General features: G+C 70.9%; 50 protein-coding genes and 1 tRNA gene (1 of these 51 only partly in view). 37 read left to right on the top strand and 14 right to left on the bottom strand.

Annotated elements, in window-relative coordinates; genetic code table 11:
* Window positions 1-266: 266 nt before the first annotated feature.
* On the bottom strand, window positions 267-1937 hold the full coding sequence (locus AB0B28_RS12375) for a cellulose binding domain-containing protein (protein WP_360120058.1): 1671 nt from the start codon (window positions 1935-1937) through the stop codon (window positions 267-269).
* A 235-nt stretch (window positions 1938-2172) separates the two neighbouring features.
* Here AB0B28_RS12375 and AB0B28_RS12370 point away from each other — a divergent pair, with 235 nt between their 5' ends.
* The 3 genes from AB0B28_RS12370 to AB0B28_RS12360 all read left to right on the top strand — a co-directional run bounded on the left by AB0B28_RS12370 (window position 2173) and on the right by AB0B28_RS12360 (window position 5003).
* Window positions 2173-3615: a class II fumarate hydratase gene (locus AB0B28_RS12370; protein ID WP_360120056.1), complete on the top strand. Its 1443-nt coding sequence runs from the start codon at window positions 2173-2175 to the stop codon at window positions 3613-3615.
* Window positions 3616-3697: 82 nt separating this feature from the next.
* Window positions 3698-4171, top strand: coding sequence for a carboxymuconolactone decarboxylase family protein (locus tag AB0B28_RS12365; protein ID WP_360120055.1), 474 nt, complete (start codon window positions 3698-3700; stop codon window positions 4169-4171).
* Window positions 4172-4211: 40 nt separating this feature from the next.
* Complete coding sequence (locus AB0B28_RS12360; RefSeq protein ID WP_360120069.1) at window positions 4212-5003, top strand: SDR family oxidoreductase; 792 nt, start codon at window positions 4212-4214, stop codon at window positions 5001-5003.
* Here the strand turns inward: AB0B28_RS12360 and AB0B28_RS12355 are convergent.
* Entirely contained in the window at window positions 5000-5590 is a 591-nt protein-coding gene (locus AB0B28_RS12355; protein ID WP_360120053.1) for a cysteine hydrolase family protein, read from the bottom strand. The genes AB0B28_RS12360 and AB0B28_RS12355 overlap by 4 nt on opposite strands.
* 138 nt (window positions 5591-5728) lie before the next feature.
* Here AB0B28_RS12355 and AB0B28_RS12350 point away from each other — a divergent pair, with 138 nt between their 5' ends.
* From AB0B28_RS12350 to AB0B28_RS12265, 18 genes are all read left to right on the top strand, one after another.
* Window positions 5729-6709: a DJ-1/PfpI family protein gene (locus AB0B28_RS12350; RefSeq protein ID WP_360120051.1), complete on the top strand. Its 981-nt coding sequence runs from the start codon at window positions 5729-5731 to the stop codon at window positions 6707-6709.
* 101 nt (window positions 6710-6810) lie between these two features.
* The gene (locus AB0B28_RS12345; protein WP_360120049.1) at window positions 6811-7407 is read left to right on the top strand and encodes a hypothetical protein; all 597 of its coding nucleotides are present in this window, start codon (window positions 6811-6813) and stop codon (window positions 7405-7407) included.
* Window positions 7408-7839: 432 nt separating this feature from the next.
* Window positions 7840-8163 (top strand): DUF3817 domain-containing protein, encoded by a 324-nt coding sequence (locus tag AB0B28_RS12340; RefSeq protein WP_360120047.1) that lies wholly within the window; start codon window positions 7840-7842, stop codon window positions 8161-8163.
* Between the two features lie 8 nt (window positions 8164-8171).
* Entirely contained in the window at window positions 8172-8954 is a 783-nt protein-coding gene (locus AB0B28_RS12335; RefSeq protein WP_360120045.1) for a thioesterase family protein, read from the top strand.
* A 177-nt stretch (window positions 8955-9131) separates the two neighbouring features.
* Entirely contained in the window at window positions 9132-10148 is a 1017-nt protein-coding gene (locus AB0B28_RS12330; protein WP_360120043.1) for a LacI family DNA-binding transcriptional regulator, read from the top strand.
* Window positions 10145-11053: a sugar ABC transporter permease gene (locus AB0B28_RS12325; protein WP_360120041.1), complete on the top strand. Its 909-nt coding sequence runs from the start codon at window positions 10145-10147 to the stop codon at window positions 11051-11053. Before AB0B28_RS12330 ends, AB0B28_RS12325 begins: the two co-directional genes overlap by 4 nt.
* Entirely contained in the window at window positions 11050-11910 is an 861-nt protein-coding gene (locus tag AB0B28_RS12320) for a carbohydrate ABC transporter permease (protein WP_360120039.1), read from the top strand. Before AB0B28_RS12325 ends, AB0B28_RS12320 begins: the two co-directional genes overlap by 4 nt.
* A 38-nt stretch (window positions 11911-11948) precedes the next feature.
* Window positions 11949-13229 carry an extracellular solute-binding protein gene (locus AB0B28_RS12315; RefSeq protein WP_360120037.1) on the top strand — a complete coding sequence of 427 codons (1281 nt, stop codon included), beginning with the start codon at window positions 11949-11951 and terminating at the stop codon, window positions 13227-13229.
* A gap of 69 nt (window positions 13230-13298) precedes the next feature.
* Complete coding sequence (locus tag AB0B28_RS12310) at window positions 13299-14468, top strand: ADP-ribosylglycohydrolase family protein (RefSeq protein WP_360120035.1); 1170 nt, start codon at window positions 13299-13301, stop codon at window positions 14466-14468.
* Window positions 14468-15814 (top strand): ADP-ribosylglycohydrolase family protein, encoded by a 1347-nt coding sequence (locus AB0B28_RS12305; RefSeq protein ID WP_360120067.1) that lies wholly within the window; start codon window positions 14468-14470, stop codon window positions 15812-15814. Before AB0B28_RS12310 ends, AB0B28_RS12305 begins: the two co-directional genes overlap by 1 nt.
* 517 nt (window positions 15815-16331) lie before the next feature.
* Entirely contained in the window at window positions 16332-17246 is a 915-nt protein-coding gene (locus tag AB0B28_RS12300; protein ID WP_360120033.1) for a ribokinase, read from the top strand.
* Window positions 17233-19251, top strand: a complete 2019-nt coding sequence (locus AB0B28_RS12295; protein ID WP_360120031.1) for an SUMF1/EgtB/PvdO family nonheme iron enzyme — start codon at window positions 17233-17235, stop codon at window positions 19249-19251. Before AB0B28_RS12300 ends, AB0B28_RS12295 begins: the two co-directional genes overlap by 14 nt.
* Window positions 19248-20435: a CoA transferase gene (locus tag AB0B28_RS12290; RefSeq protein ID WP_360120029.1), complete on the top strand. Its 1188-nt coding sequence runs from the start codon at window positions 19248-19250 to the stop codon at window positions 20433-20435. Before AB0B28_RS12295 ends, AB0B28_RS12290 begins: the two co-directional genes overlap by 4 nt.
* Window positions 20432-21211 carry a CoA ester lyase gene (locus AB0B28_RS12285; protein WP_360120027.1) on the top strand — a complete coding sequence of 260 codons (780 nt, stop codon included), beginning with the start codon at window positions 20432-20434 and terminating at the stop codon, window positions 21209-21211. The genes AB0B28_RS12290 and AB0B28_RS12285 overlap by 4 nt, the downstream gene beginning before the upstream one ends.
* 165 nt (window positions 21212-21376) lie before the next feature.
* Complete coding sequence (locus AB0B28_RS12280; protein ID WP_360120025.1) at window positions 21377-23446, top strand: PhoX family phosphatase; 2070 nt, start codon at window positions 21377-21379, stop codon at window positions 23444-23446.
* A gap of 286 nt (window positions 23447-23732) precedes the next feature.
* Window positions 23733-24056 (top strand): hypothetical protein, encoded by a 324-nt coding sequence (locus AB0B28_RS12275; protein ID WP_360120023.1) that lies wholly within the window; start codon window positions 23733-23735, stop codon window positions 24054-24056.
* Entirely contained in the window at window positions 24040-24804 is a 765-nt protein-coding gene (locus AB0B28_RS12270; RefSeq protein ID WP_360120021.1) for a hypothetical protein, read from the top strand. The genes AB0B28_RS12275 and AB0B28_RS12270 overlap by 17 nt, the downstream gene beginning before the upstream one ends.
* Complete coding sequence (locus AB0B28_RS12265) at window positions 24804-26777, top strand: hypothetical protein (protein WP_360120019.1); 1974 nt, start codon at window positions 24804-24806, stop codon at window positions 26775-26777. The genes AB0B28_RS12270 and AB0B28_RS12265 overlap by 1 nt, the downstream gene beginning before the upstream one ends.
* Window positions 26778-27367: 590 nt before the next feature.
* On the opposite strand, the gene AB0B28_RS12260 is transcribed toward AB0B28_RS12265, so the two are convergent.
* Window positions 27368-28855 carry an Hsp70 family protein gene (locus AB0B28_RS12260; protein ID WP_360120017.1) on the bottom strand — a complete coding sequence of 496 codons (1488 nt, stop codon included), beginning with the start codon at window positions 28853-28855 and terminating at the stop codon, window positions 27368-27370.
* A 248-nt stretch (window positions 28856-29103) separates the two neighbouring features.
* On the opposite strand from AB0B28_RS12260, the gene AB0B28_RS12255 reads away from it, so the two are divergent.
* Both AB0B28_RS12255 and AB0B28_RS12250 read left to right on the top strand, forming a co-directional pair.
* Window positions 29104-29871, top strand: coding sequence for a phage antirepressor KilAC domain-containing protein (locus AB0B28_RS12255; protein ID WP_360120015.1), 768 nt, complete (start codon window positions 29104-29106; stop codon window positions 29869-29871).
* Between the two features lie 104 nt (window positions 29872-29975).
* Complete coding sequence (locus AB0B28_RS12250) at window positions 29976-30689, top strand: hypothetical protein (RefSeq protein ID WP_360120013.1); 714 nt, start codon at window positions 29976-29978, stop codon at window positions 30687-30689.
* 46 nt (window positions 30690-30735) lie between these two features.
* Here AB0B28_RS12250 and AB0B28_RS12245 read toward each other — a convergent pair whose 3' ends face one another.
* Window positions 30736-31893, bottom strand: a complete 1158-nt coding sequence (locus AB0B28_RS12245; RefSeq protein ID WP_360120011.1) for a nucleoside 2-deoxyribosyltransferase domain-containing protein — start codon at window positions 31891-31893, stop codon at window positions 30736-30738.
* Between the two features lie 86 nt (window positions 31894-31979).
* Window positions 31980-32432: a hypothetical protein gene (locus AB0B28_RS12240; RefSeq protein ID WP_360120009.1), complete on the bottom strand. Its 453-nt coding sequence runs from the start codon at window positions 32430-32432 to the stop codon at window positions 31980-31982.
* 79 nt (window positions 32433-32511) lie between these two features.
* Between AB0B28_RS12240 and AB0B28_RS12235 the strand changes: the two genes are divergently transcribed.
* Complete coding sequence (locus AB0B28_RS12235; protein WP_360120007.1) at window positions 32512-33144, top strand: TetR/AcrR family transcriptional regulator C-terminal domain-containing protein; 633 nt, start codon at window positions 32512-32514, stop codon at window positions 33142-33144.
* Here the strand turns inward: AB0B28_RS12235 and AB0B28_RS12230 are convergent.
* Both AB0B28_RS12230 and AB0B28_RS12225 read right to left on the bottom strand, forming a co-directional pair.
* Window positions 33138-34178 carry a hypothetical protein gene (locus AB0B28_RS12230; RefSeq protein WP_360120005.1) on the bottom strand — a complete coding sequence of 347 codons (1041 nt, stop codon included), beginning with the start codon at window positions 34176-34178 and terminating at the stop codon, window positions 33138-33140. The two genes, AB0B28_RS12235 and AB0B28_RS12230, sit on opposite strands and share 7 nt — an antisense overlap.
* 8 nt (window positions 34179-34186) lie before the next feature.
* On the bottom strand, window positions 34187-35236 hold the full coding sequence (locus tag AB0B28_RS12225; RefSeq protein WP_360120003.1) for a hypothetical protein: 1050 nt from the start codon (window positions 35234-35236) through the stop codon (window positions 34187-34189).
* A 109-nt stretch (window positions 35237-35345) separates the two neighbouring features.
* Between AB0B28_RS12225 and AB0B28_RS12220 the strand changes: the two genes are divergently transcribed.
* Window positions 35346-36812, top strand: coding sequence for a hypothetical protein (locus tag AB0B28_RS12220; RefSeq protein ID WP_360120001.1), 1467 nt, complete (start codon window positions 35346-35348; stop codon window positions 36810-36812).
* A 129-nt stretch (window positions 36813-36941) separates the two neighbouring features.
* The gene (locus AB0B28_RS12215) at window positions 36942-37517 is read left to right on the top strand and encodes a hypothetical protein (protein ID WP_360120000.1); all 576 of its coding nucleotides are present in this window, start codon (window positions 36942-36944) and stop codon (window positions 37515-37517) included.
* Between the two features lie 7 nt (window positions 37518-37524).
* Here the strand turns inward: AB0B28_RS12215 and AB0B28_RS12210 are convergent.
* A tRNA-Gly gene (locus tag AB0B28_RS12210) sits at window positions 37525-37598 on the bottom strand.
* A 77-nt stretch (window positions 37599-37675) separates the two neighbouring features.
* Complete coding sequence (locus tag AB0B28_RS12205) at window positions 37676-38344, bottom strand: ThuA domain-containing protein (RefSeq protein WP_360119999.1); 669 nt, start codon at window positions 38342-38344, stop codon at window positions 37676-37678.
* Between the two features lie 349 nt (window positions 38345-38693).
* Between AB0B28_RS12205 and tig the strand changes: the two genes are divergently transcribed.
* The 4 genes from tig to clpX all read left to right on the top strand — a co-directional run bounded on the left by tig (window position 38694) and on the right by clpX (window position 43351).
* Complete coding sequence (gene tig, locus AB0B28_RS12200) at window positions 38694-40079, top strand: trigger factor (protein ID WP_360119998.1); 1386 nt, start codon at window positions 38694-38696, stop codon at window positions 40077-40079.
* 323 nt (window positions 40080-40402) lie between these two features.
* Window positions 40403-41056: an ATP-dependent Clp protease proteolytic subunit gene (locus tag AB0B28_RS12195; protein ID WP_360119997.1), complete on the top strand. Its 654-nt coding sequence runs from the start codon at window positions 40403-40405 to the stop codon at window positions 41054-41056.
* Window positions 41057-41077: 21 nt separating this feature from the next.
* Window positions 41078-41737, top strand: coding sequence for an ATP-dependent Clp protease proteolytic subunit (locus AB0B28_RS12190; protein WP_360119996.1), 660 nt, complete (start codon window positions 41078-41080; stop codon window positions 41735-41737).
* Between the two features lie 315 nt (window positions 41738-42052).
* Entirely contained in the window at window positions 42053-43351 is a 1299-nt protein-coding gene (gene clpX / locus AB0B28_RS12185; RefSeq protein ID WP_360119995.1) for an ATP-dependent Clp protease ATP-binding subunit ClpX, read from the top strand.
* A gap of 5 nt (window positions 43352-43356) precedes the next feature.
* Here the strand turns inward: clpX and AB0B28_RS12180 are convergent, their stop codons facing one another.
* Window positions 43357-43680 carry a PLDc N-terminal domain-containing protein gene (locus AB0B28_RS12180; RefSeq protein ID WP_360119994.1) on the bottom strand — a complete coding sequence of 108 codons (324 nt, stop codon included), beginning with the start codon at window positions 43678-43680 and terminating at the stop codon, window positions 43357-43359.
* Window positions 43681-43887: 207 nt separating this feature from the next.
* Here AB0B28_RS12180 and AB0B28_RS12175 point away from each other — a divergent pair, with 207 nt between their 5' ends.
* From AB0B28_RS12175 to AB0B28_RS12165, 3 genes are all read left to right on the top strand, one after another.
* Window positions 43888-44658, top strand: a complete 771-nt coding sequence (locus AB0B28_RS12175) for an electron transfer flavoprotein subunit beta/FixA family protein (RefSeq protein ID WP_360119993.1) — start codon at window positions 43888-43890, stop codon at window positions 44656-44658.
* A gap of 10 nt (window positions 44659-44668) precedes the next feature.
* Window positions 44669-45598, top strand: coding sequence for an electron transfer flavoprotein subunit alpha/FixB family protein (locus AB0B28_RS12170; RefSeq protein ID WP_360119992.1), 930 nt, complete (start codon window positions 44669-44671; stop codon window positions 45596-45598).
* A 532-nt stretch (window positions 45599-46130) separates the two neighbouring features.
* Complete coding sequence (locus tag AB0B28_RS12165; protein ID WP_360119991.1) at window positions 46131-46742, top strand: biotin transporter BioY; 612 nt, start codon at window positions 46131-46133, stop codon at window positions 46740-46742.
* A 52-nt stretch (window positions 46743-46794) separates the two neighbouring features.
* On the opposite strand, the gene AB0B28_RS12160 is transcribed toward AB0B28_RS12165, so the two are convergent.
* A complete protein-coding gene (locus AB0B28_RS12160; RefSeq protein ID WP_360119990.1) occupies window positions 46795-47649 on the bottom strand; it encodes a hypothetical protein in 855 nt (284 codons plus the stop codon).
* Window positions 47650-47936: 287 nt separating this feature from the next.
* Here AB0B28_RS12160 and AB0B28_RS12155 point away from each other — a divergent pair, with 287 nt between their 5' ends.
* Genes AB0B28_RS12155 through AB0B28_RS12145 form a run of 3 tightly spaced genes read left to right on the top strand, consistent with a single transcriptional unit; the run spans window position 47937 to window position 51210 of the window.
* A complete protein-coding gene (locus AB0B28_RS12155; protein ID WP_360119989.1) occupies window positions 47937-49094 on the top strand; it encodes a cysteine desulfurase family protein in 1158 nt (385 codons plus the stop codon).
* Window positions 49095-49124: 30 nt separating this feature from the next.
* Window positions 49125-50225: a tRNA 2-thiouridine(34) synthase MnmA gene (gene mnmA, locus AB0B28_RS12150; protein ID WP_360120065.1), complete on the top strand. Its 1101-nt coding sequence runs from the start codon at window positions 49125-49127 to the stop codon at window positions 50223-50225.
* A complete protein-coding gene (locus AB0B28_RS12145; protein ID WP_360119988.1) occupies window positions 50218-51210 on the top strand; it encodes a methionine synthase in 993 nt (330 codons plus the stop codon). Before mnmA ends, AB0B28_RS12145 begins: the two co-directional genes overlap by 8 nt.
* A 161-nt stretch (window positions 51211-51371) precedes the next feature.
* Here the strand turns inward: AB0B28_RS12145 and AB0B28_RS12140 are convergent, their stop codons facing one another.
* The gene (locus tag AB0B28_RS12140; RefSeq protein WP_360119987.1) at window positions 51372-52001 is read right to left on the bottom strand and encodes a sulfotransferase family protein; all 630 of its coding nucleotides are present in this window, start codon (window positions 51999-52001) and stop codon (window positions 51372-51374) included.
* A 118-nt stretch (window positions 52002-52119) separates the two neighbouring features.
* The gene (locus tag AB0B28_RS12135; RefSeq protein ID WP_360119986.1) at window positions 52120-54666 is read right to left on the bottom strand and encodes a DUF4153 domain-containing protein; all 2547 of its coding nucleotides are present in this window, start codon (window positions 54664-54666) and stop codon (window positions 52120-52122) included.
* A gap of 173 nt (window positions 54667-54839) precedes the next feature.
* Between AB0B28_RS12135 and AB0B28_RS12130 the strand changes: the two genes are divergently transcribed.
* Window positions 54840-55544, top strand: coding sequence for a VIT family protein (locus tag AB0B28_RS12130; RefSeq protein WP_360119985.1), 705 nt, complete (start codon window positions 54840-54842; stop codon window positions 55542-55544).
* A 16-nt stretch (window positions 55545-55560) separates the two neighbouring features.
* Here the strand turns inward: AB0B28_RS12130 and AB0B28_RS12125 are convergent, their stop codons facing one another.
* Window positions 55561-56068, bottom strand: the 3' portion of a protein-coding gene (locus tag AB0B28_RS12125) for a TetR family transcriptional regulator (protein ID WP_360119984.1). The gene runs 110 nt beyond the window's last position; the window shows 508 of its 618 coding nt (coding positions 111-618); the start codon falls outside the window, past its right edge; its stop codon occupies window positions 55561-55563.

Here is a 56068-nt window from a genome sequence, read left to right as displayed (position 1 = left end):
CCGGGGGGGGGGGGGGGGGGGGGGGGGGGGGGGGGGGGGGGGGGGGGGGGGGGGGGGGGGGGGGGGGGGCGGGGTGCGGGGTGCGATCGCGCATTCTCGGCGGCCCGGCCCGGCCCGGCCCGGCCCGGCCCGGCCCGGCCCGGCTTGTCCTCGGATCTAGAGCGGGCGAGCATGCTCGCCCGACCCGAAAGCGGCGCTCCGCGCATTTTCGCGTCTCGCTTTGCGGCGGCGGACCGGCCTTTGGCTGGCCCGCCGCCGTGGGTTCGCTAGGCGACCGTGCAGGTCACCGTTGGTGTTGCGCTGCTTCCGCTCGCCACGAAGCCCCACGCGTTCGTGGTCGCTCCCGCCGCCACGGTGCCGTTCCAGCCCACGTCCTCAGCGGTGACGGTCGCTCCCGAACTCGTCACCGTCGCGTTCCACGAGCTCGTGATGCGCTGGTTCCCCGGCCACGTCCACGTCAGCTGCCATCCACTGATCGCCCCGCTCCCGGCCGTCACGTGAACATTGCCCTGCCAGCCGTCGCCCCAGGTGCTCACCACCTCCACGACCGCCGTGCAGCCCGCGCCGCTAGGCGGCGGCGTGGTCTCTCCCGGGCCGTCCGGGCTGGTGGTCTCCTCGGGCGGGGTCGTCGAGCCGGGGCCGTCGGTCAGGGTCGGCGTCGTCCAGTCGCGCCACTGGGCGAGGTTGCCGGTCTTGCTGGGGTGCATCGTGAACACCGCCGGAGGGTTGCCGTTGCCATGCAGGAACGTCATTATGCTCTGCTGGAGCGGCGCGCGCCATTCCGAGCGGGTCGCGCAGTGCGTGCCGTCCGAGACGTTCGAGTGGTACGAGATGTTCCCCGCGGCCCCGAGCGCCTTGTAGACCTCGGCCCCGCCGAGCGCGGCCACACTGCCCGACTGGGCGCCGAGCCATTCGACGTGCGGGTTCTCCATGATGAACAGCCCGCGCGGCGCGATCATGCCGACCATCTCGTGCGTGTCCACCGGCAGCCCCGCCGGGTTCGAGGTGTACGAGCCGAACGCGTCGCCCAGCCACGGCTGCTCGCCGTACGCGCTGCTCAGCGGCTGCGACCCGCTCTCCTGAGCGATCGCTCGCAGCGCCGGAGCGCCGCCGGTGCCCGACTCGATCGGCATCGTCAGGTCCACGCGCTGGTCGAAGGCCCCGGCCACGAACGCGCCCTTGCCGTACCGGGAGCACCCGGTCACGCCGGTCGAGGAGGTGAGGATGCTCCCGTCCGACTGCTCGATCACGTCGATGATGCGGCTGACGCCCCATGCCTGCGCCATGAGGATCCCGGTGCTGCTCGTGGCCCCGTAGAGCGTGTAGAACGCGCCCTGCTTGTTGTTGCGCGCGGTCCCTTCGGCCCCGACCGAGGCGGGGTTGAAGTCGATGACCGCCGTCCCGGTCGACAGGATCGTGCTGGTGTCGGCCCCGAAGCCGCCGTAGACGATCACGGCCGGGAACGGCCCAGTCCCGCTCGGGAGCTGCACCGTGGCCGAGAAGCTCGCGGTCCGGCCGTTGTCGCTGACGTTGACGGTGATCTGCGACGAGGTCACCGTCCCGCTCACACTCGCGGGCGGCGCGGGCTTGTCGCCGTAGATCGTGCGCTCGGCCAGCTCCTTGATCTCGGCTCGGCGGCACTCCCACTGGTCCTTGGAGGTGATCCGGGTGCCGTCGATCCGGGTGAACGGGTCGGGGAGCAGCGAGTTCGAGGCCCAGCTCCCGGGCACGGTGACGTCGCAGTCCGCGCCGTCGAACTCGGCGAGCGCCCCCAGATCGGCCGCCTCGGCGTCGAAGCGCGACATGAGGGTCAGGCTCGCGGCGACGGCGAGGGACGCGAGCAGGACGAGCGCGAACCGCAGTCGCGAGCGCGGCGCGGACCGTCCCGGGGGACCGTCCTGTGCCAGGGCAGGACGGATCCCGTTCGATGATGGCATGGCAGATTCCTTGTCTGACCAGGGCGACAGTCCATCATCGACGGTGTGGGGCGGCGGCCCGGACTCCCGTGCGCCGGCGTCGACGTGCGACCACTCAAGCCGAAACTTCCGATGAAACTTCCGTGAGGGTCCTCATAGAATACATAGACAGCTTTCAATGCACAATGCCGGATTCGCGAGGCCTTCACCTCAGGTTCGGGCCCCGCGGCGCCCTCCACGGGTAGCATCTGCTGCCATGCGAGCCAACGAGCACCTCCCCATCGGCACCGGCGCCACCGGCACCCGCGCGGAGTCCGACGCCATCGGCGTGATCGACGTCCCCGCCGAGCACTACTGGGGCGCGCAGACCCAGCGCTCGCTCCAGAACTTCACGATCGGCGAGGACCGCATGCCGATCCTGCTCTACCGCGCCTACGGCCTGGTCAAGAAGGCCGCCGCACTCGTCAACGCCGCCTCCGGGGACCTCGACGCCGACCTGGCCGACGCGATCGTGCGCGCCTGCGACGAGGTCGCCGCCGGGGACCTCGACGACGAGTTCCCCCTGCGCGTGTGGCAGTCCGGCTCGGGCACCCAGTCCAACATGAACGTCAACGAGGTCGTGGCCAACCGCGCCAGCCAGATCCTCGGCGGCGAGCTCGGCTCCAAGCGCCCGGTCCACCCCAACGACCACGTCAACATGGGACAGTCCACGAACGACACGTTCCCGACCGCGATGCACGTCGCGACCCTCCTGGCGATCCGCGAACGCACCCTCCCGCAGCTCGACGCCCTCGCCGACGCCGTGCGCGCCAAGGCCGTCCAGTGGGTCGACGTGGTCAAGATCGGCCGCACCCACCTCCAGGACGCCACCCCGCTCACCGTCGGCCAGGAGTGGTCCGGTTGGGAACGGCAGCTGCGCGACGCCCGGGGCCGCCTCGACGCCTCGCTCGCGGCCGTGTGCGAACTCGCCGCGGGCGGCACCGCCGTCGGGACCGGCCTCAACGCTCCCGAAGGTTTCGGTGAGGCCGTCGCGGCCCGCCTCGCCGAGCTCACCGGGCTCCCGCTCGTCACCGCCCCCAACAAGTTCGCCGCGCTCGGCTCGCTCGACGGCATGGTCGCCGTCAGCGCCGGTCTGCGCGGCGTCGCGGTCGCACTCATGAAGGTCGCCAACGACATGCGCTGGCTCGCCTCGGGCCCGCGCTCGGGCTTGCGCGAGCTGCGCCTGCCCGCGAACGAGCCGGGCTCCTCGATCATGCCCGGCAAGGTCAACCCGACCCAGCAGGAGGCCACGGTCATGGTGTGCCTCCAGGTCATCGGCGAGGACTCCATTGTGGCCGCCGCTGGTTCCCAAGGCACGTTCGAGCTGAACACCATGCGGCCCATCGTGATCGGCAATGTGCTCCACTCGGCCCGCATCCTCGGCGACGCTGCCGAGCAGCTCCGCGTCCACAGCGTCGAGGGCACCGAACTGGACGAGGAGGGTATCGCGACCCACCTCGACCGCTCGCTCATGCTGGTCACCGCCCTGAGTCCGCACATCGGCTACGACCGCGCCGCCGCGATCGCCCACAAAGCCGACCACGACGGCTCCACCCTGAAGGAGGCCGCGATCGCCCTCGGTGTGGACGAAGCCGAATTCGACCGCATCGTGGATCCGGCGACTATGGTCGGCGACCCCCGCCGCGACCTCGGTCTGTGAGGCCGGGCACCGACCGGTCACACTTCCCGCGCGCCGTTCGTCGTCTCAGCAGCACCACGCCGCCGAGAACGAAGGACACGCAATGGAACCGCGCTTCAACTACTACGCCAGCTCAGTCGCCCAGAAGGTCGTCAAGCACCTGAACTCCGCCGCCGCGGCCGTCGAAGGCGCTGGTCTGCCCGGCGAGATCCCGAACCTGGTGCTCTTGCGCGCCAGCCAGATCAACGGGTGCAGCTTCTGCACCGACATGCACTACAAGGACGCCGTCCACGCCGGTGAGGACCCGGTCCGCCTCAACCTGGTCGGCGCCTGGCGCGAGGCCGCGGTCTTCACCGACGCCGAGCGCGCCGCCCTCGCGCTCACCGAGGAGGGCACCCGCATCGCCGACGCCGCCACCGGCATCGCCGAAGAGGCCTGGGTCGCGGCCCGCAAGGAGTTCTCCGACGATGAACTGGCCGGGCTCGTCTCCCTCATCGCGGTCATCAACGCCTACAACCGCCTCAACGTGTTCGCGGGCTCCCCGGCCGGGAGCTATGTGGCCGGTCAGTTCGCATAGCCTGCCGCAACCCGCCCGCGTGTGTAGGGTGGGCCGCATGATCGGGATCGACCTCAGTGGCAGGACCGCGCTCGTCACCGGTTCCACGCAGGGCATCGGTGCGGCGATCGCGTGCAGGCTCGCCGAAGCCGGAGCGCGGGTCGGCGTCAACGGGCGCAGCGCCGAGAAGACCGAAGCCGCAGTCGAGCGGTTCACGGCCCAGGTAGGGGACCGCTTCCTCGCCGTCCCCGGCGACCTCGCCACCGAGGACGGCGAAGCGGCCGTGGCCGAGCGTCTGCCCTCAGTGGACATACTGGTGAACAACCTCGGGATCTTCGGCGCCGAAGCGCCCACCGACATCACCGACGACGAGTGGCGGCGCTACTTCGAGGTCAACGTGCTCTCCGCGGTGCGCCTCATCCGCCGCCACCTCCCCGGCATGTCCGAACGCGGCTGGGGCCGGGTGCTCAACATCGCGAGCGACTCGGCGGTGGTGATCCCCGAGGAGATGATCCACTACGGCACCAGCAAGACCGCGCTGCTCGCGGTCTCGCGCGGATTCGCGAAGGCCGCCGCGGGGACCGGCGTCACGGTCAACTCCGTGATCGCCGGGCCCACCCACACCGGCGGCGTCGAGGACTTCGTCTACCAACTGGTCGACCGTGACCTGCCCTGGGACGAGGCGCAGCGCGAGTTCATGCGAGAGCACCGCCCGCAGTCGCTCCTGCACCGCCTCATCGAACCCGAGGAGATCGCCAACCTCGTGACCTACCTCAGCTCCCCGCTGGCCTCGGCCACCACCGGAGCGGCGGTCCGGGTCGACGGCGGCTACGTCGACTCGATCCTGCCCTAACCCAACGCCTCCGCGTTCGGGACGACCACGCCGTACAGGTCCCCGATCGTGGCGAACGCCGAGCGGTGCAGCTCGGCGGCCGACACCTCGCCCACCGCCGAGCGCAGCGGCCGGGTCGCGCACGCGTCGGCTACCACCGTGGGCCGGTTGCCGCGCAGGAACGCGCCTTCGGCGGTGAACGTGACACACATGTGGCTCATGAACCCGGCGATCACCACCTCCGAGTGGCCAGCCGCGTCCACGATCTCGCCGAGGTCGGTGCCCACGAACGAGTTCGGCGCGGTCTTGACCACGACCTTCTCGCCGGCGACCGGCGCGACCCGATCATGGATCGCCCCGATCTCGGCCTCGACGTCGTAGAGGCTCCCCTTGCCGCCGTCGTGCTGCACGTGGACCACGGTCGCGCCCGCCTCGCGCGCCTTCGCGAGCAGCCCGGCGGCCGCGTCGAGGGCGGTGTCCCAGCCCTCCAGCTCCATCTCGCCGCGGGTGTAGCTGTTCTGGTAGTCGACCAGGATCACCGTCGACTCGGCCAGCGCGGCAGGGGTCTGGTCGGCGCCGGTGAGCTCTCGCAACGTCTTCGCGGCCATCATGTCTCCTTCGGTTCGGGGCGGCCCGTCGCCGCCCTGTTCCGAAGCTACGTTCGATCCGGCGTGTCCGCCATGACCTGCAACTTGCAGAAACCGACATGTGCTGGTAGCGTCCGCGGCCGAACGAACGGAGACTCCATGGAACGCCTCGTGGTGATCGTGCTCTTCGACGGCGTCGACCTCCTCGACGTGACCGGCCCGCCCGAGGTCTTCGCGCTCCTGCGCCTCGAAATCGGCGAACGGGCCGACTACCGCGTGGTCCTCGCCGCCGAGACCGCAGGCCCCGTGACCACCTCGGCCGGGGTCCGGGTGCTGCCCGACGCCACGTTCGACGACCTCGCGGGCCGCCGGATCGACACGCTCATCGTGCCCGGCCGGGTCGAACGCGACGCCGACCGCCGCGTGCGGGCCGTCTGCGACCCCGAAGTGGTCGAGCGGGTCCGCGAACTCGCCGCCCGCACCCGCCGCCTGGCCTCGGTGTGCGTGGGCGCGCACCTCCTCGCCGACGCCGGGCTCCTCGAAGGCCGCCGCGCCACCACCCACTGGTCCACGGCCGCGCAGCTGGCCGCCGACCACCCCGAGGTCGCCGTCGACGCCGACCCGATCTTCATCCGCGACGGCGACGTGTGGACCGGCGCGGGCATCACCGCGTGCCTCGACCTCACGCTCGCGCTGGTGGCCGACGACTTCGGGGAGGCCGCCGCGCTGCGCGTCGCGCGCCAGCTGGTCATGTACCTCAAGCGCCCGAGCGGCCAGAGCCAGTTCAGCGTCCCGCTCGAACCGGTCTCGACCACGCGGCGCATGGACGAATTGCGCCTGTACATCAACGCGCACCTGGCCGAACCGCTCACGATCGCCGACCTCGCGCGCGCCGCGCATGTCGGCGAGCGCCAGCTCACCCGCGTGTTCAAGACCGAGCTGGGGACCACTCCGGCCTCGTACGTCGAGTCGGCCCGGGTCGAGGTCGCTCGCCAACGCCTCGAAGCGGGGGACGACACGCTTGAACGCATCGCGACCTCGTGCGGGTTCGGCACGGTCGACACGCTCATCCGCGCGTTCCGCCGCAAGCTCGGCACGACGCCGACCGAGTACCGCAACCGTTTCCGCACCGCGGCCTGAGACCGCCTCGCGTCGCTCGCGATACGGTGACCGGACCTGACGACGAGGAGGACCTCATGGCCGAGGTCGGTTGGCTGCGCAAGAGCCGGGACTCCGGCGACATGATCATCACCGCGCCGGGCCCGGCGCGGGACGGGGCCGATGCGGCGATCGCGCGCCTCGAAGGCGCGCTGGCCGGGTTCGGCGGCCCGAAGCCGGGTTGGTTCCGCGCGGTGGAGCGGCTCGGGCGCTGGTGGTATCTGATCGTCGCGGTGGTGATGGCGGTGTGCTTCGCGGCGTTCGTGTCGAACGGCGAGAGCGCGGGCATGAACGTCCTGTACGGGCTCGCGTTCAGCCCGATCGCGACGCTGGTGGTGGTCGGGGCCGTGACCGGGGCGGCGCATCTGCAAACGCTGATGACCGGCCGCACGGGCCGCGACCGGGTCGTCAAGGAGGTCGCCGAGTTCGCCCGCCCCGCCGGGGGCGTGGTCACGCAGGTCGAGGCGATCCTCGCGGCCGATCCCGGGCTCGCCGAGCGCGTGCACGAGGTCGCCTGGCGGGCCGCCGGTGTCGGGAATCCGGATCGCGTTGCGGCCGAACGGGAACTGGACGAGCTCTGGCGACTGGCCGATCCCGAGGCGGCCGAGGAACGCGATGCGGAGATCCGCCGGATCGAGGAGGACATCGAGAAGCTCAAGCGCGACGGCAAGTTGTCGTAGCGCCGTGTGGGGCCAGTCGCCCCGGCCGGTTCGCGGGCCCTCCCGTGCGGGCGACAAGCCGCGGTCGGCGAGTCGGCCCCCGGTTCGCGGGCCCTCCCGTGCGGGCGACAAGCCGCGGTCGGCGGGTCGCCCGGGCCGGTTCGTGGGCAGCGCGGAGCGGGGGCATTTCGGCTGGTCGCCAGCCTAATTTGTGGGCCCCCGGTTCAAAAACCATGCCATCGGGGTGTGACAAGTCGGCGAGAGATGAGGGCCGCGCTGTTTTCGGGGTCGGCGATCGTGGCTCCGGGCACGTGGGGTGCCTGGGCCACAGCCGGGCGCGAGCGGTCCTTCGCGTGCTGGGCCCGGTGTTAGGGTCGGCCGCATCGCCTGCGGGACGTGCGTTATGTATGCGGCTCCCGGCGGGCGGTTCGTGCGTTGAAAGGACGACCTGCCGTGATCGCGAACCCCGTCTTCCGCTATCGGATGCTGACCCTCGCCGAAGGCTGGTCCTTCGTGTTGCTGCTCGTGTTCGGGTCGCTGCTTAGCCGGGTGTCGGACATCGACCTGGTCATGCCGCTCGGCGCGATCCACGGCGCGTTGTTCGTGCTCTTGTGCGTCGCGACCCTGTTCATCCGCCGCCGCCTCGGCTGGGGTTTCGGGATGACCCTCGTGGCGCTCGCCGCCGCCGTGGTCCCGTTGGCCCCGTTCGTGCTCCACCGTGTCAAGCGAGACGACCTGCTCGCCGCCGAACGGGCCGCGCAGCCCGTGGCCGCGTGAGGCCCGCCGTGACCGGACACTACTTCGAGCGCCACGGCGAGACCGGCTACGCCCCGACCGAGCTCACCTCGGGCGCGTGGTCGACCTCCGAGCAGCACATCAGCCCCATGAACGGGCTCATCCTCCACGCGCTGGAGCGCCGCCTCGCCGAGCGGGGCGACGACGGCCTGGCCGTCAGCCGCCTCAGCGTCGACATCCTCGGCGTCCTCACCATGGACCCCTTCACGATCGACATCGAAGTGGTCCGCCCCGGCCGCACCATCGAACTGCTCGAAGCGGTCGTGACCTCGAACGGCCGCCCCGCCGTGCGGGCCCGGATCTGGCGCACCGCCGTGCAGGACACCGCCGAGGTCGCCGGAGGCGAAGCGCCCCCGCTGCCCGACCCCGAGACTCTCAAGCCCTGGGACATGACCGGCGTGTGGCCCGGCGGCTATGTGGCCTCGCTCGACGTGCGCCAGGTCGGCGCAGCCGAACCCGGCCGGGCGCGGGCCTGGGCCACCACCGCGGCGTCGCTCGTCGCCGACGAACCCAGCAGCGACCTCGCGCGCGTGATCGGCCTGGTGGACACCGCGAACGGCCTGGCCGTGCGCCGCCCGCCCGAGGAGTGGCTGTTCCCGAACGTGGACCTCACCGTGCACCTGTTCCGCACCCCGACCGGCCCCTGGCTCGGCCTCGACACCACCGTGGTGTTCGGCCCCGGCGGCCTCGGCACCACCGCCAGCGCCCTCCACGACGAGGCCGGACACTTCGGCTTCGCGCACCAGGCGCTCACCCTCCGCGCCCGCCGCTGAGCACCAGAACCCCAGGGCCCCAGACCGAACGGTCTGGGGCCCTACCTGCGTCCCCGCCCTCGATCTGGGGCGGACGTGACCCCAGTTGCATATGAGAGAAGCTCTGATATCGTTCTTGAAAACGTTCCTAAGAACGTTCTCACGCCGTTTTCAATGATGAAACCGCAGAGGATGCGTATGGCAGCGACTCGAAGATCGAACCTCGCGCTGGTGGCCGCCCGCGCCGGGGTCTCCGTGGCCTCGGTGTCGCGGGTCCTCAACGGCGGCTCCGCGTCCGAGGACCTCGCCAGGCGGGTGCGCGAGGCCGCCGCCGAACTCGGCTACGTGCCCGACGCCAGCGCCCGCACCATGCGCACCGGCCGCACCGACCAGATCACCCTCGCCGTGGCCGACGTGGGCAACCCCGTCTACGTGCAGATGATGCGCACCGTCACCGGCATCGTGGCCAAGGCCGGATACCGCCTCGTGGTCTCCTCCACCGGCTCGGACCCCCAGTCGCAGATCGACCTCGTGGGCTCGCTCAACCGCGGCTACGCCGACGGCCTGCTCATCAGCCCCCTGCGGGTCACCCCCGAACTGCTGGACGCGCTCAGCTCCAGCCGCCTCCCGATCGTGGTCATCGGCTCGCTGCCGCCCGAAGTGGACATCGACTCGGTGCGCGCCGACTCCGCGACCGGCATCGGCCTCGCCGTCGAACACCTCATCGGGCAGGGCCGCAGACGGATCGCGCTCGTCAACGGCCCCGTCGACACCGTCCCCGGCTCGGCCCGCCTGGCCGGATACCTCGCCGCCCTCGAACGCTTCGGCCTGGCACCCAACTCCGAACTCCAGGTCACCGCCACCGGCTTCACCTACCGGGCCGGGCGCCGCGCCACCGCCGCGCTGCTCGGCCAGTCCACCCCCGACGCGATCATCGGCGCGAACGACCTGCTCGCCGTAGGGGCCCTGAAGGAACTCGCCGCCGCAGGGCTCACCGTCCCGACCGACGTGGCCGTGGTCGGCATGGACGACACCGACGCCGCCGAACTCGCCACCCCCTCACTGACCAGTGTGGACCTCGGCTCGTCTAAGCGCGCCAAGGCCGCCGCCCAACTCCTCATCCGCCGGATCGAGGAACCCGACGCGCCGGTGAGCCGACTCGTCATCGACCCCAGCCTCTCCGTGCGCGAATCCACCCTCGGGAGCGCCGCATGACCGCCCTCGCCGCACCCCCGCGCCCGCGCCGCCGCAGCACCGACGGCCGCGACGCGTGGCTCCTCGTCCTCCCCGCCCTGCTCCCGGTGATGCTCTTCAGCGTCTACCCGCTCGTCTACGGCGTGGCCCTCGGCTTCACCGACGCGCGCGCCGGGCTGAACGCCGAGACCCACTTCAACGGCTTCGACAACTACGTCGAACTCGCCGGGAACGGCCTGTTCTGGGACTCGTTCAAGATCGGCCTGATCTGGGCCTTCTCGGTCACGATCCTCCAGTTCCTCGCCTCGCTCGGCCTCGCGCTGCTGCTCAACCTCGACCTGCGGCTGCGCTGGCTCGCCCGCACGCTCGCGCTCATCCCGTGGGCCATGCCGCCGGTGATCATCGCGATCATGTGGCAGCTCATGCTCAACCCCAACTACGGGCCCGTCAACCGCATGATGGACGCGGTGGGGCTCCCCGGCTCGATCAACTGGCTCGGCCAGGCCTCGATCGCGCTCCCGGTCGTGATCGTCGTCGGCGTCTGGGCGGGCATGCCGCAGACGACCGTGACGCTCCTGGCCGGGCTCCAAGCGGTCCCCGCCGAACTCAACGAGGCCGCTGCGATCGACGGGGCCGGGACCTGGCACCGGTTCTGGCACGTGACGCTCCCGGCGCTGCGCCCGATCATCATGGCGATCACCACCCTCGACCTGATCTGGAACTTCAACTCCTTCGCCCTGGTCTTCGTGCTCACCGCGGGCGGACCGGGCGGCACCACGATGCTGCCGAGCCTGTTCGCCTACAACGAGGCGTTCCGGTACGGGAACTTCGGCTACGCGGCCGCGATGGGCAACGTCATGGTCGTCCTCATCGGCGCGTTCCTGATCTTCTACCTGCGCGGCCAGATGCGGAGGCGCATGCAATGACCACGATGACCCGAACCTCCACAGTGGGCCGCAGCCCCTTCGCCCGGCCGCTCCAGTACCTCGCGCTGCTGGCGTACATGTGCTTCCTGGCGTTCCCGCTGCTGTTCCTGCTCACCACCGCGTTCAAGACCCCGCGCGAACTCCAGTCGCCCGACGCCGGGCTGCTGCCCGAGAGCCTCAACTGGTCCAACTTCACCGCCGCGATCGACAAGGCCGACCTGTTCACCGCCGCGGGCAACAGCCTCCTGGTCGCCGTCACCACCACCGCGATCGTGACCGCCGTGGCCCTCCCGGCCGCCTACGCCCTGGTGCGCTTCCGAACCCGGATGCGCGCCTTCGCCACCGGCTGGATCCTCCTCAGCCAGGTCTTCCCGTTCATCCTCATCATCATCCCGCTGTTCCTGCTGCTCAAGAACATCGGACTGGTGAACACCCTCCTCGGGCTCGTGCTCGTGTACGCCGTCTGGTCGCTCCCGTTCTCGCTGTGGATGCTCCAGGGCTATGTGGCCTCGATCCCGGTCGAACTCGAAGAGGCCAGCGCCGTGGACGGCGCGGGCCGCCTCAAGACCCTCGCCAAGATCGTGCTCCCGCTCCTGGCCCCCGGCCTGGTCGCGACCAGCCTGTTCACGTTCATCAACTCCTGGAACGAGTTCTTCTTCGCGCTCGTGCTCATCCAGAGCCCCGACATGCAGACCCTCCCGCTCGCGCTCGCGCGCTTCGTGGGGGCCGAGGGCCAGGTCCAGCTCGGGCAGCTCGCGGCGGCCGCGCTGCTGGCGTGCATCCCGAGCCTCGTGTTCTTCATGCTCATCCAGAAACGGCTCACCGCCGGACTCCTCAGCGGCGCGGTCAAGGGCTGATCCCCATGGCGCCGTTCACTACCGAAAGAGAGAAACCAATGCGCACCCGCAACAGCGCCGTCGCGGCGCTACTGGCACTGCCCCTCGCGCTCACCGGCTGTTCGGCCTTCGGCGTCGGCGGCGACGACTCCGGCGACGGGGTCACCCTCAAGTTCCAGTCGCTCGCCTTCCAAGACACCACGATCGCCGCCACCGAGGAGATCGTCGCGGCCTGGAACGCCGACAACCCCGACGTCCAGGTCGACCTCGTGCAAGGCTCCTGGGACAACGTCCACGACCAGCTCGTGACCCAGTTCCAGGGCGGCACCGCCCCCGACGTCATCCACGACGAGTCGGCCGACATCATGGGCTTCGCCGAGCAGGGCTACCTCGCCGACCTCGGCCCCCACCTCAGCGACGAGACCACCGCCGCGGTCTCCGAAGACGTGTGGAAGTCGGTCACCACCTCCTCGGGCGCGGTCGTGGCCGCCCCGACCCTGCTCCAGTCCTATGTCGTCTTCGCCAACACCGACGCGTTCACCGACGCGGACGTCGAGGTCCCCACCGGCGAGACCCTCACCTGGGACGACTTCCAGGCGCTGGCCGCGCAGCTCGCCGAAGGCGACTCCTACGGGGTCGGCTGGGGTCTCCAGCAGCCCACCGCCACCGTCATGAACCTCTCCCTCGGCTTCGACGGCACGTTCTTCTCCGGTGAAGGCGACGCCACCGCGATCGAGGTCGGCGACGCCGAACTGGCAGTGCCCGAGCGCATCCACTCCATGGCCTACGACGACGCCTCGCTCGACCCGGTCTCGCTGACCCAGAGCGGCTCCGACGTGTTGCCGGGCTTCTTCGACGGCCGGTACGCGATGTACGTGGGCGGCAACTACATCGCGCAGCAGATCGCCGAGTCCGCGCCCGAGGGCTTCAACTGGGCCGTGCTGCCCCCGCTGGCCGGGACCGCCGGGGCGGCCCAGGCCGCCAACCCGCAGACGATGTCCGTGGCCGCCGAGAGCGAGCACGTCGAAGAGGCCGCCGCGTTCATCGAGTTCTTCATGCAGGCCGACCACCAGGCCGCGCTCGCCCAGGGCGACTGGCTGATCCCCGCCTCCAGCGCGGCCCGCGACGCCGTCGCCGAGCAGACCGCCGGGGAGAACGGCTGGGAGGCCATCCTCGCCTCCGGCGAAGGCCTCACCGCCGCGCCCTTCCAGTCCGCGATCAACTATCCCCAGTGGAAGGACCAGTACGCCACGCCCGCCCTCCAGCAGTACCTGGCGGACGAGATCAGCCTCGAACAGCTCCAGCAGCAGCTGACCGACGGCTGGGCCGAACTCAGCTAACCGGAAACACCCACCCGGTGTCCGCCGGGCCCGCGCCCGGCGGACACCGAACCGACGCAAGGAGACACGATGACCCCGCCGCCGAACACCCAGAGCCGAGACGACCTCCTGCTTTCGAAGTCCACGGGCGCGCTCGCGGGCGCGGCGGTCGGCGACGCGCTCGGCGGTGCGGCCGAAGGGAACACCCCCGAGGCGATCCAGGCCCGATACGGCGGCTTCATCGACGGGATCGTGCCGCCGTTCCTGGAGGACTGGCGCAACGCCCGGCCCATCGCCCCGTACCACAAGGGCGACGGCCACATCACCGACGACACCCTCATGACCACCGCGCTCGTGGACGTCTACGACACCGTGCGCGACCACCTCGACGCGCACGCGATCGCCGAGCACCTCGTGCCGCTCCTGATCGGCGACAAGCGCTGGATCCCCGAGCTCGAAACCGAAGCGCTGCTGCTGCACCGCGTGTTCCTCGCCGAGAAGTGGCTCGTGGCCAGGCTCCACTACGGACACATCGACCCGCGCGAGGCCGGCGTGGGCAACATCGTCAACTGCGGGGCCACGATGTACGTGGGCCCCATCGGCATCGTCAACGCCGCCGCTCCCGACGCCGCGTACGCCGAGGCGATCGACGTGGCCGGGGCCCACCAGTCCAGCTACGGCCGCGAGGCCGCCGGGGTCTTCGCCGCCGCCGTAGCCGAGGCCATGCGCCCCGGGGCCACCGTCGAGTCCGTAGTGGACACCTCGATCCGGCTCGCCAAGGACGGCACCAAGACCGCCATCGAAGCGGTCGCCGAAGCCGCCGCCAAGATCACCGACTGGCGGGGCGGCCTGGCCGACCTGCGCCGCGCCGTCGAACCCTTCGACACCGTCGGCCCGCACTACCGCCAGCCCGCGATGGACGCCCGCATCCCCAGCCGCACCAAAGCCATCGAAGAGCTCCCGATCGCGCTCGGCATGGTCATCGCCGCCCGCGGCGACTACCGCGAATCCGTGCTCGGCGCGGTCAACTACGGCCGCGACTCCGACTCGATCGCCGTCATGGCCGGGTCGATCACCGGCGCGCTCGGCGGCCTCGACGCCGTTCCCGCCGAATGGATCGCGGGCGTCAGCGAAGGGTCGGCCATCGACATCACCGCGACCGGGCCCGTGATCGCCTCGGTCGCGCGCGACGTGTGGGCCGCCGACGACGCCCGCGCCGCCCGCGCCGCGCGCGGCCGCACCGCATTCGAGGCCGCATGATGCGAGTGAGCTGGACCCAGCCCGAGGACCTCGTCCCGCACGCGTTCGCGGCAGCCGACCTCGACGGCCGCGACACCGCCGACCTGCGCGAACGCTGGCTCGACGCGGGCGGCGCGAATGAGCCGGTCGTCAGCGGCGCCTCGCCCGAGCCCGCGCCTGAGCCGCTGCGTGATATCGCCCGCGAACTCCTCGCCGAGATCGACCGCCGTCCCGTCCCCGAAACGCTGAACGCCGACGAACCCGAAGACCTCGACGCCATACTGGCGCACATCGCACCTCCCGAGCTCGACCGCGAGCCCGACTCCTACGGGAACCGGGTCCTCGGCGCGTGGCTCGGCCGCGCCGCCGGGTGCCTGCTCGGCAAACCGGTCGAGAAGATCTCCCTCGAAGGCATTCGCGCCATCGCCAAGGACACCGGCAATTGGCCCCTGGGCGGCTACTTCACCGAACGCGGCCTCGACCCCGAACTCGCCGCGACGTACCCGTGGAACCGCCGCAGCCGCCCCACGAGCCTCGCCGAGAACATCGACGGCATGCCCGAGGACGACGACCTCAACTTCCCGCTCATCGCCCTCGGCCTCCTCGAAGCCAAGGGTCGCGACTTCACCACCGCTGACGTGGCGCAGGCCTGGCTCGACCAGCTGCCGGGCGGCCGCGTCTTCACCGCCGAGCGCATCGCCTACCGCAACCTCCTCGACGGCTACGCGCCCGAGGTCGCCGGGGCCGTGCGCAACCCGTTCCGCGACTGGATCGGCGCCCAGATCCGCACCGACCTCTACGGCTGGACGGCCCCCGGCGACCCCGCCGACGCCGCCCGCCTGGCCTGGACCGACGCCCGCCTCAGCCACGGCCGCAACGGCCTCTACGGAGCGATGTTCGCCGCGGCCGCGAGCGCGGCGGCGGTTTCAGGGGCGGACATGGCCACCGTCATCAAGGCGGGCTTGAGCGTGGTCCCGGCGCGCAGCCGCTACGCAGAGGCGATCCACTTCGGAGTGAGCCTCGGCCGCGGAGACACACCCGACGAGGAGGCAGTGGACGCGCTGCACGCCGAATACGGCCACCTGCACTGGGTCCACGTGCTCAACAACGCGGCACTGCTCGCGTTCGCCCTCACCCGAGGCGACGGCGACTTCGCCCGCACGATCACCCTCGCCGTCACCGGCGGCTGGGACACCGACTCGGTGGGAGCGACCGCAGGCGCGCTGACCGGCGCGACCACGGGAGCGAAAGCCCTTCCGCCCGAATGGATCACACCACTGGACGACCGCTACGCCACTTCAGTTCCAGGCTTCGACGGAGCCCGCTTCTCGGCCCTGGCGATCCGAACCGTGGAGGCAGCACGATGACGGACACAGCGGTGGGCAGCGCCCACCTCGACGGCCAACGCGCCCGCCGCGCAGACGGCGCGGGCCTCCGGGTGCGTATGGGCGTGCGAGGCGCGGCGGCACTCGGCGGGCGGATGCGCTCGCGCGGCATGGCTGCGCCCGGTGGGCGGGCGTTCAGGAGCGGCGCGGCCGTGTTCGGTGGTGCGGATCGCGTCCTCGAGGTCGAGGTGGTTCGGAGGCCGGTTCCCGGGGGGCGGATGCGCTCGCGCGGCACCGCCGCGCCCGGCGGGCGGGCGCTCAGGGGCGGCGTGGCCGTGTTCGCCAGTGCGAATCTCGTCTTCGACGCTGAGGCACGCCGGAGGCCCGCGCCCAAGCGGATGCGCGCGTGTGGCGCTGCCGCCTCGGGCGGGCGTCTTGACTTCGACGCCGAGAGTGGCCGTGTCCCCGCGCCCGGCGACGTGGAACTCGCCGTTTCGAACCCGCGCTGCGGCGAGGCACCGCCTTCGTCCCCCGTCGCCCGAACCTCGGAGGCCGTTCGATGATCGTCACCGTGCTCGGCAGTGCCAACCTCGACCTCGTCTACGAGGTCGACCGCATTCCCGCCCCCGGGGAGACCGTGCTCTCCCGCAGCGCCTCAGCCTTCCCCGGCGGCAAGGGCAACAACCAGGCCGTCGCCGCCGCGCGCGCGGGCGCTGACGTGCGCTTCGTCGTCGCTCTCGGCGCTGACGCCAACGGCGACCGGCTCGCCTCCGAGGCCCGCAGCGCGGGGATCACCCTCCTCGACCGCCGGTCCGAAGCGCCCACCGGGACCGCGATCATCTTCGTGGACCGGACCGGCGAGAACTCGATCGTGGTCGACTCCGGCGCGAACGCCACCCTCACCGGGCTCACCGGTTCCGAACGTGACGCCATCGCCGCCGCCGATGTCCTGGTGCTGCAACTCGAAACCCCGATCGCCACCGTCGCCGAAGCCGTCCGCACCGCCTCGGCCTCGGGGACCCGCACCGTCCTCAACGCCGCCCCCAGCGGCGCGGTGCCGCTCGACCTGCTCGCCGAAGTGGACGTGCTCGTGGTCAACGAGCACGAGGCCGCCGAACTCGCCAGCGGCTCCGCCGCGGGCGAACCCTCCTCCGACACCGCACTCCTCGACGCCCTCACCGCCCACGGCTGCGCCGTGATCATCACGCTCGGCGCCGCCGGAGCGCTCGTCGGCGTTCCCGGCGAAGCGCCCGTGCGCGTCCCCAGCCACGCCGTCGAAGCCGTCGACACCACCGGCGCCGGTGACACGTTCGTCGGCGCGTTCGCCGCCGCCCTTCGCGGGCCCGCGCTCGCCGATCTGGTGGAGGCCACCGGCTTCGCCACCGCCGCCGCCGCGATCGCCGTGCAGCGCAAGGGCGCGGTGCCGTCCATTCCCATGCGATCCGAAGTGGAGGCCTTCCGTGCGACCCGCTGAACCCACCGCGCCCGACCCGGACGAAGCAGCCACCAACACCTTCGACCCACTGGTGCCCAGGCCCATCGACCGACCCACGCACCTGCCGCCCGGCGGCGTGATCGCTCCCGAGGTCGGCGACATCGCCAAGATCTTCGCCGCCCCGGACGACCCGGCCGACTGGCCGCGCTGGCGCGAGGACCTCGACACCTGGCGTGCCGAGGCCCGTGCCCGACTCGCCTACTCCGGCAAGGCTTACGAGGACCCCGACACCCGCTGGGCCGCCAGCGCCCACGCCGTGGCCCAAGTCTGGCTCTGGGACGAGCGCCTGTTCGACCACGAGAACCAACAGTTCACTGTGGACGAATTCCTCGACTCGATCGCCTCCCAGGGCGGCCTCGACGGCCTCGTGCTGTGGCACGCCTACCCCGTGATCGGGATCGACGACCGCAACCAGTTCGACCACTACCGCGACGTCCCCGGTCTGGGAGCCCTCGTGGACGAGTTCCACGAGCGGGGCCTGCGGGTCTTCGTCGACTACAACCCGTGGGACACCGGTACCCGCCGCGCGGGCCGCGAGGACGCCGATGAGCTCGCCGCGCTCGTCACTGAGCTCGGCGTCGACGGCGTCTTCCTCGACACCCTCAAGGAAGGCGACGCGAAGCTCACCGAGGCCCTGACCTCCACGCGCCCGCCGCAGGTCCTCGAAGGCGAGTCCCGCGTCCCCAACCAGCGCATCGAGGACCACCTCCTGAGCTGGGCCCAGTGGTTCGCCGACTCCGAGGCCCCCGGCGTGCAGCGCGCGCACTGGTACGAGCGCCGCCACATGATGCACTCGATCCGCCGCTGGAACCGGGACCACTCGGGCGAACTCCAGTCCGCTTGGATGAACGGCACCGGCATCCTGGTGTGGGACACCGTGTTCGGGGTGTGGGTCGGCTGGAACGGCCGCGACGAGGCCACCTTGCGCCGCATGCTCCGCGTCCAGCGCGCGGCCCACCGCATCCTCGTCGCGGGGGAGTGGTCCCCGCTCGAAGGAGCGACCCCCGAGGCGATCGCCGCAGGCGTGTACGTCTCCCGCTGGACCCTCGGCAGCCAGACACTCTGGACGATCGTCAATCGCGGTTCCGAGGCCTGGACCGGCGACCCGCTCGCCGCGGCCCTCCCCGATGGCGCGCGCCGTTTCGACCTCACCGACGGCGTGACCGCCCCCGACGCGATCACCGTCCCGGCCCGCGGCATCGCGGGCGTCCTCGAACTCGCCCCCGGTGCGGCCGAACCCGACTGGCTCCCCAGGCTCCTCCTCGAAGCCGCCGCCGACCCCGGCTCGGACGATGCCACCTTCCCCGCCCGCGAGGCGATCCGCGTCCAACCCGCGCGCTCGGTCTTCCAGGCCCCCGAGGACGCGATCCGCGTCGAGCCCGGCCCGCGCCGCCTCGACGTCACCTTCCGCCGCAGGGAGACCGGCTTTTACCAGGGTGCGCCCTATGTGGAGGAATGGAAGCCGCTCCCGCCGCGCCTCCACGACCCGCGCACCGAGACCCTCGACGTCACCGTGCGCCCGGTGGCCGTGGCCGCCCGCGAAGTCTCGGTGGCCGAGTTCCAGGCGTTCCTGGACGCCACCGGCTACACGCCCCGGGTCGCGAACCGCTTCCTCTACAGCGCAGGCGAACCCGAAGCGCCGATCACGAGCGTGTCCCTCGCCGACGCCCGCGCCTATGCCGCCTGGGCCGGGGCCCGGCTGCCCGACGAGTTCGAATGGCAGCTCGCCGCTGCCGAACCGGGCTTCGACCGCGGCCGCCCCGCGGTGTGGAACTGGACCGAGAGCGAGCACTCCGACGGCGTGACCCGCTTCGTGATGCTCAAGGGCGGCAGCGACCACCGCAGCGAAGGCTCCGACTGGTACACCGACGGCGGCCTCCAGGACCCCACGTTCAGCCTCAAATTCCTGCTCCCCGGGCTCGGATCGGAACGCTCCAGCAGCATCGGCTTCCGACTCGCCTGGGACCTCACGGAGGACCGATGACCGCGCCGCTGGAGGGCCTCAAGGTCCTCGACGTCTCCACGCTCTTCGCCGGGCCGATCGCCGCGACCTTCCTCGGCGACTTCGGCGCCGACGTGATCAAAGTGGAGCATCCGACCAAGCCCGACGCCTCCCGCGGCCACGGCCCGTCCAAGGACGGCGTCAACCTGTGGTGGAAGACCTTGGGCCGCAACAAACGCGCCGCCACCATCAACCTCGGCACCCCCGAAGGCGCCGAGCTGCTGCTGCGCCTGGCGGCCGACGCCGACGTGCTCATCGAGAACTTCCGCCCCGGCACCCTGGAACGCTGGGGCCTGGGCCCGGACGCCCTCCACGAGGCCAACCCGCGCCTGGTCATCGCCCGCGTCACCGCGTTCGGCCAGACCGGCCCCTACTCCACTCGCCCCGGGTTCGGGAGCCTCGCCGAGGCCATGAGCGGATTCGCGGCCCTCACCGGGCAGCCGGACGGGCCGCCGACGCTGCCGCCGTTCGGGCTCGCCGACGGCATCGCCGCGCTCGCGACCGCGTACGCGGTCACCGTGGCGCTGCGCGGGGTCGACCGCGACGCCCGCGGCCAGGTCATCGACCTCGCCATCATCGAGCCGATCCTCATGCTCCTCGGCGGCCAGATCACCGCCTACGACCAACTCGGGATCCTCCAGGCCCGCAGCGGGAACCGCTCGGTGAACAACGCGCCGCGCAACGTCTACCGCACCGGCGGAGGCGACTGGGTCGCCGTCTCCACCAGTTCCCAGTCGATCGCCGAGCGCGTCATGCGCCTGGTCGGCCGCGGCGACCTCGTGGACGAGCCCTGGTTCGCCTCCGGGCACACCCGCGCCGAGCACGCCGACGAACTCGACGCGGCCGTCTCGGCCTGGATAGGGGCCCGCCCGACCGCCGAAGTGATCGCGGCCTTCGAAGGCGCGCAGGCGGCCGTGGCCCCGGTCTACGACGTGCGCGGCGTCCTCGCCGACCCGCAGTACCAGGCCATCGGCACCGTCCAGATCGTCGAGGACGAGGACCTCGGCCCGATCAAGATGCAGAACGTGCTCTTCCGGCTCTCGCAGACCCCCGGCGCGATCCGCTGGCCCGGCCGCCGCCACGGCCAGGACACCGACGCGGTCCTCGAAGAGATCGGCGTCAGCCGCGAGCAGCTCGAACAACTGCGGCGCAAGGGGATCGTATGAACCCCGTCAGCGCGCTCTACGTCCCCGGCGACCGGCCCGACCGCTTCGCGAAGGCCGCCGCCTCCGGCGCGGACCTGGTGATCCTCGACCTGGAGGACGCCGTGGCCCCCGAATCGAAGGCCGCCGCGCTCGCCCACGTCACCGCCTGGCTCCCCGAGGCCCCCGCGATGCCCTTGCAGGTCCGCGTCAACGCCGATGCGCCCGGGGAGATCACCGCGATCCGCGCGACCGGCGTCCATGTAGGACTGCGCATACCCAAAGTGGAATCCTCTGCCGACCTCGACGCGATCGCCGCCCTCGCCGGGGATCTCCCGCTCACCGCGCTCATCGAGTCGGCCCGAGGCCTCGAAGCCGCTGCCGCGATCGCCGCCCACCCGGCCGTGGCCCACCTCGCCCTCGGCGAATCCGACCTCGCCAGCGACCTCGGTTCCCGCGACCCGCTCGTGCTCGACCACGCCCGCGTCCGCCTCCTGGTCGCCGCCCGCGCCGCCGGACTCCCCGCGCCGATGCTCTCGGTCTACCCCGCGATAGGCGACCTCGAGGGCCTGCGCGCCGACACCGAGCGGGGCCGCGCCCTGGGCCTGAGCGGCCGCGTCGCCGTGCACCCCAAGCAGATCCCGGTCATCCACGAGGTCTTCGCCCCCACCGAGACCGAACGCGCCTGGGCCCGAGCGGTCCTCGCCGCCCTCGAATCCGGCGGCGTCGCCACGCTCCCCGACGGCGAGATGGTCGACCCGGCCATGCGAGGCCGAGCCCAAGCGATCCTCGACCGCTGACGACCCGGCGCGGCCTCGCCCCGAACCGCTTCGGCTCGGGGCAGTTCGCCCGGAGTTCACCCGACGTTGGTGGATCCGCACCTTCTGCGCGCATAGCGTCCTGTCACGAGAGACAACCACATCGCGAGACACCCCGCTCGCACCTCGTACTGCCAGGAGATAGCGATGCGATCCTCCGATCGTCGACAACTGCCGCTGTTCGCGCCCCGCCAGGGCTCGCGATCGGCGATGACCTGCGCCTTCCGCTGCGGCAACGCCTGTAGCCACCCCGCGCCGAACACCTCCGACAACCCCTACCTCGGCGACGTGATCGCCGCGGCCCTCTCGCGCCGCAACCTGCTGCGCGGCAGCGTGGTCGCCACCGTCGCGGCGGGTGCGGGAGCCGTGGTGAGCGGCCCCGCGATCGCCTCCGAGCCCGCCGCCGACACCGAGCTCGCCCACTGGGGCCGTGACCCCAAAGGCCTCAAGTTCACGCCCGTCGAGTCCAACCGGGACGACGCGGTGACCATCCCCGGCGGCTACGACCAGCAGGTCGTCATCCGCTGGGGCGACCCGATCCTCAAGGGCGCGCCCGAGTTCGACGCCGAGCACCAGACGCCCGAGGCCCAGGCCGCCCAGTTCGGCTACAACTGCGACTACCTCGCGCTCCTGCGCGTCCCGTGGAGCCTCGACCGCGTCCTGGTCGCCAACCACGAGTACACCGACGAACCGCTGATGTTCTTCGGCTACGACGCCGCCGCCCCCACCCGCGAACAGGTCGAGATCGGCTGGGCCGCGCACGGCCTCGCCGTGGTCGCCCTCAAGGAGAACCGCCGCAACGGCGACCTCACCCCCGAAGTGGGCCACCGCCTCAACCGCCGCGTCACCGTCACCACGCCGTTCGAGGTCACCGGCCCGGCCGCCGGGAGCGACCTGCTCAAGACCACCGCCGACCCCGCGGGCACCACCGTGCTCGGCACCCTCAACAACTGCGGCGGCGGCACCACCCCGTGGGGCACCGTGCTCTCCGGCGAGGAGAACTTCAACCAGTACTTCGCCAACACCTCCCTGGTGACCGACCCCGACACCAAGACCCGGCTCGCCCGCTACGGGTTCAGCGGCGCGGCCAGCGCCCGCAAGTGGGAGCAGTACGACCCGCGCTTCGACCTCGCGCAGGAACCCAACGAGGCCAACCGCTTCGGCTGGGTCGTCGAGATCGACCCGTTCGACCCCGAGGCCGCGCCGCGCAAGCTCACCGCGCTGGGCCGCTTCAAGCACGAGGCCGCCGAGCCGCGCATCACCCGCGACGGCCGCGTCGCGGTCTACATGGGCGACGACGAGCGCTTCGACTACTTCTACAAGTACGTCTCCAAGAACAAGGTCAAGTGGGGCGCGAGCGACCGGGCCCGCCGCCACAACCGTTCGCTGCTCGAAGACGGCACGCTCTACGTCGCGCGGTTCACCGGCGACAGCCCGGCCGAGGAGATCGACGGCTCGGGCACGCTGCCCTCCGACGGCGGCTTCGGCGGCTCCGGCGAGTGGATCAAGCTCGTCTCCGGCTCGAAGTCCTACGTGGACGGCATGTCGGCCGAGGAGGTCTACGTGTTCACGCGCCTGGCCGCAGACAAGGTCGGCGCGACCAAGATGGACCGTCCCGAGGACGTCGAGCCGAGCCCGAAGTCCGGCAAGGTCTATGTGGCGCTGACGAACAACACGCAGCGCGGCACCGACGGCTACGCGGCCGCCGACGAGGCCAACCCGCGCAACGGGAACAAGCACGGCCAGATCCTGGAGCTCACCGAGAAGAAGAACGACTCGGCTGCTCTGACGTTCTCGTGGGACCTGCTCTTGGTCTGCGGCGACCCCGAGGACCCCTCGACGTACTTCGGCGGTTTCCCCAAAGACCAGGTCAGCCCCATCTCCTGCCCCGACAACGTCGCGTTCGACCCGAGCGGGAACCTGTGGATCTCCACCGACGGCAGCGCGCTCGGCTCCAACGACGGCCTGTTCGGCGTCGCGGTCGACGGCTCGAAGCGCGGCCAGGTCAAGCAGTTCCTGACCGTCCCGATCGGAGCCGAGACCTGCGGGCCCATCGTGGAGGACCGCCACGTGCTCGTGGCCGTCCAGCACCCCGGCGAGCTCGACGGCGCCAGCGCCGAGAACCCACTCTCCGAATGGCCCGACGGCCCCGGCAAGCTGCCCCGGCCCTCGGTGGTCAACGTGACCCGCGACGGTTTCGGCCGCATCGGACACTGATCCAGGCAACAGGACCCGGCCGCTCGCGGCCGGGTCCTGCCCGTTCTGTGAGACACTCACGCCGGCAACGCTTCGGGTCGCAGAGTTCACCGGGACGCGGGTTTCGCCGGCCCGAAAAATGCGCATATCATGTCACCTATCAGAATCCCGTCCTCACTTCGTCTGGAGGCCAATTGAACGGCGTTTGGGACGGAGAGCGTTCTCTGACCAGGCCGTTCGGCATCCGAATCGTCTTGGCGGGCCCGACCGGCACGGCCGCCTCCGACCAACACAGAACGGCGCCCCAATGGCAGCAAGAGAGCTCGACCCCGAAGCGATCCAGGAGTACCGCACGCTCGTCCAAGAGCAGCTGGACCATCTCGATTCGATCATCCCGAGGCTGGAGAAGGGCAGCGAACTGGGCCGTCTGCCCGCCTTCGGGCAGCTCGACGCCTCCGCGGCCGCCCGCACCAACTACGAGACGTTCCACTCCACCACCTGGGACAACCTCCAAGGCCTGCGCGAATCGCTGACCGGGATGCTCAAGACCCTCAAGGACTCCTCCGACCTCGTCGTCGACGCCGACCAGGAGACCGAGGCCGAAATGGACAGCTATGAAGGCCAGCTCTAGGCTCGGCGCGGCCCCGGCGCTCGCCGCCGTCGCCGTGCTGGCCCTCACCGCCTGCGGCTCCGGCGGCACTGGCGACACCGGTGGCGACGAGCCCACCGCCCCCGCCGGTTCCCTTGCCGTGATGGGGGACTGGTCCGGCTGCGAGGCCTTCGGCGACTTCGAGGTCCTCCAAGCCCAGCTCGGCGTCACCGCGATCGACGGCGCGCTCCAAAGCGACGCCATCGGCGAAGGCATCGACGCCGAAGCCGCCGGCTGCGCCGCGCTGTTCGACCTCGCCACGTTCTCCGACACCCAAGGCTCGTTCGACTTCTCGGTCACCGGAGACGCCGCCGCCCGCGGCGGCCTGGCGCCCTGGTCCGACGAGTCCGAGGCCGCAGCGAACTTCGCCGACCGGATCGAGCAGCGCCGCGAGAACCTCGCCGGCGTCGACTACACCAACGAGACCGAAGGCGAACTCGCCGGCGACTGGGACGAGAGCCTCTACATCGCCGCCGACACCGCCAACCGCCACTACATCGACGCCTATGGGCGCCACGGCGACTGGGTCGTGTACCTGTCCATCGACTACCTCCACGACCCGGGCGTCGACGCCTACGAGACCGCCCCGGACTTCTATCCGGACGGCACCGCCGAAACGATGGCGGTGTATCCCTTCACCACCGACGAACTCATCGCCTGGGTCGCACAGGAGCACCTGAGCCAGATCGAGTCCGACATACTCCAGCGAGCCGAGACCGAGGAGTCCTGATGCCCGACGAAGAGACGCCGAAGTTCGAGCGCGCCGAATACGAGGACATGGAAGAGGGCATCTCCAAGTCCCAGTACACGATCGCGGTCAACGACCTGACCGTCAAGCCCCAGTGCGACACCGGCGACTGCACGTGCAAAGTGGAGGAACCTGCCGAGGCCGCGTGGATCAAGCTGATGTCCGCCGTCCCGCAGGCCACCCAGATCAACAACCTCCGCGCCGCCCGCGAAGGCACCATGATGCTCCCTGAAGGACAGACCATCCAGAGCATGGTCGCCTCGATCCGCCCCCAGCCCGAGGCCGACTACGCCCTCGACACCATCCGGGACGCGTGGACCGACTTCTACGAGGAGTTCCGCATCATCGGGCCCAGCCTCGAAGCGGGCCTGCGCACCCTCTCCTCGGGCTGGAAGGGCGACGACTTCGACGCCTTCGAAGACCAGGTCGAGACGGTCCTGAAGAACTGCAAGACCATCCAGAACGACATCGGCGGCGACGACGGGGTCGACGGCGTCATCAAGGTCCTCGACACCAAGCAGTCCGAGATCTTCGACCAGCAGGGCGGCACCGCCTGCGTCTACCCCGCGCCGAAGTTCTACATGGAGGGCACCAGCTGCGGCTCGCACCGCATCCACATCCGGCCCCCGTTCTTCCGCAACTGCGAGATCCGCGCCAACGACGAGACCAAGGCCGCGTTGGAGATCGCCGGGTTCGACCCGATGATCGTCGACGAGGTCAGCGACGGCCGCCAGCGTACCTACGACATGTGGCTGGAGTACCTCAACAACAACCCCGACTACGAAGAGGGCGGCCTCAAAGGACAGGCGCTGGCCGAGAGCAAGGCCGAGGAGTACGCGACCAACCGCCTGGAGACGTTGGGCCCGAAGGGTTCCAAGCACCTCGACGAGCAGGCGGCGATCGTCAACGAGGAGGTCACCGAGCGCCACTCCAATGTGGAGGCGCAGGTGACCGAGATCGAACCGGACTCCAAGCCCAGCGAGCCGACCACGTTCAACGACGGCTCCACCGAGGTGCCGCCCCACGGCGGCCTCGACACCGGCGGTGGCGGCGGGATGCCCGACCTCAGCGGCGGCGGCGCGGGCGGTCTGGACGGCATGTCCAAGCCCAACGGCCTCAAGGACCTCAACTCGACCGGGCCGGGGGGCCTGGGCGACACCAGTGGGGGCTTGAACGGCGGCCTGAACGGCGGCAACGCCCCGTCCGACTACGCCGGCGGCTCCGACCTGACCAGCCTCGAGGAGAACCCGTTCGGCTCCAACATCGACGACCCGGACAACCTCGGCGGCACGCCGCCGGGGGGCCTGTCCGGCGGCAGTGACCTGTCGGGTTCGAACCCGTGGAGCTCGAAGCCGGGGAGCCTGGACGGCCCCAGCGGCGGTCTCGCCAGCGGCGGCGGCCTCGGCACGCCTCCGGGCGGACTGGGCGGCGGTGGCGGCCTTTCCAGCGGTGGCGGCGGCACGCTGCCCGGTGGCGGGTCGCTGCCCGGCGCGGTGTCGCCGAGCACGATCGGCGGGCGCAACCTGACGCCGACGAGCAAGCCTCCGACGTCGTCGATCCGGCCCAAGGGCGTGAGCATGCGCCCGGGCAGCACGATCGGCAAGTCGGGCGGCCTGACCGGTGCGCCGGGCAAGGGCGGCGGCGTGGGCGGCCTCAAGGGCGGCGGTGGCGTCGGCGGCTCGTCGGGCCTCCGCGGCGGCGGCATGGGCGGGGGCTCCGGTTCCGGCTCGGGCCTGAGAGGCGGCATGGGAGCCGCGGGCGCGGCCGGCCTCACGGCGGGAGCCGCCGGCGGCAAGGGCGCGGCCGGAGCGGGCGGCCACGGCATGATCCCCGGAGCGGCCGGCGCCCGAGGCCCGGGCGACGAGGCGGGCAGCGAGCACGAAGTCTGGCTCGTAGAGGACGACGACGTCTGGGGCGGCGTCCCCGAAGACGAAGAGGACGACCCCTACGCATAGACGGCAGGATCGTGAAGGGCAACCGTGCAAGCCCGAATCGACCCGGCTGAAAAGAAGAGCGCGGTGGCCCTTTGGGCCACCGCGCTCTTCGGTGAGCAAAGGTCGCGGATTTGAGGGATGAAGCGAAGGTGGGGGAGCAGCCCCGACCCCCGCGGTCGGGCGTGTCGCGACGCAAGCGCCCCCGGTTCAAATGATCGCGCGAGCCACCGACACTCCTCGCCGCTGCCGCTGCCGCTGCCGCTGCCGCTGCCGCTGCCGCTGCCGCTGCCGCTGCCGCTGCCGCTGCCGCTCCCGCTCCCGCTCCCGCTCCCGCTGCCTCCCCGGCTCTCGCTATCGCGTGCGAGTGTCGCTCGCTTCTTGGTCATGTCGCACCTTCGCGCGACCATGGAAGTCGGGGGCAGTCGAGTTTGGACACGCCCGACCGCGGGGATCGACCCCCGCGGTCGGGCGTGTCGCAGTGCAGTCGCCCCCGAATCAATCATCGCGCGAGGGACCGACAATCCCTCGCCGCCGACCGCCGACCGCCGACCGCCGACCGCCGACCGCCGACCGCCGACCGCCGACCGCCGACCGCCGACCGCCGACCGTGATTACGCCTCGCAGGCTTCTTGGTCTGATCCGCTGTAGGAGTAGGTGATCGTCACTTCGTCGCTGAAGGGGCGTTCCTCTTCGGCGGGTGGGTTCTGTTCGATGACTTCGCAGTCGTCGTACCAGGGGCCGAAGATGCCTTCTCGCTCGCCTTCCAATGCGACCTGCGTGTATCCGGCCGCGCTGAGTGTCTGTTTTGCTTCCGGTGCCGTCATTCCCGTTACCGCCGGGACCGTCCCTGTCGTCGCCGTTTCCTCTATCGGTTCGCTCGCTTCGGGATGCGAGGCGTTGGGGGAGGGCGCGCCGTCCGGTGAGGACGTCTCCTCTGTCTCCGATTCGTCGATCGACCCCGACGGGTCCTGCCCGCCCAGGCCGCCCGAGTCTCCCGCGCTTTCCGCTTCCGACGCCGCTTGCGATGATCCCGGCGGCTCCGCCAGTGTCGCCGAGTCGGCCACGTCCACATCCGGGCGGTCCCTGTCGCCCAGGCCCGCTCCGAACACCGCCGCCGCGCCCAGGCCCGCGGCCGCCACCGCTGCCGCGACCACCAGCTTTCGATGCGAGCGCTTGCGCGGCAATGCGATCTGCGCCGTGGCCTCCGCGCTCGACAGGCCGATCAGCAGCGCCCCCTCCGCCAGCGCCGTCTCCGGCCGATCAGGGACCACCGGTTCCAGGCCCGTGCGCTCGTGCAGCTCCTCGGCCAGCAGCGGCGTCCAGCCCGCGCCGCCCACCAGCATCACGCCCGCCGGTTCGACCCGCGCGTCGAAGACCGTGCCCGCCACCAGGTCCACGCTCTGCCCGAGCAGGCCGCCGATGCACGACTCGACCTCCGCGCGCGTCAAATGCAGGTCACGGTCGCCGATCGGCAGCGGGATCCCGGCCCGGTACCGCTTCGAGAGCAGTTCGCGCGCACCGCGGATCTCCGCGAGCAGCGCCGTCCGCAGCTCCTCGCCCTCACCGTCCACACTGTCCCAGAACTCCGGCGCGGTGTCGCGGTAGCGGCCCGAGAGGTACGCCAGCAGCAACTGGTCGAACTCGTCGCCGCCGACCTCGCCGGTGTCGGCGTGCGCCGCGACCGCGAAGCGGCCCTCGTCCCGGCGCACCACCGCCGTTTCGAACGAGGCCGCGCCCAAGTCGGCCACCACCAGCGCCTCACCCGGCCCGAGCTCGCGCCCGAGCCCTTCGGTGTACTGCACCGCGGCCGCTTGAGGGGCCGCGACCACCTCGACCTTGCCGAGTCCGCCGCGCTCACCCGCGCCCGCGAGGTCCTTGCGCTGCGCGGGACTCCACGCCGCCGGGACCGCGATCACCGTCGGAGCCGCCGCGAAGGCCGACTCCTCCCGGGCCGCGCGAATCCGGTCGAGCACCACCGCCACCGCGTCGTACTCGAACCGCCGGATCTCCGTCTCCTCGTCGCCGCGGCGCATCGCGACGGTCACCGTCGAGCTCCCGAGCTCGACGCCCACCGCGGCCGCTATCGGGGTCTGTTGCATGAGGCGAGTCTAGGGACCGCGATCGACCGGCTTTGATCTACCTTGGGGTTATTTGTCGGAAACTGTGAAGCCCGGCTCACCGAACGTGAACACCCCTGCCGAAGCGCCTGCGCGACACCGGGAAATGTCGTACCCCACCGATACGATCAAGGGGCTTGACCAGCGACACCACCGGCGATGCGCCCCGATCCGGACCGCCCCCCGCGGCCCGGCCGCGGCTCGCCGAGCGACAGGAATGGAGCCTGCACATGCGCCTTCAGCCTCTCCACGACACCGTCTCCCCGTTCGAACGCATCCGCCGCACCGACCGCGGCGAGCACTGGTCCGCCCGCGACCTCATGCCCCTGCTCGGCTACACCACCTGGCAGCACTTCGCCGACACCATCGAACGCGCCAAGACCGCCTGCGCCAACACCCACCGGGAGGTGGGCGTCCACTTCGCACCCACCGAAGGCGGCGACTTCCGCCTCACCCGCTTCGCCGCCTACCTCGTGGCCATGAACGGCGACCCCCGCCGCGCCGCCGTGGCCCGCGCCCAGACCTACTTCACCGCCAAGATCCGCGACACCGCCCGGCCCCGGCCCCGCGCCGAACTCACCCCGCGCGAGATCGCCGAACTCGTCATCCGCGAAGCCGACCGCGCCGACACCGCCGAGAACCGCGCCGCCGCACTCGAACCCGACGCCAACGCCTGGCGCACCCTCGCCGCCGCCAAAGGCGACTACGCCGTCGCCGACGCCGCCAAGCTCCTCTCCAGGGACGAGCGCATCGAGATCGGCGAAATCCGCCTCTTCGCCTTCCTCGCCGACCAGGGCTGGATCTACCGCGACAAAGGCGACGGCGCCTGGCGCGCCTACCAATCCGCCGTAGCCGCCGGACGCATGACCGAACGCGCCCAATCCCACCTCCACCCCCGCACCGGAGAACTCATCCTCGACCCGCCCCAAGTCCGCGTCACCGTGGCCGGGGTCCGCCTCCTGCACTCCCTGTTCGCCGACCGCCTCGCCACCGCCTGACCGACCGGGCCCCGGCCCCGCCCGGGGCCCGAAAGGCGGACCCGACACGCCCGTTCTGCTCCGATGTCCATCGGGGAGCCCCGATCTTTCCTAAGCTCGCGCCCATGAGCATCGAGATGCACGGCACCGCGTACGTGGCCGAGATCGAATCCGCCCTCGCCCAGCGCGGCTGGCACCGCCTCGGCACCACGCCCGCATGGCAGTTCATGGCCTCCACCCCACCGGGAGGCACCGCCCCCGACGTGCCCCGCACCTGCGTCTGCCGCCCCACCGAGATTGACCCCACCGCCGGCGCCGTCTACCCGCCCGGCGTGTTCTACCGCCCGCTCCCCGGCTTCTCCGACCGCCCCCCGGCCGCCGACACCGAGGACTTCTGGCCCGCCGCGAAGGTCTGCGGCATGGACGACGCCCACCTGCTCCGCTCAGGCGTCATGGAATCCCTCGGCCTGCCCGGGGACGCAGAGGACGTGATCGCCCTGCTGGAGCGCATCGAATCCTGGCGCTGGCCCACCGCGCTTCCGTTGCGCGGCTTCGGAGGCGAGGACTTCTGGCAGGTCCCGCTGCCTTCGGACCTGCCGGTGCTCATGGACGCGGTGTGCCTGCGCAAGGGCTGGACGATCCTCGAATACCCGCACGAAGGCCAGTCGCTGCACCAGATCTGGCCCGCGTTCACCTGCCGCGACTTCCGCGTCATGATCGTGCCGTGCACCGTCCGCGGCGGCTACCTCGTGTGCGTGCGGGGCGACGACCGCCCGCGCCTGCGGGCCGACACCGCCGCCGAGGTCGTCAAGCAGCTCTCCGACATCGAACTCTGGTGAACGCTCCAACGGCATATAGGATATATCCTATATGATATAGGATTTCTCAGGCGAGCGCTTGCGCGATCATGCCCACGGTCGCCCAGTCCGCCAACGGGTTCGCGAGGATCTCGCCGTAGGTCGTGATCTCGATCCAGGTGACCTCGCCGCCGCCCACGCCGTGCGATTCGGCACTGAGCTCGCGCAGCACCTCCAGCTCCGCCTCGGTGATTTCGGCCGCGAACAGGTGCGCCCGGTGCGCCGAGACCGTCCCGGCGACCTGTCGCGAACCGAGCGGGCGCAGCCGCTCGGCGCCGATCGCGAACCCGGTCTCCTCGCGCACCTCCTCGGCCGCCTGAGTCACCAGGCCGCGCCCGTTCCCGCTGCCGCCCGGCAGCTCGTGAACGTATCCGTCCGGAGTGGACGCCGGGGACCTGAACTCCCGCACCAGCACCACCGTCGTCTGCTCCGGACTCGGCCCCGGGACGTACAGCGCCACGTGCGCGGTGTCGGGCCGCGAGATCACGACCTCGTTGGACTTCAAGCGGTCCTCGGCGGCCACCCGCACGGTCACGTGCGCCGCCCAGTACACCACTGTGGACTTGTCGGGCCCGACCCGGAACGTCCACTCCAGGCGCGCGTCCTCGAGAGTGTTGCCCGCTTCGCGCTGCGCCGCATGCCAATTCTGGAAGCTCTCGGTGCGCCACACCAGCAGCGGCACCGCCCGCTCGCCCCCGCCGCGCCGCGATCCCGACCCGATCAGGCCGAGCGCGGCGTCGACCGCGTCGCCGAGCTCGTCGGCCACCGGCGCGTGCTCCTTGGCCGCCAGGTACCGCAGGTACTCGTTCCTCGGCGCGCTCGGCGGCGCGCCGAACACGACCTTCCCCGAGTCGTACCAGGTGCCCCACTCGATGTTGGTGGTGTACGCGGGCATCGTGTTCGGCTCGCGCGGGACCCAGAACAGGATCACGTCGGCCTGGTGCAGGCCCCGGTGCTCCCACTCGATCTGCCCGATGTAGTCGGCTTCGAGCCCGCCGCGCGGCTCGGGCGTGAACACCACCAGCCGCCCGTCCCCGCGCCACCGCTCGCGCAGCAGGGCGATCGCGTCCGGATTCCACGAGGGCACCGCGGCCGCCCGGGGGAGGGGCCCGGCCAGGAACACCGAGGCGTCCCAGGACTCGGGCGGCGTCTCGTTCGCGTGCACGACCACGACTTCGGATGCCATGCGGTGCCTCGATTCAGTCGACTCGCTCGGAGCCTACCGCTCCGCGCCCCGAACCGAGACCCCAAGCATCCGAAGCGAACCCGGTGTCACCTGCGCCGCCACACCAGCACCACGGCCGCGAGCCCGGCGAGGCTCGGCAGCAGCACCAAAGCGCTGTAGACCGGCGGCAGGACCTGGTCGTACTGGTCGCCCGACAGCGACGCGCAGGTGAGCGCCACCAAGGTCCCCACGGCGAACGCGGACGTGACCAGCCCGCGCGTCCACCGCCTGCCCTTGGCCACGGCCCACAGCGACACCGCCCACACGGCGGCCCCGAGCCCGCCCACGGCCGCCAGCGAATACGCGATCGCGTCCCGGTCCTTCCCGACCAGGTCCGCGGGCCACTGCGGGTAGGCCTGGCGCACATGAGCGCTCAGGCTGTCGACCGTGGCCATGTCGATCAGCGGCGCCACGCCGCCGATCAGGCTCAAGGCGAGCCCCGCCCACAGCGCCAGCGTGAGATTGCCGGACCCGCCGGTCCGCGTCCGCATCGTGGTCATCCCTACTCCCAATCATACGATGTAAGTTTCCAGCGGCGAGTCTATACTTACGTCGTATGAATAATCAAGAGGGGTTGTCATGACGTCGAACCGGACGCGCGGCCAGAAGGCCGGGCTCACCAACGAGGCGATCCTCGACGGCGCGGTGCGCCTGGTCGACCGCGACGGCCTCGCGAAGCTCTCGATGCGGCGCCTCGGCGCGGAGGTCGACGTCGAGGCCATGACGCTCTACCACTACTTCGCGAACAAGGACGCCCTGCTCGACGGCCTCGTAGCGCACGTCTTCGCGCGCGCCACGGTGTCACTGGCCGACGAGGGCCCCTGGCAGGCGCGTCTGGCCGGGTACGCGCACTCCCTGCGCGCCACGCTCCTGGCCCACCCGGGTCTCGTCCCGCTCGTGGTCTCGCGCCCGGCGGTCACCGACGCGACGCTGCGCGTGATGGAGCACGGTCTCGAAGTCCTCCACAGCGCCGGTTTCGCGCCCCGCGCCGCGCTCGACCTGGTGTACACCCTCAACGACTTCGTCATCGGCCACGTGGCCGCAACCGCGGCCACGGCCGCGCTCACCGGCCAATCGGGCCAAGAACAGCGATTGAACACAGTGGACGCCGAGCGTTTCCCGCTCCTGACCGAGGCCGCCGGCGCCGCACGCCCCGACACCCGCTTCGACGCCGCCCTGGACGCGCTCTTCCGCGGTTTCGCGCCTCAGTAACAGGAGTTCCACGTCTCGTCGAACAGCGTCAACGCCACCGCGCCGTCGGTCCCGATCGTGGCGCTCACGTTGCCCACGTCCACACCGCACCGGCTGTCGATCGCGACTTCCTCGCGGTCCTCGTAGCCGACGATCCCCTTGCCGCTCAAGCCCATCCAGCCAGGTTCGACCACTTCGAGCCGCAGCTCGGGGGACAAGCGCACCACCGGGTAGGCCCCGACCGTCCAGTCGAGGTCGCTGACCTCCTCGTAGTCCTCCATGCCGTCGTGCAGCGCCGCGTAGTCGTATCCGGCGCTGAACGGGCAGCCCTCGGGTGCGGCCACGGCGCTCTCGGCGCATTCGTCCAGCCATGCCGCGAATTGCTCGTTGAGAGCGGCCTCGACCGCCGCGTTCTCCCGCAGCGGTATCGACATGAGGCGGTCGAGGTCGATCGTCTCGCCGTAGTAGTAGGGGCCGTGTGAGCCCGGCAGCGCGAACAACGAGGCCCCGTCCTCGAATCCGGCCACGCTCGCGAACAGCGGATAGAACCCCGGATACAGGGCCACCGCCTGCGGGTAGCCCTCGACCCGCGCGATCTCGGCGCTCCGCTCGCCTATTTCCACAGTAGACAGAATCCCGCCCTGGGTCTGGAGGTACACGTAGGGGTTGGTGATCAGCAGGTTATCCTCGTCATCGCTCTCGAGGTTGAACGCGCCGTCGGCGCGGTGGCCTGCGGAAGTGAGCGTGACATGCACGGTGGTCTCGGAGGCCGACTTGAGTTCGACCGACTCGATCTCCCAGTCGGCCGACATCGCCTCAGGGGTCAGCCAGCTCCGATCGGCGTCGAACGCGTAGTCTTCCGACACGTACTCCTCGGCGCGCTCGACGTCCTTGTCGCGCAACGCCTCCAGGTACGCGGTCACGACCCGCACCGGTTCGGGTCCCTCCTCGACCTGGACGGCCAGCGGCCAGACCACCAGCGCGGTGGCGACCAACAGGACCGCCTCGGCGAGGATCGACCAGCGGCGCGGCCGGGCCCACTTCACGATGCCCATCTCGCTCCTCATTCGGTGCCCCTGCATGTGTCGTCCACGGCGGTCCCCAGCGGCGCCACCCGCAACGAACCGTCCACATCGGTCACCAGGTGCAGGAGGCCGCCGCCGAACCGGCACGCGGCAGTGAACGTCTCACGGGTGTCGAAGTCGGCGGTCCCGGTGCCCTCCAAGGTGAGTCGCCCCGGCTCGGTGAACTCCACCAGCAGCACCGGCTCCTCGTACAGCCCCGTCCCCGGCACGGCCGTGGCCACCGGATACTCCTCGATGGTCCACGCCGCGTCCTCGACCCGGTCCATCCGAACCCGATCCGAGGTGTCCACCTGCCCGTCCGTCGCGAAAGGACACCCGGTCGGCGCCTCCACGCGGTACTCCACGCACGCGTCGAGGTACTCGTTCACCGCCGCCTGCAACTGCACCGCGGTGTCCCCGCCCGGCGCGGGCGGCGGCACCACCACGCCGATCGGCTCCTCCTGGTACCCCAAGAGCGCCACCGGTTCACCGCCGAAGAAGCTGTACACCCCCGGCAGCAGCTCCACGGTCCGCCGCACCTGCCCGCTGTACCAGTTGATCCAGTTCGAGTCCGGCTCGGCCGCCACCACTCGGTCGTTCACCTGCACCGACAGGTACGAGGTCGCCGTCAGCGACACCGACTGGAACGGGTCGGCGATCGTGTATTCGCCTTCGAACTCGTAGACCTTGAACACTCCGCTGGCGGTCCCGTCCTCGGTGCCGATCGTGACTCGGACCAAGTTCTCCCATTTCATTCCGGCGATCTCGTAGACCTCCAGCAGATCCCACTCGCTGATCGCGTCCGGGTGCAGGAAATCCGCGTCCGGCCCGGCCGGAATCCCCGAGTCGACGTACCCGAACGCCTCGTCGAGGTCCTTGTCCCGCACCGCCTCCATGAACGCCGCCACGACCTCCTCGGGCGAATCGGGCTCGCGCACGTGGTGCCACACGTTCAACGGAATCAGGCTCAGCACCGCGAACAGCGCGAGCCAGCCGACCCGCAGGCCTTCGCGGCGGGTCCGGGTGGGCAGGTCTTCGGTCGTGGGCATGGGCGCATCCGGGGCTAGGGAATGTTCGCACCGACAATAGGCGCCCGCCGCAACTGGCAACCTGCGGTTATCGTGCGAAGCGACGCCCACGCACCGCCTGGAGGACCCGATGCCCGCCCCGGACGACGACCACGTCACGCTGTGGCGCGAGCTGCGCAGTTGGCCGCGGACCGTCCAGTACGGGGCCGCGGGCCTCGCCCTCGCCATGATCGGAGCGACCTTCGCGCTGGCCCCGCTCCACTCACCCGACTTCCCGGGCCGCTCGGCCTGGCCCGAAGGCGAACTGCCCCAGCACGTCGAGTCCGAGCCGACCACCGACACCCCCGAAGCGGCCTCCGACCTCCCCGCGGGCATCTCGCTCTACGGCGGCGAACCCGACTGGGTCGCGGAGAACGACGAGGACACCGCCCAGATCGCCCACATCGACCAAGGCGAACTCCACCGCACCGACGGCAAGCTCGAACTCCAGAAGGACGGCACGGTCGTGTGGTCCTACACCTGGGAGGAGTTCGGCCCCGAGATCGGCATCGGCGAGGACGTCGTGGTGATCTCCAAGAGCCCCGACGACTTCACCGACGACGACTACGAGTGGCCCGGCCGCGAGGACACCGTCGCGCTCGACCTCGACACCGGCGAAGAGGTCTGGCACGACCAGGAGGCCTCGTTCGTCTCGGTGTTCTCCGACGCCGTGCTCATGACCGAGTGCACCGGCAAGCAGGAGAACCACATCGGCGACTGCACCCTCTACGCCCGCCACCCCACCGACCTGCGCACCCTGTGGTCGGTGCCCACCTACGCCAGCGCCCAGGCCGAGACCGGCAGCTCCTGGACCGGCACGCCCCTGCCCGAGAGGCTCCTCGTCGCGTCCTACCCGACCGGGCACAGCTCCCGCACCGTCACCGTCTACGAGCACGGCCGGGCCCTGACCAGCGTCGCCACCCACGGGAAGACCACCCTCGCCGGAGACACCCTCGTCGTCTACGACGACTACGACGACAACCCCGCCGACGGCTGCACCGCCAGCCTCGCGGGCCACCGCTTCGGCCAGACCGACCCGGCCTGGCAGATCGAGGCCATGACCCGCAAGACCGCCGACTACACCTACTGCGGGAGCCTGCCCGCCTCTGGCGAAGTCGACGGCAAACTGCCCCTGACCATCGACGGCGTACCATCCATCGTGGACCTGGAGACCGGCGAGTCGATCTTCGAGGCCCTCACCGAAGGCCAGGCCCTCGCGATCGACCCCGAAGCCACGACCCTCATCGTCCTGGACTGGGACGCGGGCGAGGACACCCTCGCCGCCTACGACACCGCCACCGGAACCGAGCGCTGGCGGGCCTCCACCGCCTTCGGCAGCGGCGACCGCGCCACCGTCATCGGCTCCACCCTCTGGCTCTACGGCGACGCCGGCATGTGGGGCTGGAGCTCCTACACCGTCTACGCCTACGACCTCGCCACCGGCGAAGGCGTCGCCCTCCCCGGCACCGTCGCCTACTTCCTCCCCGGCCAGATCGTCACCGACACCGGCGACTACGACGAGACGATCCTCAAAGCCTGGCCCGCCGACCTGTGGTGAACCGTTTGGCGAGAACCTAGAAAACTACGGGGCGAAAGGGACACCGAGGGCACGTTCGTTGTCGAGACCCTACAACAAAACCCCGATTCGAGTAGTCGGCCTCTTGCGCACGGTTGCGAGACTGATCCCATGAACATCACCACGAACACCACCGACCGCGCGACCGCGAAGTCCATCGTGACGTGGGCGCTCGCCCCCGTCGTCTGGTTCCTCGCCTTCGTCGCCGGACTTTTCGCGGGCGACGCGACGCCTGTCGTGCTCATCGTGGCCCTGGCGCTGCCCGCGCCGTGGCTGCTGTGGACCGCGTGGCGGATGCCGCGCCCCCGCCTGGACACCTACCTCGCCGAAGGCGGCGCGCTGCTGTGCGGCGCCCTCTCGCTCTACATCACCGTGCTGTCGTTCATGATCGGCAGCGACGGACCCGCGCCGATCGCGTTCACGCTCTGCTACCTCGGCGCCGCGGCGGTGTTCGTCGCCGCCGCGATCCCGCTGCCGGGCAGGAGGATCGCCTATGGTTCGGCCGCGCTGGCCTGCGTGATCATCGGGATCGGGCTGCGCACGCTCTCTTCGGAGACCTCGTACTACCCGGGCATCGACTGGATCACCAAGGACGAGCTGTTCGCGTGGGCGTTCCTGGGACTGCCCGCGCTCGGCGCCCTGGTGCAGGTCCTGTGGGGGCTGCGGCGCAGGAACCGCGCCGCGTGACTGTGAGTGGAGCGGGCGACGAGAATCGAACTCGCGTCGTTGGTTTGGAAGACCAAAGCTTTACCATTAAGCTACGCCCGCATCGGCACCCCTGAAGGGAGCCGGGACGAGTCTAGCGTGGGCTTTGGCGCTGGTGCAACCAGGTCTGGGCCGGGGCGTCACTTCCCGGGCAGGACGCTTTGGAGGCCGCCTTTGAGGTGGGACCGGAAGGTCTCGTCCTCGTAGGCGGCCGCGTCGTGGCCCAGCGCGGTGTAGAAGCAGCGGCCCGCTTCGAGGCGGCGGTGCCAGGCGAGCGGGTGGGGATGGCCCATGGCGAGGTCCCCGGCGACGTAGGTGTCCTCGTCGACTTCGAGCAGGACCTCCACGCCCTCAGGCCGCTCGTCGAAGCTGTACCACTCGTCGGTCCACGACCAGCGCTCCGGCAAGTGCGCGGTCGATGCGTGACCTGAGTCCTTGACGTCGATCTCGCCTTCGGTGCAGCCCGGCGGGTGTCCGATGAACCGCGCGCCCACCAGCTCCCGGTAGAACGGCCACGACTGCTCGGCGGTGGCCGCCCCGTGGACGCCCATCCAGCCCCCGCCTCCGGTCACGAAGTCCGCCAAGGCGGCGCGTTCGAGTTCCCCGAGGACGTCGCCCGAGGGCGAGAGCCACACGACGGCCGCGAAGCGGGCGAGGTCGAGCGGGTTGAACACGGCCGCGTCCTCGGAGTGCTCGACCTCGTACCCGAGTTCGGCGGCGAGGCCTTCGAAGGCCGCGAGCCCGGCGGGGATCGACTCGTGCCGGAAACCGGTCGTCTTGGTGAAGACCAGGATGGCGGAAGGGGCCACTGGGTTCGCTCCTGTCCAGGGGGCGGAAGACGGGACGCGTCCTCCGGAGAACGATTTCACGTCGGATTCTAGGCGATCTGCGCGAACGGGCCTCCCGTGCGGCGGCCCGACCGGGTGATTCGAGGCCCCAGCGGCAGGCCGGACGGCCCGACCCAGCGGCCCGTGCGAAGGTGACGCCGGGCGATATCGACCACACCCGCCGGGGCTGCCAGGCCAGGGCGGCCTAGACTCGTCCGGAGCGGGGGTCGATGCTGCGCTGCCGGCGGCCCGATTCTCTTCGAGTGGCCCCTGCCCCGACGCAAAAGCGATATCGCACGGCAATAGAGCGAAACGATCTAGGAGTACGTCTGTGAAGAGCACTGTCGAGACCCTGAGCCCGACCAGGGTACGGCTGTCGGTCGAGGTGCCGTTCGAGGAACTGGCGCCGTTCATCAACGAGGCGTACAAGACGGTCGGGCAGCAGATCCGCGTCCCCGGGTTCCGCCCGGGCAAGGCCCCCCGCCAGGTCATCGACCAGCGCGTCGGCCGCGAGTCCGTGCTCGCCCAGGCGATGGACCCGGCCGTGCAGGCCAACCTGACCCAGGCCGTCTCCGAGAACGACGTGAACGCGCTCGGCCGCCCCGAGCTGACCGAGGTCAAGCCCATCGAAGAGGGCAAGCCGTTCGAGTTCGTGGTCGAGACCGACGTGACCCCCGCGTTCGACCTCCCCGACTTCGCCTCCCTCAAGGTCACCGTCGAGTCCGGTGACGTCACCGAAGAGGACGTGGACGCCGACATCGAGTCCCAGCGCCTGCGCTTCTCCTCCCTCAAGACCGTCGAGCGCGCCGCGAACACCGGCGACTTCGTCGTGATCGACCTGCGCGCCACCCAGAACGGCGAAGAGGTCGAGGGCGGCTCGGTCACCGGCATGAGCCACGAGGTCGGCCAGGGCAACCTGCTCGACGGCCTCGACGACGCCCTGGTCGGCATGGCCGCGGGCGACGAGAAGACCATCCAGTCGACCCTCGCGGGCGAGCAGGACGGCGAAGAGGCCGACGTCGAGGTCAAGGTCACCCAGGTCAAGGAGCGCGAGCTGCCCGACCTGGACGACGACTTCGCCGAGATGGCCAGCCCCTTCGACACCCTCGAAGAACTGCGCAACGCCACCCGCGAGCGCCTGGAGACCCAGGGCAAGACCGGCAAGGCCAACGAGGCCCGCCAGAAGACCCTCGAAGCCCTCATCGAGGCCGTCGAGCTGCCGCTGCCGGAGAAGACCGTCGACGCCGAGATCGAGCACACCCGCGGCCACCTCGAACAGCAGGTCGTGGAGCTCGCGGGCGGCTTCGACGAGTACCTCACCGCGGTCGGCAAGACCGCCGAGGAGTTCGACGCCGAACTGCGCGACGACGTCGAGTCGAACCTGCGCCAGTCGATCATCCTGGGCCGCATCGCCGCCGACCGCGAACTCGAGGTCTCCGGCGAGCTCATGACCGCCGAGGTCGTGCGCCAGGCCCAGCAGCGCGGCGTCCCGCAGGACCAGTTCCAGCGCTTCGTCGACGAGCTGCGCACCAACGGCGGCCTCCAGCAGATCGCCTCCTCGCTGCGCCAGCAGCTCGCGCTCGAAGAGGTCGTCAAGGAAGCGTCCATCACCGACGCCTCCGGCAAGGACCTCACCGAGGAGGACCTGTTCCCCGGCCGCAAGGCCGCCGAGGAGCAGACCCCCGAGGCCGACGCCGAGGACAAGACCGAGGAGTAGCCCACTCCCGCAAGCGAACACACCGAGGGCCCGTCGTCTCCACGGCGGGCCCTCGGTCCGTCCCCGCTGCGCTGTGACCGAGACCATCGAAGCGCGCCCGATCCGGCCCCGTTTGCCCCCGTCCGCCGTCGGACACCCTGTGCGCACCCCTCCGGCCGCCCGTGCCCCAGGATGTGAGGGTCGGCCCCGCAGGCGAAGCCGCGCTCCGCTCGCAGCGAACACGGAGCCCAGCCGCGTCCGATCGTCGGCCCGACGGGCTAAGGTCTGGATTGGTAACCGCAAAGCCGAGTGCAAATCGCCGAGACAGAATGAAGGTGCAAGACATGGATCGTTCGATTCCGTTCTCCTCGCAATTGGAGAAGGACGTCGTCAGCGCGGTCGCCCGTCGCGGCGGTGGTGACGCCTCCTCGGTCGGCCTCGACAGCATGGTCTTCGACCGCCTGCTCAAGGAGCACATCCTCTTCCTGGGCTCCGACGTCAACTCCGAGATCGCCAACCGCCTGTGCGCGCAGCTCCTCCTCCTCGAAGCCGAGGACGACCAGCGCGACATCAAGCTCTACATCAACTCGCCCGGCGGCTCGGTCTATGACGGCATGGCCATCTACGACACCATGCAGTTCATCAAGAACGACGTGCAGACCGTCGGCATGGGCATGGCCGCCTCCATGGGCCAGCTGCTCCTGTGCGCCGGCACCGCGGGCAAGCGCTACGCGCTCCCGCACGCGCGCATCATGATGCACCAGCCCTCCGGCGGCATCGGCGGCACCGCCTCCGACGTCGCGATCCTCGCCGAGCAGATGCTCTACACCAAGCAGATGTTCCAAGAGCGCGTCGCCGAGCACACCGGCCGCACCATCGAGGAGATCGAACGCGACTCCGACCGCGACCGCTGGTTCACCGCCGCCGAGGCCAAGGACTACGGCTTCATCGACCACGTCGTCAAGCGGGTGGCCGACGTCCCCGCCGAGGCCAACTAGCAGAACAGGGGAACCAGAAGCATGGACATCCACGCGCAGTCCTTCGGAGCCCAGCCGCAGGCCCGCTACATCGTGCCGTCGTTCACCGAGAAGACCTCGTACGGGGTCAAGGAGATGAACCCGTACAACAAGATGTTCGAAGACCGGATCATCTTCCTCGGGTCCCCGGTCGACGACACCTCGGCCAACGACATCATGAGCCAGCTGATCGTCCTCGAGGGCAACGACCCCGACCGGGACATCATCATGTACATCAACTCGCCCGGTGGCTCGCTCACCGCGCTGATGGCCATCTACGACACCATGCAGTACGTGCGCCCGGACATCCAGACCGTGTGCATGGGCCAGGCCGCCTCGGCCGCGGCCGTGCTGCTCGCGGCCGGGACCCCCGGCAAGCGCACCGCGCTGCCCAACTCCCGCGTGATCATCCACCAGCCGGCCACCGAGGGCACCTTCGGCCAGGCCTCGGACATGGAGATCCAGGCCCGCGAGATCATGCGCATGAGGGACCAGCTGGAGAAGATCCTGGCCCGCCACACCGGCCAGGAGGTCGAGAAGGTCCGCCGCGACATCGAACGCGACAAGATCTTCACCGCCGACGAGGCCGTCGCCTACGGCATCGTCGACAACGTCCTCACCTACCGCAAGAAGAACGCCCTGCCGGTCGAAGCGGCAGTGTAGGCACCGGGGGAGGGGCGGGCCGCCCGGATCGGCCCGCCCCTCCCCGCAGGCGACGGGGCCTCGTCTCTGGACGATCGCCCCCCGATGTGGCCGGTCCGCGCTACCGTGGCGCTGGCACCGGGTTCGGCCCGAACCCGGCACCGGTTCGCCTCTGGCGCACCGGCCGCAAATGCGAAATACTGGTTCAGGTAACGGTTCGTCCTGAATCTACGGAGCAAGCACGCACACCGGGCAGACGCACGGGACCCGCCCGTGCCGGACCGTCCGGCCCCCGCCCGGGGCCCGCGGTCCCTGCCGAGGGAAGGAGACGCCGCGATGGCACCACGCCTGGGTGACAGCGAGATCTTGAAGTGCTCGTTCTGCTCGAAGTCGCAACGGCAGGTGCGCAAGCTCATCGCCGGTCCGGCCAACGTCTACATCTGCGACGAGTGCATCGACCTCTGCAACGAGATCATCGAAGAGGAGTTCGCGGAGGAGGCCGACGTCGCCTGGGAGGACCTCCCCAAACCCAAGGAGGTCGTGGAGTTCCTCGACCAGTGGGTCATCGGGCAGGACCACGCCAAGCGCTCCCTCGCCGTGGCGGTGTACAACCACTACAAACGCGTCCAGCTCGACGAACTGGGCTCGCTGCGCGGCGGCGAGCACGTCGAGCTCCAGAAGTCCAACATCCTCATGGTCGGCCCCACCGGCTCGGGCAAGACCCATCTGGCCCAGACCCTCGCGCGGATGCTCGACGTCCCGTTCGCGATCGCCGACGCCACGGCCCTGACCGAGGCCGGGTACGTGGGCGAGGACGTGGAGAACATCCTCCTCAAGCTCATCCAGGCCGCCGACTTCGACGTCAAGCGCGCCGAGACCGGCATCATCTACATCGACGAGATCGACAAGGCCGGACGCAAGGCCGACAACCCCTCGATCACGCGCGACGTATCAGGTGAGGGCGTGCAGCAGGCGCTCCTGAAGATCCTCGAAGGCACCCTCGCGTCGGTGCCGCCGCAGGGCGGGCGCAAGCACCCGCAGCAGGAGCACATCCAGATCGACACCACGAACATCCTCTTCATCTGCGGCGGCGCGTTCGCCGGGATCGAGGAGATCATCAAGAGCCGCGTCGGCAAGCGCACGGTCGGCTTCACCGCCCACCTCCAGGACGCCGAGAACGCCGACGACGCGATCGTGTCCCAGGTCATGCCCGACGACCTGCTCAAATACGGGCTCATCCCCGAGATGGTCGGGCGCCTGCCGATCCTGACCACCGTCGACCACCTCGACGAGGCCGCGCTGCTGCGCATCCTCACCGAACCCAAGAACGCCCTGGTCAAGCAGTATCAGCGGCTCCTCGAACTCGACGGCGTCGAGCTCGTGTTCGCCGAGGACGCGCTCGACCCGATCGTGGAGTCCGCGCTGCTGCGCGGCACCGGCGCGAGAGGCCTGCGGGCCATCATGGAGGAGGTCCTCCAGCCGGTCATGTTCGAGATCCCCTCGCGCGCCGACGAGGTGGCGAGGGTCGAGATCACCGCTGACGTGGTGCGGCGCAACGTCAACCCCACACTCATCCCCAGGACCAAGTCGAGCCCCAGGCGCGCTGCGCGCCCCAGGCGCGAGAAGTCGGCCTGAGGGCCTCAGTCCTCTTTGGGCTCGTCGCGCAGACGCCGGTCGATGTCCCGCAGGAAGTCGGGGTCGTCGTCGGGGGCCACCGGGCCGCGGGGGCTGCGGGGACCGCCCGATGAGCCGGGGCGGCCGCTGCCGGGCTGCGGGCGCGGCGGACGCGCCCTGCCGACCGAGAACCAGAGGATGCCGCCCACCACGGGGACGATCACGATGATGAGCACCCACCAGGCGCGGGACAGCTTCCTGGGGGCGTGCTCGCCGCCGAGGCAATCTGCGACCGCGGCGATCACCAGCGCCAGGTGGGCGAGGAACAGAAACACGAACGCGCGGACCATAGGTCCAATCATGCCTGGCCGCCGCGCCTCGTACAACAACGGCACAGGTGGTTACTCGAAAGTAACTTCGTAGGATATAGTTCGGCCCAGGACTCTGGGCCGGCGCAGAGCCCGGCCGCGCGGCCGGACACCGCGCCACCGGACCGTCGCTGGCCAGTACAGCGCCGTCAACAGCAGTGTCGCCAAGAACGACCTCGGAGGTTGTCTATGAACATCGTGGTTCTGGTCAAGCAGGTCCCCGACTCGGGGCTCGCGAGACGGCTGGACGCCCAGTTGCGGGTCGACCGCAACGGCGCCAACAACGTCATGGGGGAGCTCGACGAATACGCCGTCGAAGCCGCCCTCCAGCTCAAAGAGGCCCACGGCGGCGAGGTCACCGTGCTCACCCTCGGACCGGGCCAGGCGACCGAAACCGTGCGCAAGGCCCTCGGGATGGGCGCCGACAAGGCCGTCCACATCGAAGACGACGCCGTCGGCGGCTCCGACGCGCTCACCACCTCCCAGATCCTCGCCGCGGCCCTCGGCCGCCTCGAATGGGACCTCGTGATCGCCGGTGCCGAGTCCACCGACTCCAACATGGGCGTCATGCCCCAGCTCCTGGCCGCCCGCACCGGCCGCCCCGCCCTCACCGGCGCGCGCAAGATCGACCTCGACGGCGCCAAGATCACCGTCGAACACCAGCGCACCAACGGATACGACGTGCTCAGCGCCGACCTTCCGGCCATCGTTTCGGTGTGGGACACCATCAACACCCCGCGCTACCCGTCGCTCAAGGGCATCATGGCCGCCAAGCGCAAGAAGGTCGAGACGCTCACGCTCGCCGACCTCGGCGTCACCGAGGCCGGCGCCGCCGCCGCGACCAACGAGGTCGTCGGCGCGGCCGACCGCCCCGAGCGCACCGCCGGGCAGATCGTCACCGATGAGGGCCAGGGCGGCAGCGCGCTCGCCGAATTCCTCGCCGCCGAGAAGTTCATCTAAGGGGACCGCCATGACCGACATCCTTGTGTACGTACCGAACTCCGGCAAGCTTGCCGCCGAGGTCCTCACCCTCGCCCGCTCCCTCGGCGACGTCACCGCCGTGGCCTTCGACGACGCCGCCGCCTCCCTCGCGGGCGAGTACGGCGCCGCGAAGGTCCTCCGCGTCGACGGCGACGGCGTCGACGACTACTTCGTCGACCCCAAGGCCACCGTCCTCACCGACCTGGCCCGCACCGCCTCGCCCGACTTCTTCCTGCTCCCGAGCACCGACGAGGGCAAGGCGCTGGCCGCGCGCGTGGCCGTGGCGCTCGACAACGGGCTGCTCACCGACGTGTCGGGCCTTGAGGCCGATGGGACCGCGACGCAGGACGCGTTCGCGGGCGCGACCGTGGTGAAGTCCAAGGCCACCAAGGGTTTCACGCTCGCGACCGTGAAGCAGGGCTCGACCGAGCCGGCTCCGGCCCCGGGTTCGCCCGCGGTCGAGAACGTGGCCGCGACGGTGGCCGACGCCGACCGGCGCGTCAAGGTCGAGCAGCGCGTGGACGAGCCCGCGGGGGACCGGCCGGGTCTGGCCGAGGCCGGCGTGGTCGTCTCGGGCGGGCGCGGCGTGGGCTCTGCGGAGGACTTCGCGCTCATCGAGAAGGTCGCCGACTCGCTCGGCGGCGCGGTCGGCGCCTCGCGCGCCGCGACCGACGCGGGGTATTACCCGCACAAGTTCCAGGTGGGCCAGACCGGCACGACCGTGAGCCCGCAGCTGTATGTGGCGGCGGGGATCTCGGGCGCGATCCAGCACCGCGCGGGGATGCAGACCTCGCGCGTGATCGTGGCCGTGAACAAGGACGCGGACGCGCCGATCTTCGGCATGGCCGACTTCGGCGTGGTCGGCGACCTGTTCCAGGTCCTGCCGCAGGCGCTCGAAGAGATCGAGAAGCGCAAGTAGCGAAGTGGACGTGTGGCCCGGCCGCCGAAGGCGGCCGGGCCACACGTCTGCCGTGGCGGCGGCGTCTTGCGGGATTCGGGCGGGTGGCCTGATGCTCGCGACCGGGTTGCGAGTGTGACTCGGGTTCCTCACCGCCCCCGGTTTTCATGATGGCGCGAGGGTGCGACATTGGCCCAGGCTCGGCCCGACCGGCCCGACCGGCTCGGCCCGGCCGGGCGCGGCGCGGCCAGCGGGGTTCGCGATGGGCTCGGCGCGATCGGGGCGCCATTGCGAGCGCCGGGCGCAGCTCGGCCCGCCGGCTTTGCGGCGGTGCTCGCCGCGATCGGGGCGCCTTTGTGAGCGGGGCTCGGGTTCGCTGTCGCCCCCGGTTTTCATGATCGCGCGGGGGTGCGACATGTAGGTCTGGCGTTGTCGGTGTTGCGAGTGGGGCTCTCGTCTTGGGTGGGGTGTCACTTGGTCGTAACACGCGTGAGTTAGGCTTCGAGGGCCTCTCGTTATATGAAACCTACAGATGTTGTTGGAGGATTCCATCATGGCCGCCCCAGCTGCCGCGATCTCTGCGCCCGGCGTGCTCGCCGATCTTCTGCCGGCTTCGACTCGGGCGCGTGCGGTCGCCCGTGACGCCGTGCTCGTGCTCGGCGGCGCGGCCGCCGTCGGCGCCTCCGCTCAGGTCGCGATCACCGTGCCGCAGATCAGCCCGGTGCCGTTCGTGCTCACCACGTTCACCGTGCTCCTCCTCGGCGCCGCCTACGGCCCCTTGCGCGCGGGCCTGACCCTCGCGCTCTACCTCGTCGCCGGCATGGCCGGGGTCCCGTGGTTCACCGAGGGCGCCTCCGGGTTCGGGTTCCCGAGCTTCGGCTACATCATCGGCTTCCTGGTCGCCGGCGTGGCCGTCGGCTGGCTGGCCGGGCGCGGCGGAGACCGCACCGTGCTCAAGACCGCCGGGCTCATGGTCCTCGGCAACGTCATCATGTACGCCTTCGGCACCCCCTACCTCGCCTACGCCACCGGCGTGGGCGCCGCGCAGGCCGTCGAATGGGGCATCACCCCCTACCTGATCGGCGACGCGATCAAGCTCGTCTTCGCCGCCCTGCTCCTGCCGGGCGCGTGGTGGGCGGTCAACAAGTTCCGCTCCCAGGACTGAGGCAGCGCGAAGAGCCCCACCGGACTCCGGTGGGGCTCTTCTCATCTCGCCCTTAAGACGCGTCCCAGCCGATGCCCAGCGCACCCGGGCGCGGCACCGGCTCGGCCAGCGCGATCGTGCGGCTCGGACCCAGTTGCAGGTCCCCGGTCTCGCGCTTCTCGCGCTGGAGACTCGACTGCGCGAACCGGTACACCCGCTTGGGCACCGCGTCGGCCGCGAAGCGCACCTGGAGCGAGTACTGGTCCACCGGGTACCGGAACGCGTTCCCGTGGCCGGTCGACACGCCCCCGTTGCCCTGCACCACGATCTCGAACAGGTGCGTCGCGCCCTTCGGCAGCGGCGTGTCGAACACGATCTCGGCCAAGGCGACCGGCGCCTCGTCGTGGCGCAGCACGCTCGGCACCGTGCAGTCGCGGACCGGTTTGAACTCGATGTCGTCGATGTCGCAGCCCTCGTCGCCCCGGTACAGCAGGATGTACCGGTCGACGTCGTCCCGCCTGGCCCGCACCAGCATCGACAGCTCCATCAGCGACTCCTGCCACTGCGAGTCGACATGGACGATGACCTGCTGGCTCAAGATGTCCAGCGTGTGCTCGCGAGAGGCGGGGACCTGGTCGCACAGCTCCCGGACCGCGTCGCCGCCCAGCACCGCGTCAGGCCTCGGCAGCTGCCCGCGGATCGACCGGGGCCCCCGGGCCCGCTTGGGGCCCAGCAGCACCCGCAGCGCCCCCGGCGGGAGTTCGAGGAGGTCTTCGAGGGCGGTGACGGCCGCGAGGGATTCCGCGCGCTCGGGGCGCGAGCGCCCCGACTGCCAGTAGCTCAGGCTCGTGGTCGAGACCGTGATGCCGCGCATCGCGAGGCGATGGCGGATGCGGTCCAGTCCGAGCCCGCTGGTCTGGATGGCCACGCGCAGGGCAGTGTGGAATGGCCCAGTGCGAAGCGCTTCTTCGAGCTCGGGCGTCATCGGCACACACTTTCTCTCGACCGCGAGCTCACTTGGAACGCGGTCTCGGGGGGCAGTGAATCCCCGACCCGGAAAGGTAGGAGGATTCGTCAGATTCTAACGCGGCGGCACCATCGAGCTGCACGGCGACGTGCAGGTACCGGTGTTCGCGGTCCCACGGAGCGGAACCCGGCCGCCCGCCGCCGCTGCGGGAGGGAGTGAGCCGCGCCGCGCCGTAGACTGGAACGGTCATGGCCTATCTCGATCACGCCGCCACCACGCCGATGCTCCCCGAGGCGCTCGACGCCTATGTGCGGACCGCTCGCGCCCTCGGCAACGCCTCGTCCCTCCACGGTTCCGGGCGCGCCGCCCGCCGCACCGTCGAGGAAGCCCGTGAACGCGTCGCCGAAGCCCTCGGCACCAAACCCGGCGAGGTCATCTTCACCGGTTCGGGCACCGAGGCCGACAACCTCGCCGTCAAGGGCCTGCACTGGGACCGCCGCACCGAGCAGCGCAACCGGGTGGTCACCACCGCGATCGAGCACCACGCCGTGGCCGACGCCGTGTGCTGGCTCGGCGACCACGAGAAGGCCGACGTCACCGAACTGCCCGTCGACAAACTCGGCCGCGTCGACCTGGCCGCCCTCGCCGCCGTCCTCGACGAGCACGCCGCCGAGATCACGGTCCTGACCTGCATGTGGGCCAACAACGAGGTCGGGACCCTGCAACCGGTCCGCGAGATCGCCGACCTGGTCGCCCCCTACGGCATCCCCGTCCACACCGACGCGATCCAGGCCGTGGGCCACGTCCCGGTCGACTTCGCCGCCTCCGGGGCCGCCGCGCTGGCGCTCTCGGGCCACAAGCTCGGCGGGCCCACCGGCACGGGCGCGCTGCTGCTGCGCCGCGACGTCAAGGCCACCCCGCTGCTCCACGGCGGTGGCCAGGAACGCGAGATCCGCTCCGGGACGCTCGACGTGCCCGGCATCGCCTCGCTCGCCGAGGCCGTGCTCCACGCCGTGCGCACGCAACAGACCGAAGCGCAGCGCCTCGCGGCCCTGCGCGACGACCTCGTGGCCCGCCTCCAAGCCGCAGTGCCGGACGCGATCTACAACGGCGACCCCGAACAGCGCCTGCCCGGCAACGCCCACTTCTCCTTCCCCGGCTGCGAGGGCGACGCACTCCTGATGCTCCTGGACGCCGCCGGTGTCGAATGCGCCACAGGCTCGGCGTGCTCGGCCGGGATCGCCCAGCCCTCCCACGTGCTGCTCGCGATGGGCGCCGACGCCGAGGACGCCCGCTCCTCCCTGCGGTTCACGCTCGGCTGGCCCACCACCGGGGCCGACATCGACGCCCTCGTGGCGGCCCTCCCCGAAGCCGTCGAGCGCGCCAAGACCGCCGGATTCAGCTAGGTTCCGCTGGTTATGGTTGAAGGCGTGAAACTGCGAGTACTGGCCGCCATGAGCGGCGGAGTCGACTCGGCCGTCGCCGCCGCCCGGGCCGTCGAGGCCGGGCACGACGTCACCGGCGTCCACCTGGCGCTGTCCAAGAACCCCCAGACCTACCGGACCGGGGCCCGCGGCTGCTGCACCATCGAGGACTCCCGCGACGCGCGCCGCGCCGCCGACGTCATCGGCATCCCCTTCTACGTGTGGGACATGGCCGAACGCTTCCACGAGGACGTGGTGGAGGACTTCTACGCCGAGTACGCCAACGGGCGCACCCCCAACCCGTGCCTGCGCTGCAACGAGAAGATCAAGTTCGCCGCCGTCCTCGACCGCGCGATGGCCCTCGGCTTCGACGCCGTCGCCACCGGCCACTACGCCCGCAAAGGCGAGGACGGGCTCCTGCGCCGCGCCGTCGACCCCGGCAAGGACCAGTCGTACGTGCTCGCCGTGCTCAACCCGGCCCAGCTCGCGCACTCGATCTTCCCGCTCGGCGACACCCCCAAGGACCAGGTCCGCGTCGAGGCCGAGGAGCGCGGCCTCGCCGTGGCCCGCAAGCCCGACAGCCACGACATCTGCTTCATCGCCGACGGCGACACCTCCGGGTTCCTCAAGAACAAGCTCGGCTCCAAGGACGGCGAGATCGTCGACGCCGCCACCGGCGAAGTCCTCGGCAGCCACGACGGCTCCCACCAGTTCACCGTCGGCCAGCGCCACGGCCTGGGCCTCAAGCGCCCCGCCGCCGACGGCAAGCCGCGCTATGTCCTCTCCATCACGCCGGTGGACAACCGCGTCCAGGTCGGCCCCCGCGAAGCGCTCCGCGTCGACCGCATCCAGACCGGCGCCCCCGTGTGGCTCGCGCCCGAGCGGACCGGTGAGTTCGAGGCCGAGGTCCAGCTCCGCGCCCACGGCGAGGTCTACCCCGCCACGGTCAGCGCGGGCGAGGACGGCCTCACCGCGCGCCTCCACAAGCCCGCCTACGGCGTTGCCGCAGGTCAAGCCCTCGTCGTCTACGACCCCGAGTCCGAACGCGGCGACGCGGTCCTCGCCTCGGGCACGATCGACGCGACCTCGGCCGTCGAGGCCGCGGGTGTCTGACCTGCCCTCGGGTGTCGCCACCGGGATCGGGTCGCTGCCCGGGACCGACATCGGCGAGGCCGCAGGCGTGGTCTTCGGGGAACTCCCCGAATGGCCCCACCTGCCCGAACTCCCCGCCCGCGGGCTCGGCTCGGACCTGATCGGCCGCGGCGCGGGCCTGCTCGAAGGACTGCCCGTGCAGTGGTGGGCCTTCCGCTGGGAGATCGCCGACCTGGCCGGGATCGACGCCCGCCGCGCCGCCGACTTCCTCGAACGCGACCTCGACGCGCTCCTCGAAGTCGACGCCTCCGGTCCCGTGCGCCTGAACGCGGTAGGCCCGTTCACGCTGGCCGCGAACCTGTGGCGGCGCACCGGCGGCGCGATGCTCGCCGATCCCGGCGCGGTCGCCGACCTGACCGCCTCGCTCGCCGAAGGCTTGCGCAATCACCTCGCGGCGGCCCAGGCCCGGATGCCGAAGGCCTGCCTGTCGATCCAGCTCGACGAGCCGAGCCTGCCCGCCGCGCTCGCGGGACGGGTGAACACCGAGTCGGGGCTCGACTTCTACCGGCGCGTCCCGGTCGAGGTCGCCCGCGACCGCCTCCGCGAGCTCACCGAAGCCCTCGGCGTCCCGGTCGTGGTCCACTGCTGCGCCCCCGACGTGCCCGTGGGGCTCCTTCAAGAGGCCGGTGTCGGCGCGGTCGCGATCGACCTGACGCTCCTCGACCTCGACGACGTGCCGCGGATGGACGCCCTGGGGGAGTACCTCGACGGCGGCGGCCGTCTCATCGCCGGGGTCGTGCCCGCGATCGGGCAGCCCAGGCCGGGCCTGGACAAGGAGGCCGCCGACCGCGTCCTGAGCCTGTGGCACCGCCTCGGGTTCAGCCCCGACCTGCTCCCGCAGCGGGTGAGCGTGTCGCCGACCTGCGGCATGGCCGGGGCGAGCCCCGACTACTCGCGGGCCGCGATGGAGGCGTGCCGCGAGGCCGCGAAACGCCTCCACGGCTAACGCGCGGTCGCGTGCACGGGTGCTACCCCCCGACCTTCTGATCCGGAGTCAGATCTTCGGCCGATGCCGCCTGCGCGGCAGGCGGTCACGCCGCGCATGGTGGACCCGCAGGTCCCGAGCCGCGCGACCTGCCGGTGTTGCGTTTCCCTCCGCGACTGCGGTCACGCGTCGTTCGGCGTGGTCCCCGCGCGCTCGTGCCATTCCGTGGTGGAGTTGAGGAACGGGAACGGCTCCTCGGGGACCGGCAGGTCCAGCGCCTCGCACAGCGGGCCCCAGCCCGCGCCGGTCGTGAACTCGACCAGGCGATTCGACGGGATCGCCTCGCGCACCCGCTCGTGGTACCGCTCGTACGCGGCCCTCATACCCCCCACATCGGATCTCGGGACGCCTTCGAAGCACCGCGCCCACAGCGCGTCGATCATCTCCGACCACGTCTCGGTGGCGAAGCTCGCGTCGTCGATGCCGGTGAAGATCGTGTTCGTGCAGCTCTTCCACCACGTGTCGAAGCCGTCGCGGCGCGAGAGGACCATGATCGCGTCCGGGTAGCGCTCGGCGAGCTCGACGTGGAAGGCCGAGGCCGGCCAGTCGACCGCCGCCGCGTACCCCTCGAAGATCCCATCCCAGTCCGCGCGGCCCTCCTTCGCCGCGGCCAGGAACGCGGGCGGGTCGGTCTCCAGGCGGCCGAAGACCTCCACCATGTGGTGGCACGGCTCGCCCAGGAGGGTCTCCAGGGCGCTCTTGAGGGTCATCGTCCCGGTGCGCGGGAGGCCCGCGCCGATCACTCGAAGCATGTAACGATGTTACGAATGCGTTACGCGCACAGGCAAATCCATCGCCGCGCGCGTCCAGTCCAGGTGTACGAAAGCGCGGCGGCGTGGCGGCCCGCGAGGACCGCCGCGCCGCCGTCGCTCAGGACACGTACAGTTCCCACGTCTGGTCGACCAGATCGGCCGCCACCAGTTCGGCCTCGGCGGCGGGGCCCGCGTCGCCGAAGTACACCGAGACCACGAGTTCGTTGAGCGCGACCGCGTACTCGTACTCACCGCCCGAGGCGCTCACCGCCGTGTAACCGGCGGTGGTCTCGCTGTCGAGCGGCGCGACCTCGTAGACGCCGCTCTCGGCCTGCTTCGCCCGCATGGCCTCCACGCCGTCGACCGCGGCGTCGTACGAAGGCCACAGGTAGACCTCGATCATCAGGTACCGGCTGCCGGGCCCGTAGTACCCGCAGTGCAGCACCGGGCCGCCGGTCTCGGGCGAGTTCGGCTCGGCGTATTGCGCCATGGAGTCGTTCTCGACGCCGCGGTCGCCCTTCGCGGAGGTCCCGAAGAACTCGGTCACCTCGACCAGGTTGTACGCGGCGCACATGTCCCCGCGGAAGAACTCGGCGGTCGCCGGGTCGGCCGTCCATGGCTCGACCGGGCTCGTCGACGCGGCCGGGGTCGCGGGTTCCTCCGCGGTGGCCGGTTCGTCAGGCTCTTCAAGCGAACCGAACCGCTCGTCCTCGGTCCGGTACTCGCCGGCGAAGCAGGCCCCAGGTTCCGGTTCAGGGAACTCGTCCTCGAGGCCGCGGGCCTGTTGGTAGCCCCAGTTCCAGGCCAGCGCCTCGCGCTCGTCCCAGTCGAACTCGGACCGCCAGCACGAGCGCTGCTCTTCGGACAGCGCCATCAGCGCGGGCGCCGCGTCGGCCGACAGACTGCTCAGGTACCCGTAGTCGAGCTCGTGGTCGTGCTCGATGTTGTACCGGGCGATGAGCGCGTCGGGGTTGGCCGCGGCCAGGCCCAGCAGCACCACCGCGCCCGAGGCGAGGACCCCGCGCGGGAGCCAGCCCGCGCGGAGCTTCCAGCAGCACACCAGGACCAGGACGAACAGCACCGCCAGCCAGATCTCCACGGTGAACACCCACACCCGCAGGCGGGTGAGCCCGTACGTGTCGAAGTAGACCGCCATGCGATACGAGGCCGAGGCCACGACCACCAGCGACATGAGCGCGAGCGCGCCGAGCAGGACGCGGACCGTCCAGCGGTCGGCCTTGGCGCGCTTGGGCGCGAGCCAGCCCGCGAAAGCGAGCACGACGAGCGCGAGCACCGCCACGAAACTCAACTGCCAGAAGCCCTTGCGCGCGTACTCGGCGAAGGTGAGCCCCGCGGTCTCCATGACGTACGCCTCGCCGCCGAAGAACACCCGCGCCTGCACCACGATGAACGCCGCGAACAGGAGGTTCAACGCGGCCAACGGGATAGCGATCTCCATGCGCGAGATCTCGCGCGGCGCGGACGGGTTGTCCGAGTCGAACCTAGGCTTCGCGACCGCCATGTACGCCCATAGCAGGACCAGCACGAACAGGGCCGCGGCGAGCAGGAGCCGCAGGAAGATCTCGACCGGGTCGAGCTCGGGGAGCAGCTGCGAGGCCAGGCGCGCGAACGTGTCGTCGGCGGCGGCGAACAGGCCACCGAACACGATGAGGAGCCCGACGGTGATCCCGGCGATCCGCAGGTTGCGGACGGTGTCGGCGCGCTTTCCCTCGCGGCGTCGGCCGCTGCGCCCCAGCCATCCGAAGCTCGCGGCGAGGCCTTCGAGCCAGCCGAAGCACAACGTGATGACGGTCCCGCCGATGCGCCGCTGCGGCGCGAGCACGACCGGGGTGAGCACGAACGCGGTGAACGCGCACAGGGCCACGACCCAGCCCGCGTCTCGCACGGCCGCGACCGACCACAGCAACGCCACGAGCACTGCGCCCGGCAACCGAGGCACGAGGTCAGAGCGCGGACCCGTCGCGAGCGGCACGGCGACGAGCGCGATCCCGGTGAGCGCCAGGCCGATCCCGACTCCCTGAGGGTGGAACGCCGCCCAGGCCCCGAACAGTGCGGTGAACGCGACGAGCAGCACGACCGTCTGCGAGGCCGAGAGCGCGGGCCGGTGCCAACGGAGGTTGGGCGGGATCATGCGCGGGGGAGCGGCCGCGTAATACGGCCGAGGCCCATGACCCTGCGGCATGTGATGGGGAGGCGGGGGCCCGTACTTCGGCGGAGGCCGATGCGGCACCCCGGCCTGCACATACGGCCCGGCCTGCGCAGGAGCGGGCTCGATCTGCGATCGGGCGGGTTCGACCTGCGACGAATCCGGTTCGCCTTGCGGCGCAACGGAGTCCGGTCGGTCGGGCTCGCGATCGCCCGAGCCGCGCGGTGAGCCCGGCGGCGAAGCGGGTTCGGCGTTCGGCTCGCCTGCGTCGACACCACGAGCGTTCGGCTGCGGCGGGATGCCGCTCGCCTCGGCGGCGTCGTTGTGCGTGCCGTTCGCGTCCGGTTGCGCCGCACCCGGGCTCGCCTCGTTCTCGCCCTGCGAGTCGGCCAGTGGGCCCGCTTGGTGTGGTGGTGTGGGAGTCGGCGCCTCGCCGGGGGCTTCGTGCCCCTCGGCGGCCTCTGATCGCGCCGGAACTGGATCTTGGGGGTCGCTCATGGAAGAGCCCCTTCTCATCGGAGGGAGTGCGAGAATAACCCCTTGCCGCCAGCGATGGACTTTCCCCTGTGGAGGTTTCTCGCATTCCTGGTGGGAATTTCGCCCACAGTGGCGCAATTCCCTCCCGTTCGTGAGAACACCCACGTCACGCAACCTTATGGTTCACTGTGCGTGTGGCAGCGCATGACGACGACGGCCCCGGTGCCCTCGGCAACCGGCTCAACTGGCTTCGCGCGGGCGTGCTCGGGGCGAACGACGGGATCGTCTCCACCGCGGGCATCGTCATCGGCGTCGCCGGGGCCACCGCCGACCGCACCGCGATCCTCGTGGCGGGCCTCGCCGGACTCGTGGCCGGGGCGCTCTCGATGGCCGGAGGCGAGTACACCTCGGTCTCGACCCAGCGCGACACCGAAGCGAGCGTGGTCGAATCCGAGCGGCGCGAACTCTCCGAGGACCCCCAGGGCGCCGAAGACGAACTCGCTCAGAACCTCCAGGAGCGCGGCCTCTCCGCGGCCACCGCGCGAACCGCCGCCCGCGAACTCTCCGCCGCCGACCCGCTCCACGCCCACACCGCCGTCGAATTCGGACTCGACCCCGACGAACTCACCAACCCCTGGCACGCCGCGATCTCTTCCTTCATCGCCTTCACCTGCGGCGCACTGCTGCCGCTCCTGGCGATCACGCTGCTGCCCGAGTCCGTCCGGGTCATCGGCTGCGCCGTCGCCGTGGTCGCCGCGCTGGCGGTGACCGGCTACGTCTCGGCCCGCCTCGGCGGCGCACCCCGCGCCCGCGCCACCATCCGCGTCATGGCAGTCGGCGCGGCCACAATGGCCGTCACCTACGCCCTCGGCACCGCCTTCGACATCGCCACCGGTTGAGGGGCCATCGGCTGACTCACTCCGCGGTGAGGTGCTCCACCGGCATCGTCAAGTAGCGGTCGATGGTGGGGCCGATCGTCACCGCGAGTTCTTCGGCGCCGAGTGAGGCGACCGGTTCGAGTTTGAGGATGTACCTGGTCACGACCAGGCCGAAGATCTGCGAGCCCACGAACCCGGCGCGGACGGGGATGTGGTCGACCTTGTCGCCCAAGGTGGCCTCGATGGTCTTGACGATGCGGTGCTCGAAGAGGTTTCGCAGCACGAACGCCATCGCCGGTTTCGAGAGGCTGGTGCGGACCATCGCGAGGAGCTTGTCCTGGTGCGGGCCGTCCCAGATCGCCACGAACGCGTGCATGAGCCGCCCGCCCGCGCCTTCGATCTCGCCGCCTTCGAGGACCGAGGCGACCTCGGGGGCCGGGTCGAAGGGGATCTCGATGGCGGCCATGAACAGGTCGTCCTTGGAACCGAAGTAGTGGTGGATCAGGGAAGGGTCCACCCCGGCCTCGGCCGCGATGCGCCGCATC

The organism is Glycomyces sp. NPDC046736, assembly GCF_040645615.1.
Lineage (GTDB): Bacteria > Actinomycetota > Actinomycetes > Mycobacteriales > Micromonosporaceae > Glycomyces.
The sequence above is the reverse complement of the archived record's forward strand: the minus strand, read 5'-3'. Positions and strand labels throughout refer to the sequence as shown.

What these genes read in the sequence shown, in the direction of transcription:
- AB0B28_RS12195 (WP_360119997.1), top strand. Translation starts at nt 40,403, where the DNA reads ATGGATCGTTCGATTCCGTTCTCCTCGCAATTGGAGAAGGACGTCGTC.
- AB0B28_RS12345 (WP_360120049.1), top strand. Translation starts at nt 6,811, where the DNA reads ATGATCATCACCGCGCCGGGCCCGGCGCGGGACGGGGCCGATGCGGCG.
- AB0B28_RS12355 (WP_360120053.1), bottom strand. Translation starts at nt 5,590, where the DNA reads ATGGCCGCGAAGACGTTGCGAGAGCTCACCGGCGCCGACCAGACCCCT.
- AB0B28_RS12225 (WP_360120003.1), bottom strand. Translation starts at nt 35,236, where the DNA reads ATGCCCACGACCGAAGACCTGCCCACCCGGACCCGCCGCGAAGGCCTG.
- AB0B28_RS12330 (WP_360120043.1), top strand. Translation starts at nt 9,132, where the DNA reads ATGGCAGCGACTCGAAGATCGAACCTCGCGCTGGTGGCCGCCCGCGCC.
- AB0B28_RS12290 (WP_360120029.1), top strand. Translation starts at nt 19,248, where the DNA reads ATGACCGCGCCGCTGGAGGGCCTCAAGGTCCTCGACGTCTCCACGCTC.
- AB0B28_RS12255 (WP_360120015.1), top strand. Translation starts at nt 29,104, where the DNA reads ATGCGCCTTCAGCCTCTCCACGACACCGTCTCCCCGTTCGAACGCATC.
- AB0B28_RS12240 (WP_360120009.1), bottom strand. Translation starts at nt 32,432, where the DNA reads ATGACCACGATGCGGACGCGGACCGGCGGGTCCGGCAATCTCACGCTG.
- AB0B28_RS12320 (WP_360120039.1), top strand. Translation starts at nt 11,050, where the DNA reads ATGACCACGATGACCCGAACCTCCACAGTGGGCCGCAGCCCCTTCGCC.
- AB0B28_RS12175 (WP_360119993.1), top strand. Translation starts at nt 43,888, where the DNA reads ATGAACATCGTGGTTCTGGTCAAGCAGGTCCCCGACTCGGGGCTCGCG.
- AB0B28_RS12285 (WP_360120027.1), top strand. Translation starts at nt 20,432, where the DNA reads ATGAACCCCGTCAGCGCGCTCTACGTCCCCGGCGACCGGCCCGACCGC.
- AB0B28_RS12170 (WP_360119992.1), top strand. Translation starts at nt 44,669, where the DNA reads ATGACCGACATCCTTGTGTACGTACCGAACTCCGGCAAGCTTGCCGCC.
- AB0B28_RS12275 (WP_360120023.1), top strand. Translation starts at nt 23,733, where the DNA reads ATGGCAGCAAGAGAGCTCGACCCCGAAGCGATCCAGGAGTACCGCACG.
- AB0B28_RS12135 (WP_360119986.1), bottom strand. Translation starts at nt 54,666, where the DNA reads ATGAGCGACCCCCAAGATCCAGTTCCGGCGCGATCAGAGGCCGCCGAG.
- AB0B28_RS12165 (WP_360119991.1), top strand. Translation starts at nt 46,131, where the DNA reads ATGGCCGCCCCAGCTGCCGCGATCTCTGCGCCCGGCGTGCTCGCCGAT.
- AB0B28_RS12375 (WP_360120058.1), bottom strand. Translation starts at nt 1,937, where the DNA reads ATGCCATCATCGAACGGGATCCGTCCTGCCCTGGCACAGGACGGTCCC.
- AB0B28_RS12270 (WP_360120021.1), top strand. Translation starts at nt 24,040, where the DNA reads ATGAAGGCCAGCTCTAGGCTCGGCGCGGCCCCGGCGCTCGCCGCCGTC.
- AB0B28_RS12365 (WP_360120055.1), top strand. Translation starts at nt 3,698, where the DNA reads ATGGAACCGCGCTTCAACTACTACGCCAGCTCAGTCGCCCAGAAGGTC.
- AB0B28_RS12140 (WP_360119987.1), bottom strand. Translation starts at nt 52,001, where the DNA reads ATGCTTCGAGTGATCGGCGCGGGCCTCCCGCGCACCGGGACGATGACC.
- AB0B28_RS12350 (WP_360120051.1), top strand. Translation starts at nt 5,729, where the DNA reads ATGGAACGCCTCGTGGTGATCGTGCTCTTCGACGGCGTCGACCTCCTC.
- AB0B28_RS12235 (WP_360120007.1), top strand. Translation starts at nt 32,512, where the DNA reads ATGACGTCGAACCGGACGCGCGGCCAGAAGGCCGGGCTCACCAACGAG.
- AB0B28_RS12265 (WP_360120019.1), top strand. Translation starts at nt 24,804, where the DNA reads ATGCCCGACGAAGAGACGCCGAAGTTCGAGCGCGCCGAATACGAGGAC.
- AB0B28_RS12215 (WP_360120000.1), top strand. Translation starts at nt 36,942, where the DNA reads ATGAACATCACCACGAACACCACCGACCGCGCGACCGCGAAGTCCATC.
- AB0B28_RS12370 (WP_360120056.1), top strand. Translation starts at nt 2,173, where the DNA reads ATGCGAGCCAACGAGCACCTCCCCATCGGCACCGGCGCCACCGGCACC.
- AB0B28_RS12305 (WP_360120067.1), top strand. Translation starts at nt 14,468, where the DNA reads ATGCGAGTGAGCTGGACCCAGCCCGAGGACCTCGTCCCGCACGCGTTC.
- AB0B28_RS12300 (WP_360120033.1), top strand. Translation starts at nt 16,332, where the DNA reads ATGATCGTCACCGTGCTCGGCAGTGCCAACCTCGACCTCGTCTACGAG.
- AB0B28_RS12310 (WP_360120035.1), top strand. Translation starts at nt 13,299, where the DNA reads ATGACCCCGCCGCCGAACACCCAGAGCCGAGACGACCTCCTGCTTTCG.
- AB0B28_RS12315 (WP_360120037.1), top strand. Translation starts at nt 11,949, where the DNA reads ATGCGCACCCGCAACAGCGCCGTCGCGGCGCTACTGGCACTGCCCCTC.
- AB0B28_RS12155 (WP_360119989.1), top strand. Translation starts at nt 47,937, where the DNA reads ATGGCCTATCTCGATCACGCCGCCACCACGCCGATGCTCCCCGAGGCG.
- AB0B28_RS12250 (WP_360120013.1), top strand. Translation starts at nt 29,976, where the DNA reads ATGAGCATCGAGATGCACGGCACCGCGTACGTGGCCGAGATCGAATCC.
- AB0B28_RS12245 (WP_360120011.1), bottom strand. Translation starts at nt 31,893, where the DNA reads ATGGCATCCGAAGTCGTGGTCGTGCACGCGAACGAGACGCCGCCCGAG.
- AB0B28_RS12180 (WP_360119994.1), bottom strand. Translation starts at nt 43,680, where the DNA reads ATGGTCCGCGCGTTCGTGTTTCTGTTCCTCGCCCACCTGGCGCTGGTG.
- AB0B28_RS12280 (WP_360120025.1), top strand. Translation starts at nt 21,377, where the DNA reads ATGCGATCCTCCGATCGTCGACAACTGCCGCTGTTCGCGCCCCGCCAG.
- AB0B28_RS12230 (WP_360120005.1), bottom strand. Translation starts at nt 34,178, where the DNA reads ATGGGCATCGTGAAGTGGGCCCGGCCGCGCCGCTGGTCGATCCTCGCC.
- AB0B28_RS12325 (WP_360120041.1), top strand. Translation starts at nt 10,145, where the DNA reads ATGACCGCCCTCGCCGCACCCCCGCGCCCGCGCCGCCGCAGCACCGAC.
- AB0B28_RS12190 (WP_360119996.1), top strand. Translation starts at nt 41,078, where the DNA reads ATGGACATCCACGCGCAGTCCTTCGGAGCCCAGCCGCAGGCCCGCTAC.
- clpX (WP_360119995.1), top strand. Translation starts at nt 42,053, where the DNA reads ATGGCACCACGCCTGGGTGACAGCGAGATCTTGAAGTGCTCGTTCTGC.
- AB0B28_RS12260 (WP_360120017.1), bottom strand. Translation starts at nt 28,855, where the DNA reads ATGCAACAGACCCCGATAGCGGCCGCGGTGGGCGTCGAGCTCGGGAGC.
- AB0B28_RS12220 (WP_360120001.1), top strand. Translation starts at nt 35,346, where the DNA reads ATGCCCGCCCCGGACGACGACCACGTCACGCTGTGGCGCGAGCTGCGC.